We start from the raw sequence: 46378 nt of genomic DNA on the forward strand, positions 1-46378 counted from the left end.
GCGCGATGATCCGCCACTCCGCATCACTGAGATCGAAACGGGCCATGATCTCCTCCGTCAGGAGGTTGAATCACTTTACACCCGCTTCGGGAATCCCCTTTATGGGTACAGAACCTAGCCCGCATAGGCCTTTTTTGCTTGTGCCGGTTTGGCATCCGCTTCGATGCGCCGGCCGGGTTTGGCTCGGCCGTGGAGACTTATCTGCCGCCGTTTCGATTGTGACCGGCTCGGCCGCGTCTGAGCGGCGACCGGGCCGCATCAGGCTGCTTTTCCGGTTGCAGCATCCGGGATGTGGGGTATCGGTCACGGCCCGCAGCAAACGACGCGTCTCCAGCCTTTGGATGCCCGTCGTGCCTTGACTTAAGGCTCTGCCGCCGCCTGTGATACGGCCAATCAAATTCGGGGAGTGCCAATGCAGTCCGCTGGCAAACAGACATCCACGCATCGCGCCCTGGTCGGCAGGACCGTCGCCGCCATGACCGCGGCGGCGTTGGTCTCGATCTCATATTCCGCCGCATCGGCGCAGACCGTCAGCGCTGCCGCATCCGCCATTCCCGCGGCTCCGGCTGCTGCGGCTCAGGCGTCGGCGGCTCCGGCAGTTCAGCCGGCCGCTGCTGCCGCAGCGACCGTCCAGACTGCGCCGGCGCCCGCGGCTCAAGCCGCTCCGGCAACCACTGGCTCGACGCTTCCTGCCGTCAATGTCAGCGGCGAAAAGCCGGTTCAGCGGCAGGCCCAGCGCCGGGTCCAGGGACCGAACCGCGAGCCGATCAAGATCCCGGTGACATCGGTCGGCTGCAACGGGGTGCGCGCGCCGGGCAAGCCCTATTTCGTGGAATTCCGCTCGCGCACCGCGGTGAGCTATGGCCACACTTTCGTCCTGCATGGCCGCCTCGGCAGCGGCAATCGGTTTGCCAGCTATCAGATCGCCGGGCTGCATCCCAAGGGCGACGATCCCGCCCAGTATATGCGCGGCATGATGGTGCCGGTCGAATCCGAAACCGGGCCGTCCTGGGGCGACGAAGACGAGCAATATCTCACGGCGCGTTTCTGCGTGACGCTGACCGAAGCCGAGTACCGCAAGGCGCTGGCCTATATCCGGCATCTGCAGGCGACCAAGAAGACCTGGCACGCCACGACCTATAACTGCAACGCATTCGCCGCGGACATTGCCCGCCATATCGGGCTCGATTCGCCGAACCCGAACATGTATCTGCCGGAAATCTTCATCAAGCGGATGGCCGATCTCAATCGCGGCGGCAAGCCGAGCAATCCGTTCGCGGCCAATTTCTTCCGGCAGAACGACGCGGTGCAATCGCAGCCGCAGCGCCGCGCGCCTGTGCAGCGCACTGCGCAACCGGCGTCGCAGCTGCGTCAGCAGTAAAGAGCGCAACATATCCAAAATGCGAAAGGCCCACGGCGACGTGGGCCTTTTTGTTATTGGCTGTACGGGCGGGAGCGCTGGAGCATGCTATTTCGGCGCCGGCCCGATGATCGCCCAGACCGGCCGGCCGAACATGCCATCGAGCTGGGCGGTGAAGTCGCGCAGCGCCGCCGGGGCTTGGTCGCTGTAGCCAAAAACCATCAAGAGAAAGATAAGCGGCGGGATCGCCGCAAGCCAAAGGATCGTCCGAATCATGTAGGCGCGGTGTTCCGCAGCCTGCTTCGGATTGCGATAGCCAGGAGGCGGATAGTGGCTCATGTTCGCCCCGTTGCGCCCTTAGGCCTTGTCGACCGGCCCGCCGCTTTCGACCCAATCCTTGAAGCCGCCGAGATTGAACACCTTCCCGTAGCCGAGTTCCTTGAGCGTTTGCCCTGCCAGCGCCGAGCGGCCACCCGAGGCGCAATAGAGGATCACGGTGGCGTCCGGATCGAGATTGGGGTCGCGCCCCGGCGAGTCCGGCGCTGCCTTGAATTCCAGGAGGCCGCGCGGGATGTGGACCGCGCCCGCCACCTTGCCGCTCTGCGCCACCTCCATCGCGTCGCGCACGTCGACGACGACCACGTTGTCCCGGCTCATCATCGCCTTGGCTTCGTCCGGGGTCAGACGCGGCACCGCCGCATTGGCCGCATCCATCATCGCCTTCAGGCTTGTCGCCATGCCGTTTCTCCCGGGAACCTGCTTGCGTCGGCGGCTGCCGCCGTGCTTCCGCCCGTATCTAGGGCGCACGGGCGCTCCGGCGCAAGGGAGGGTGACGGCGGTCACAGCACGAAGTCGGTCGCGCTCAGCATGACGGTGTTGTTCGGGTCGAGCAGCGCGATCGCGAAATCAGCCTTGCCGTCCCCGTTGACGTCGCCCTCGACGATCTTGACGCCTGCTGCGGCATAATAGCGGAGCTGACCGGCGGCCTTGGTAAAGGCCTGGTCGCCGATGAAGGTGAAGGCGTCGTCGGTGACGCCGTTCGTGATGTTGGCGTCGATCCAGTAGAGGTTGATCGCATCGATCCCGCTCTCGAAGTCGGTGATGACGTCGCGGGTCTTGTCCTTGACGCCGCTGTCGGACAAAGCCGTGAAGATGAAGAAGTCGCCGCCTGCGCCGCCGGACAGGATGTCACGGCCGGCACCGCCGCACAGGGCGTCGTTGCCGTCGCCGCCGATCAGTGTGTCGTCGCCGCCATAGCCAAACAGCGTGTCGTGACCGTTGACGCCTTCCAGCATATTGGCCGCGGCGTTGCCGTAGATGATGTCGTCGCCGTCGCCTCCGATGGCATTCTCGAAATTGAAGACGCTGTCCTTGTACATGCCCGCGACATCGAGGCCGGTCGCCGTGTTCGCCTCGACCAGGCCCAGTCCTGGCGTCATTGGCGAGAAATCATGCGCGACCGTGTCTAGGTTGATCCGAAGCACGTTGACGGCATTGCTGGCATTGTAGGTGTCGATCCCCGCGCCTCCGTCGATCGTGTCGGTGCCGTCACCGGTTCCACCTCCGGTCGCCACGTAATAGTCGTCGCCCCCGCCAAGGGTGATCATGTCGGAGCCCGCACCGTCAGCGACGATGTCCCGCATCTTGCCGCCGATGAACACATCGTCGCCGTCACCCAGATCGACGACGCCGAGAATGGTCCCGGTATTGGTCACGACATCCCGGCCGCTGCCGGTGATCACATACTCCGCGATAAGTCCGGAATTGGTCAGCCTATTGTCGCCGCCGCCCAAGAGCACATAATTCGCGATCGTTCCCGAATTGGTGACGGTGTCGGCGCCGTCACCGAGCACGACCACCCCCTCAATTTTTCCTTTGTTTGTGAGGGTGTTCCGACCGTCATAGAGATACACGGAGCCGGTTTGCTTCGTGTTGACAACGGCGTCGTTGCCGCCGCCGCCATACACGGTGGAGCCGATAATACCGGAATTGGTTAGTGTGTTACTGCCGTTGCCGAGGTAGACGCTGTAATCGATCCGGCCGGAATTGACGATGGTGTCGTCGCCGCCGCCACAAAAAACTGTGTTGCCTACGGTCCCCTTGTTGGTCAGCGAATTCGACCCTCCGCCAAGGTAGACGTCACCCAGGATCGTCTTTGAATTGACGACGGTGTCGTTGCCGTTTCCGCACTGGAAGCCGCCGATGGTGCCGGTATTGGTGATCGCGCTGGCACCGGTATTGCCGGTATAGACCCAATGCATAATCGTTCCGGAATTGATCAGCTTGTCGCTGCCGTCGCCGAGGTGCAGATCGCCTTCGATTTTGCCCTTGTTGGTGACGGTGTCGTTGCCGGCGCCGGTATGCAGCCCGCCATTGATCGATCCGGAATTTGTGACCGTATTGTTGCCCCCGGTGAGATCGACGCCGCCGTTGATCGTTCCGGAGTTGTTCAGGATGTCGTTGCCGGAGCCCGCGGTCACGTTGCCTTGAATCGTGCCGGAATTGGTCAGGCTGTTGTCGCCGGACGCCAGAAAAACGGGGCCTTGAATCAAGCCGGAATTGGTCACGCGGTCGATCCCGGCATCGCCGAAGATGCTGCCGAGAATTTCGCCGGAATTGGTCAGGGTATTGGTGCCAAGACCGAGATCGATCAGGCCGTTGATGTTGCCCGAATTCTTCAGGACATCGTTGCCGTCGCCCGCCAGCACGGCCCCGTTGATCGTGTTTGTATTGGTCAGCCGGTCGTCATGAGCGCCGAGATCCACGAAACCGTTGATTGTGCCGGAATTGGTCAGCGAATCGTTGCGCCCTCCCAGACGGACGGAACCGTTCAACGTGCCGGTGTTAGTGATTGTATCGGCGCTGAGGTGGTCATTATCGAAGATTGAGAGCGTGCCGCCGCCAATCACGCCGGAATTTCTCAGGGTGAGAACGCCGGAGGTCTGGATCATGATTCCGAATTCGTTCCCCACAATCGTTCCGGCGTTGGTGACCGTTGCAGGGCATTCGACAACCATGCCGGTTCGACCGCTCACCTCGCCATTTGCGCCGATGGTCACGGACGATTTCGCGGATGTCTCCGCAAACAAAATTCCTTCGGACGTCCCGGATTTGACCACGCCATTGACGGTGACTTTCCAGCCGCCGGTATTGGCGAGATAGGCGCCACGTCCTGCGATTCCGGTCGCGATGAGAGAACCGCCCTGCTCGACGGTCAGCGAATCCGCGCCCGGCGTGTCGCCCGAAAAGGCATGCACGTTGTTGATGCTGGTCGTAACGCTGTTCGAAGCGTTGATCACAAAGCTGGCCATATCCGAATCCCGATGATGTGAGGGCGCGCGCGACCGCCCGGCGGCAGGTGCCGCCGGTTGGTTCCGGGCTCGCTTGAAAAGGTGGCCAACTGCAGATGCCGCGCTTCAAACCGCAGGCGCCGCCATCAGCCGCTTCGCGCTATGCCGCGCTCTCGACCGCTCCGCCGGAAGCGATCCAGTCCTTGAGGGTGCCGAGGTTATAGACGCGCTCGTACCCCATATCCCGAAGAGTCTTTGCGCCGAGCGCGGAGCGTCCGCCCGAGGCGCAATACAGGATCAGCGACTTGTCCTTCTCGAAGCTCTTGTCGTGATAGGGCGAGTCCGGATCGGCGCGGAATTCAAGCATGCCGCGCGAGACGTTGATCGCACCCGCGATTTTACCGCTTTGCTGGATTTCGGGCGCGTCGCGGACATCGATCACCAGGACGCTACCCTTCGCAATCATGTCGCGCGCCTGCGCGGGATCGATGCGGGGTACGGCGGCATTCGCAGATTCGAGCATGCTTTTCACATTGGCCGGCATGGTTTCCTCCGTCTTGCAGACAGTTTCCAGGGTGCAACCGCCAGTTGGCGGCGTTGCAATGGCGCGCTAAATAGACCCAGCCCGCGGCCGGGCGAATGACCGCCGCGCCGGATCGCCTGATCGCCCGTCCATGATGTGAGGCCGCCCGATGGATGCGTTGTCGGATGTGCTGCGCTCGGTGCGCCTCACCGGTGGCGTTTTCCTCGACTCCCGTTTCACGGCGCCATGGTGTGTGACAGCCACGTTGACCGGGGCCGACATCAGACCGTTTCTTGCCGCGATGCCGAGGCAGTTGATTTGCTATCACGTGGTCATCAATGGCCGGGCAATTCTGTCGATTTCCGGCGAGCCCTCGATCGAGGTGTGTGCGGGCGAGGTGCTTCTGCTTCCAGGCAATGACGGACACGTCCTTGCGAGTGAGCACGGCCTGGAACCCGTGCCGGCCGGCTCACTCATCACGATGCCGCCGAACGGCGGACTGCCGAGCATCGAGTATGGCGGCGGCGGAAACGAGACCCAGATCGTGTGCGGCTTTCTGGCGAGTGAGGATGGATATAATCCGCTGATCGCGGCGCTGCCGCGCACTCTGAAACTCGATCTCCGCGAAGGCACGTCGCGCGAATGGATCGAGTCGTCGGTCCGCTTTGCGGCTGCCGAACTTGCAAGCGGGCGACTGTCGTCGTCGGAGGTCATGTCGCGGCTGTCGGAGACGCTTCTGGTCGAAGCGGTGCGCAAATATACCTCCACCCTGCCTGAAAATGAATCCGGCTGGCTCAATGGTTTGCGCGATCCTCATGTCGGGCGGGCGCTGACCCTGATCCACGGCAATATCGGAAAGGACTGGTCAGTTGAGGATCTTGCCAGAGAGGTGGCGCTGTCGCGCAGCGCCTTCGTGGACCGGTTCACCTCGCTCGTCGGCATGCCGCCGATCCGCTATCTGACGGTGTGGCGCATGCGCACCGCCAGGCTCAATCTCCGAGAGAAACGAATGTCCATCGCGCAACTCGCACACGCGGTCGGCTATCAATCGGAAGAGGCTTTCAGCCGCGCATTCAAGCGCGAATACGGCGTCTCGCCCGCGCATTGGCGCGACAGCCAGGCGGCAGGTTGACCCCCGCCGCCTGCGCGCGAAACTGGCGGCTCAATATTTCGCCGAGATCGGCAGGTCTTCCGCCGGGAACAGCGAGATCACGCGGCAGCCCTTGTCGGTGACCACGACTTCCTCTTCGATGCGCGCGCCGGAATAACCGTCGGTCGCCGGGCAATAGGTTTCGATCGCGAACACCATCCCTTCCTTGATCTCGGTCGGGTGGTCCATGGAGACCACGCGCGAGATGATCGGCCGCTCGTGCAGCGCAAGTCCGAGCCCATGCGCGAATTGCAGCCCGAAGGCGCTCATCTCGTCCGGGAAGCCGAACTCCCCGGCTTTCGGGAAGGCTTCGGCGATATGCGCGGTCGAAGCGCCCGGCTTGATGCGGTCCATCGCATTGTCGAGCCATTCGCGCGCCTTCTTGTAGGCGTCGCGCTGACTGTCGGTCGCGCGCACCACGTTGAAGGTGCGGTAATAGCAGGTGCGATAGCCCATGAAGCTTTGCAGGATGTCGAAGAAGGCCTGGTCGCCCGGACGGATCAGACGGTCGGTGAAGTTGTGCGGATGCGGATTGCAGCGTTCGCCGGAGATCGCGTTCACCGCTTCGACGTCGTCGGAGCCATGCGTATAGAGGAACTTGTTGACCTCGGCGACGATGTCGTTCTCGCGCACACCAGGGCGCAGCTTCTCGTTGATCAGGTCATAGGCGCCGTCGACCATCGCGGCGGCGCGATTGAGCAGCGCGATCTCGTCGATCGACTTGATCTCGCGCGCCTCCAGCATCACCTGCTGGCCGTCCTTCACCTTGAGGCCGGTCTTTTCCAGTTCGAACATCATCGGCGGCTCGATGATGTCGACACCGAGCGGCATGTCGGCGACGCCGGCTTCCCGCAGGATCGCGGCGATCTCCTCGGCGTGCCGCTTCATCAGCCCGAAATCGGGATGCACGGTGCCGCGCAGGCCGACGAGGCCGGCCTTGCAATTCTCAGGCTTCAGCCAGGGGGAATAGAGCTTGTGATGGACTGCGGCCGAGCCGAAATCCCACAGGATCGGATCGGCGGAGCCGCGGGTCAGCAGCGCCCAGCGGGACAGCTTGTCACGCTCCCACTCGCCGATCTTGGTGGAGGTCAGGTAGCGGATATTGTTGACGTCGAAGACAAGGAGGGCGCCGAGATCGGAATTCTCAAGCGCCATGCGCGCGCGGCTCAGCCGGTAAGTGTGCAGGCGGCGGTAATCGACGCGCTCCTCGAAATCGACTCCCATGATGCCGAGCGAGGGCAGCGCCCGGCCCCAATTGTAACGGGGGTTGATGTCTTCGGCGCTGATTTTACGGAGCGATTGGTCCATGGGGTCCTCGCGTGGTTTTGAGCTTGGCGCCGGGAGGCGCGGGTTGTGATAAGTTTACACCGATGCGCCCGTCGGGGGGAGGGGCGCATCAACGCTGTTTTGCCGGCGAAATCGTTGTGCTTTTCACAGGGTCGGACTTCATTCGGGTGTGACGCATCCGCCCGGATGACACGGCGATTATGCCGCGCTTTTCTTCCCCCATAGCCGCTGAGAGGCGATATCTGCGCCCTCGCGCAGCGACTTCAGCTTCAGCCACACCACAGGCTCCACCACCCATTCCCGGTTCGTGAAAGTCCCGAAGCCGCAATCGGTGGAGGCGATCACCCGCTCGCGGTCGCCGACTGCTGCCACGGCCTCCTCGATCCGCCGCGCCACCACTTCGGGATGCTCGACAAAATTCGAGGTGGTTTCGATCACGCCCGGCAGAAGCAGCATGTTGCCCGGCAATGGATGGGTCTTGAACGCGGCATATTCGTGCGCATGGCGCGGATTGGAAAACTCGATCGACAGCGCGCCGACCTTGGCCTGGTACAGCGCGGGCAAGATTTTCGCCAGCGGGATGTCGTTGATGTGCGGGCCTTCCCAATTGCCGTAGCAGATGTGCAGACGCACGCGGTCGGCCGGAATGCCGTCAATGCCGCGATTGATGGCATCGACCTGTTTCTCAACCTCCCTGACGAAACCGTCGTCCGACAGATCGCGATGAAACATGGTGCGGTCCATTGCAAGATCGGGCGCATCGATCTGCAGCAGCAGTCCGGCCTTGTGAATCGCCTGATATTCCTTGGCCATCTCGCGCGCCAGCACGTCGAGATACTCGTCGTTGGACTTGTAATGGGCATTCAGCATGGTGGAGGCGATAATGCCGGGCGACGCCGCGGTCATGAACATTTCGGGAAAGGTTTTTCCGGCAATCGACTTGACGCGGGCCAGTTCGTCCTCGATCGGCTTGATGTCGAGATAGCGTACCTCGCCCTGCGCCTCCGGCGCGTTCTGCTGCTTGGAGACATGCGGGAAGCGGTGGGTGAGATACTTCACCAGCTCGGGAAATTGCTCGAAATCCATGCCGCGGCGGCGCTTGGAGACGCCGGCAAATCCCGACATGCGTTGCGGCACATAAGTCTGGAACCCGACCCGCTGCTGTTCGCCGTCATTGCCAATATCGATGCCGGCGGCTGCCTGCTTCTCGACGACATGCCGCACCGCCTTGTCCAGCTCGGCATCCATTTCCTTCTGCTCGAACGCCTCGCCGGCCTCGCGCCGCAGCAGCATGTCGGACAGCTTTTCATTGCGCGGCAGGCTGCCGACATGTGTGGTCAGGATGCGGTCGCGGCTGGTCAGCATCGGGGCATTTCTCCCGTGAGTGTTGTCGTTGCCGGTTCGACTAGCACGGCCGCGGGCGCGTGCAAAAACGGATGCGGCGGCAAAGGGATACGATTCTCGCCCGGTGCCTGTTGACGGGCTAAACGCAACATGCATTATAGTTCATGTTTGGAACGGATCAAAATCGCACCCGTTCCAGCGTGAAAACAAGAAACCACCAGGCGGGAAGAAGATGACCCAGGCTGCAACGGCGGCGTTTTCCGCACACGATCAGGACACCGTGTCGCGCAAGTCCGTGGATATTCCGCGGGCCTTCAATTTTGCTGCGCATATTCTGGACCTCAATCTCGCGGCCGGGCGCGCCAAAAAGCCGGCTTTCATCGACCAGACGGGGGCGTGGACGTATGGGCAACTGGCCGACAGGGTCGCACGCTTCGGCGCGATGCTGCGCGCCAAGGGCATCCGCCGCGAAGAGCGCATCCTGATCTGTCTCCTCGACACAATCGACTGGCCGACCGCGTTTCTCGGCGCGCTCAAGGCGGGCGTGGTCCCGATCCCCGTCAACACGCTGATGACCGGGAGCGATTACGAATTCATGCTGGCCGACAGCCGCGCGCGGATGCTTATCGTGTCGGACGTGCTCTATCCGAAATTCGCCGGTCTCGTCGAAAAGGCTTCCGAGCTTGTCCCCGACCTTGCGCATGTCGTGGTGTCGGGCCCGAATTCGCACGGCCATGACCGCTTCGAGGATCTGATTGCGGCGGCGCAACCCGAGGATTACACCGCGCCGACGACCTGCGACGACATTGCGTTCTGGCTCTACACCTCGGGTTCGACCGGAAAGCCGAAGGGCGCGGTGCATGTGCATGCCAGCCTCAAGCTCACCAACGATCTTTATGCCGAACCGATTCTGGGCATCCATGAGGATGACGTCTGTTATTCCGTGGCCAAGCTGTTTTTCGCCTATGGCCTCGGCAACGCGCTGACATTTCCGATGTCGGCCGGCGCCACCACGGTGTTGCTGGCCGACCGGCCGACGCCGGAGGGCGTTGCCGCGCTTTTGCGCAAGCATCCGGTGACGGTGTTCTACGGGGTGCCGACATTCTATGCAGCGTTTCTCGCAAGCCCAGGCATGCCGTCGCGCGCGGAGACGAAATTGCGCCGCTGCGTCTCTGCCGGCGAAGCCTTGCCGGCCGATGTCGGCAAGCGCTGGAGCGAGACATACGGATGCGACATTCTCGACGGCATCGGCTCGACCGAGATGCTGCATATTTTCCTGTCGAATGCGCCCGGCGCCGTGAAATACGGCACCACCGGCAAGCCGGTCCCCGGCTATACGCTGAAGCTGATCGACGAGAATGGTCAGCCGGTGCCGCCCGGCGAGATGGGCGAATTGATCATCAACGGTCCAACCAGCGCGGTCATGTACTGGAATAACCGCGAGCGCTCGCGCCATACCTTCATGGGCGAATGGACGCGGTCCGGCGACAAATACCTGCAGGATGAGGACGGCTATTTCGTTTATTGCGGGCGCAACGACGACATGCTGAAGGTGTCCGGCCTGTATGTGTCGCCGTTCGAAGTCGAGGGCGCGCTGCAGAGCCACGCCGATGTGCTGGAATGCGCCGTGGTCGCCTGGCTCGACGGCGACGGACTGATCAAGCCGAAGGCGTTCATCGTGCTGAAAGAGCAGGGCAAGGCCTGCGACGCACTCGCGCGGGCGTTGCAGGATCACGTCAAGGCCGTGCTGGCGCCGTTCAAATATCCGCGCTGGATCGAGTTCCGCGCCGAGCTTCCGAAAACGGCGACCGGCAAGATTCAGCGGTTCAAACTGCGCGCAGAAGCGCCTTCGGGCTGATGCGAGAAGACCATTTCGCCGTATTTTTAACCGCAGCGGAATGTCGCGCGGGAACGGGACTTCCGGTATTGGGATGTGTTCAATAGGATGAAAGCCGTACCAAAAGCGGGCGGCCGAAAAAAGGAGGAACTACAGGATGAAAAAATCGCTGATTGCGGCCGGCGCGGCGTTCGCGCTCGCTGCGGGGCCCGTCGTGGCCCCAGCCCTGGCGCAGGACAAGCCGATCAAGATCGGATTTATCTCGACCTTCTCCGGTCCGACTGCGGTGATCGGCAATGACATGCGCAACGCCTTCGAACTGGCGCTCGATCACATGGGTCGCAAGATGGGCGGCCGCGCGGTCGAGGTGATCTACGAAGACGATATGCAGAAGCCCGATATCGGCAAGCAGAAGACCGAGAAGCTGATCGAATCCGACAAGGTCGATTTCATCGTCGGCTATATCTGGTCCAACGTGCTGCTTGCTTCGCTGAAGCCGATCGTCGATTCCAAGACCATGACGGTGGTGGCGAATGCCGGGCCCTCGCAGCTCGCCGGCGAATTGTGCTCGCCCTATGTGTTCTCGACCTCCTGGCAGAACGATCAGACGCCGCAGGCGGTCGGTGAATATATGAACCAGAAAGGCGTGAAGACCGCCTATCTGATCGGCCCGAACTACGCCGCCGGCAAGGATATGCTGCAGGGCGTGGCTTCGACTTTCAAAGGCAAGATCCTCGGCCAGGATCTGACCAAATGGCCGGATCAGCTCGACTTCTCGGCCGAATTGTCGAAGGCGCGCGCGGCGAAGCCGGACGCGATTTTCGTGTTCTATCCGGGCGCGGCGGGCGTTCAGTTCCTGACGCAATATGCCCAGCAGGGCCTGAAAGGGCAGATTCCGCTCTACACCGCCTTCACCATCGATGAGCTCTCGCTGCCGCTGCAAAAGGAACTCGCGCTCGGTGTGCCGGGCGCGCAGCAGTGGGTGAACGACCTGCCGAACGATGCCAACAAGAAGTTCGTCTCCGGTTTCCGCGAGAAATACAAGACCTCGCCGTCCTTCTACGCCTCTCAGGCTTATGATGCCGCCCAGCTCATCAACTCCGCAGTCACCGCGGTAAAGGGCGACACCAGCAAGAAGGACGCCATGCGTGACGAGATGCGCAAGGCGAATTTCCCGTCGGTGCGCGGGCCGTTCAAGTACGGCAACAACCACATCCCGATCCAGAACTTCTATCTGCAGGACGTGGTGAAGAAGGAAGACGGCTCGCTCGGCCTGAAGACCGTTGCGACCATCGTCGAGAACAGCCAGGACCGTCATCACACCAAATGCCAGATGAAATGGTGATCTGACATGGGGGCCGGACGGCGGACGCGGGACCGCCGTCCGGCCCTTCTTATTGGCCGGCGCTTTTGGTGGCCGTCTGTTCCCGGTTGACTTCACGCCGCTGTGCGCGGCATGTCCGCAGATGCCGTGTGGGGGCGGCAAGAGGCGATGCTTCTCCTGATCGAACAATCGCTGAACGGGTTGCAATTCGGTCTGCTGCTCTTTTTGCTGGCGGCCGGGCTGACGTTGGTGTTCGGGATCATGGATCTCGTCAATCTCGCGCACGGCTCGCTCTACATGATCGGGGCGTATTTTGCCGCGACCTTCGCCGCGCTCACCGGAAGCTTCGTTTTCGCCGTCATTCTTGCGCTGATCGCTACCCTGATCGTCGGCATGGCCGTCGAAGTGATCGCGCTGCGGCGGCTTTACGGACGGGACCATCTCGACCATGTGCTCGGCACATTCGGTCTGCTCCTGTTCTTCAACGAGCTGGTGCGCCTGATCTGGGGGCCCGCGGGCCTCAGCCTGCCGCTGCCGGCCTGGCTCAATACCAGCTTCGAGATTTTCCCCGGCGTGTTCTACCCGACCTACCGCCTGCTGATCATTGCGGTGGCGCTGTCGGTGGCCGTGCTGCTCTATCTCGTGGTGATGCGCACGCGCGTCGGCATGCTGATCCGCGCCGGCGCCTCCAATCGCGAGATGATCGGCGCGCTCGGCATCAACATCAAGCTGCTCTACACCTTCGTGTTCGGCATGGGCGCGGCGCTCGCCGGTCTCGCCGGCATGATGCAGGCGCCGATCCTGACCGTGCAGATCGGGATGGGCGAGAACATTCTGATCCTCGCTTTCGTGGTTATCATCATCGGCGGCATCGGCTCGATCCGCGGCGCATTCATTGCCTCGATTCTGGTCGGCATGATCGATACTGTCGGCCGCGCTTTCCTGCCCGATGTGCTGAAGCTGTTCCTGTCCAACGCTGCGGCCTCGACGGCCGGGCCGGCGCTGTCGTCGATGCTGATCTATCTGGTGATGGCGGTGATTCTGGTGTGGCGGCCGGAAGGTCTGTTCCCGGCGGCGAGCAAATGATGCGCGCGCTCACCGTCCGGAACGTCCTCGTCGCGGCGCTGATGATGTTTCTGGCGCTGGTCCCGGTCTATTCTCGCATGACGGGCGACGTCTTCATGATGACGCTGTTCACCCGCATCGTGATTCTCGCGATCGCCGCGGTGAGCCTGAACCTGATCATGGGCTTTGGCGGCATGGTGAGCTTCGGCCACGCTGCCTTCCTTGGCATCGGCGGCTATGCCGTCGGCATTCTCGCCTACGAGGGCGTCAATTCCGGCTTTGTGCAATGGCCGATCGCGCTGGCCGCCTGCGCCCTGTTCGCGCTTGCCACCGGCGCCTTGTCGCTGCGCACCCGCGGCGTCTATTTCATCATGATCACGCTCGCCTTCGCGCAGATGGTCTATTATGTGGGCGTGAGCCTCGACCGCTACGGGGCCGACGATGGCCTGACCATCTATCGCCGCAGCGATTTCGGCGGGCTGATCAATCTCTCCGACAAGACCACCTTCTATTATGTCTGTTTCGCCGTCTTGATAGGGACCTGCTATCTGGTCTGGCGGCTGGTCAATTCGCGCTTCGGCCTTGCCATCCAGGGCGCACGCTCCAATGAGCGGCGCATGCGCGCGATCGGCTTTCCGACCTATCGCTACCGGCTGACCTGCTACGTCATCGCCGGCGTGCTTTGCGGTCTCGCCGGCATCCTGCTCGCCAACCATACCGACTTCATCAGTCCGGCGAGCATGCACTGGACCCGCTCCGGCGAACTGATCATCATGGCGGTGCTGGGCGGCATGGGCTCGGTGCTGGGGCCGGTGGTCGGCGCGGTGGCGCTGCTGGTGCTCGAGGAGACGCTGCCGCATCTGATCTCGTTGGTCGGGCAGTTCGTCACCGGCAAGCCGGTGGTCGCCGCCAAGGAATACTGGGCTCTCATCCTCGGTCCTCTGCTGCTGCTGATTGTGCTGTTCGCGCGGGGCGGCATCGACGGCCTTCTGGAGAAGATCCGCCGTGGCTGAACCGTTCCTCGTCATTGACGGCGTCACCAAGCGCTTCGGCGGCGTTCTTGCCTCCGATGCGATCACGCTTTCGGTGCCGAAGGGCGAATTGCACGCGATCATCGGACCGAATGGCGCCGGCAAGACCACGCTGATCGGGCAACTGACCGGAGAAATTACGCCGAATGCCGGCAGCATCCGCTTTGCCGGCCGCGATATCACCACGCTGCCGACTTACGAACGCTCGATGCTCGGGCTGGCGCGGTCGTTCCAGATCACTTCGCTGTTTCAGGATTTCACTGCCCTCGACAATGTCGCGCTCGCGGTGCAGGCCCATGCCGGGCACTCGTTCCATTTCTGGCGCAATGCGCGCGACGAAGACGAATTGCGGGCGCCCGCGCGCGCCGCGCTGGAACGGGTCGGGCTGTCGCATCGCGCCGATACGGTGGTCGCCAGCATGAGCCATGGCGAGCATCGCCAGCTTGAGATCGCGATGGCGCTTGCAACCCGTCCGCAGATGCTGCTGCTCGACGAACCTATGGCAGGCATGGGCCCGGAAGAATCCGCGCGTATGGTGCAGACGCTGCTCGAACTGAAGAAGCAATATACCATCCTTCTGATCGAGCATGACATGGAGGCGGTGTTCGCGCTCGCCGACCGCATCTCGGTCCTTGTTTATGGCCGCGTGATCGCAACCGGTCTGCCCGACGACATCCGCGCCAATGCCGAAGTGCGGCAGGCCTATCTTGGCGAGCAGGAGGCGGTGACGGTCAATGGCTGACACCCTGCTTGAAATCTCCGGGATCGAAACCTGCTACGGCCGCAGCCAGGTGCTGTTCGGGCTGTCGCTCGCCATCGCCGCCGGCGAAATGGTGACGCTCATGGGCCGAAACGGCATGGGCAAGACCACGACTGTGCGGTCGATCATGGGGCTCACACCTGCGCGCGCCGGGACAATCCGCTTTGGCGGCAAGGAGATTCGCGGGCTGGCATCCTATCGCGTCGCCAAGCTCGGAGTTGGGCTGGTCCCGGAAGGCCGCCAGATTTTCCCCAATCTCACCGTGCGCGAAAACCTGATCGCGACCGCGGCGAACACCTCGGGTTCATCCGATCCCTGGACGTATGAGAAGGTGATCGAGCTGTTTCCCCGTCTCGCCGAACGCGCCGGCCAGATGGGCAATCTTCTGTCCGGCGGCGAACAGCAGATGCTGGCGATCGGGCGTGCGCTGATGACCAATCCGCGGCTTCTGATCCTCGATGAGGCGACGGAGGGGCTTGCGCCGCTGATCCGGCAGGAAATCTGGCAATGTCTGACGCGGCTGAAACAGGCCGGGCAGTCGATCCTCGTCATCGACAAGAATGTCGCGGCCCTGATCGCCATCGCCGACCGCCACTACATGATCGAACGCGGTCGTACGGTATGGACCGGCACCTCCAAGGAACTCGGCGCGGCACCGGACATCCAGCATCGCTATCTGGGCGTTTAGTCTAGAGCCGGGCCACCCCATCCATCGAGACGCCCGCTACGTGGAATAGGCAAGGTTTGCGTTTCCGCAGCCTGTTAAATCGAGCCGAGCTTCACGCGCGATTCGAGCTTCGCCGCGTTCTCCTTGCGCTCGCTGTAGCGATCGGTCAGATACGGCGAAACATCGCGGGTGAGCAGTGTGAATTTCACCAGTTCCTCCATCACATCGACCACGCGATCGTAATAGGAGGAGGGCTTCATCCGCCCCTTCTCGTCGAATTGCTCGAAGGCTTTCGCAACCGATGACTGGTTCGGGATCGTGATCATCCGCATCCAGCGGCCGAGCACGCGCAGCTGGTTGATGGCGTTAAACGACTGCGACCCGCCGCTGACCTGCATGACCGCAAGTGTCTTGCCCTGGGTCGGCCGCACCGACCCGGTCGAAAGCGGAATCCAGTCGATCTGCGCTTTCATGATCCCCGTCATCGCGCCGTGGCGTTCCGGACTGCACCAGACCTGCCCCTCCGACCACGCCGAAAGCTCCCGCAGCTCCTGCACTTTCGGATGATCGGCCGGCGCATCGTCGGGCAGCGGCAGGCCGGACGGATTGTAGATGCGGACTTCCGCGCCGAATGTCTCGAGCAGCTGCGCCGCCTCCATCGTCAGAAAGCGGCTGTAGGAGCGCTCGCGCAGCGAGCCATACAGCATGAGGATGCGAGGCTTGTGCGTCGAGGGGGCTTGTCGCAATGCTTGCGGGTCGGGCAGGGACAGGGCTTGCGGTGAAAGATTGGGAAGGTCGGACAGGTCAGGATTCATCAGGTCTCCAATGCGGCGATCACTTCGCCGCCTTCCTTTACGAACCGGCCGATCTGCGGGTTCGGCAGAATGTCCAGCACCTTTTCCGACGGCCGGCACAGCCTCACGCCCTTGGGCCTCTCCACGATCGGGCGGTTGATCAGGATCGGATGCGCCATCATGAAGTCCATCAGCTGGTCGTCGGTCCATTTCGGATCGTCAAGCCCAAGCTCGGCGTAAGGCGTGCCCTTCTGGCGCAGCAATTCGCGCGGCGGCATATCCATCGCGCGAAGCAGCTCCACCAGCCGTTCGCGGCTCGGCGGATGTTTGAGATACTCGATCACCACCGGCTCCTCGCCGCTTTGGCGGATCATCGCCAGCGCGTTGCGCGAGGTGCCGCAGGCGGGGTTGTGGTAGATGGTGACCGTCATAGCTTGGCTTCCTGAGGTACGCCTTCCGCGGTCTGGCTGGTGCGCAGCAGCCATGACATCGCGGCGAGGGCAATCACAGCGCCGGCCAGCTCCGCAAGAATGAAGCCGGGCAAATCCGCTGGCCGGATGCCGGAGAACGTATTGGTCAGCGAGCGCGCTATGGCGACGGCCGGATTGGCGAAGGACGTCGATGCGGTGAACCAATAGGCCGCGGTGATGTAGAGCCCGACCAGCCACGGCACCGCGTTGCGCTGGAACTTGATGCCGGCGAGGATCGTCGCCACGAGTCCGAAGGCTGCCATGCCTTCGGCAAACCATTGCGGCCCGCCGGTCCGGGTCTTCAGCGAAAACTCGATCAGCGGCAATGCGAACATGAGATGGGCCGCGATGGTCCCGGCGACGCCGCCGATGATCTGTGCGGCGGTATAGAATGCGCCCTCGCGGGGCGACAGGTCGCCCTTCAGAGTGAACACCAGTGTCACCGCCGGATTGAAATGCGCCCCGGAAACCGGGCCGAGAATAGTGATCAGCACCACAAGAATGGCGCCGGTCGGCAATGTATTGCCGAGCAGCGCGAGCGCGACATCCTTTGTTAGAGTCTCCGCCATGATGCCGGAGCCGACAACTGTGGCGACGAGAAGCCCGGTCCCGAGCGCCTCCGCCGCCAGCCGGCGCGACAGGTCGAAGTCCTGCATCAGCTCGCCTTGTCGTGCATGACGGTTGCGCCTTCCATGCGGCCGATGTCGCGAAGCTTGGTGCCAAGAGCGAGCCGGTCGATGGAGGCAAGCGGCAGATTGCAAAATGCGACAATGCGGTTTTTCAGATAGCGCTGCGCCTTCACGAACGCCGCTTCCTTGTCGAGGTCGGTGCCTTCGACAGCCGCGGGATCCTCGATGCCCCAATGCGCCGTCATCGGCTGACCAGGCCATACCGGACAGGTTTCGCCCGCCGCATTGTCGCAGACCGTGAACACGAAATCCATCACCGGCGCGTCCGGGCTTGCATATTCAAGCCAGCTCTTCGAGCGCAATTCGCCAGTCGGATATTCGGCACGCTCCAGCACGCGCAGCGCATAGGGGTTGACCTCACCCTTGGGCTGGCTGCCCGCCGAGAAGGCGCGAAACCGGCCGCGGCCTTCCTTGCGCAGGATCGACTCGGCGATGATCGAGCGGGCGGTGTTGCCGGTGCAAAGGAACAGGACGTTAAAGACGCGATCGGAGGTTTCCATGGGTTCTTCCTCGAGGACCTGATTATCGTTTGGTTGACAGCAGGGCTTGATCGATTCGATGAGCGATGCGCAGAGCCGCGGGTTGCCGCCGCAGCAATCCTGCAGGAGAAATAAAGTCACCGCCTGCAGCGTCGGCAGCTTGGCGCGGTACACAATGGACCGGCCGTGCCGCCGCGAGGTGACAAGGTCGGCGCGAGTCAGGATGGACAGATGCGATGACAGGGTGTTGTGCGGCACCGCCAGTTCCCGGGCGAGATCGCCCGCAGCAAGCCCGTCGGGCTCGTGTCGGACCAGCAGCCGATAGACGTCGAGCCGCGTCGGTTGCGCGAGTGCGGCAAGCGCAAGAATGGCGGCGGACGGGTCCATATGTCGATAATTCTCGACATATGGACAGGAGTCAAGGCGCAACGCGGTCGTTCAGCCGGGATCTGCATGGTTTGCGGATCGACGGTCATGCACTATTGTGCATGATGGCATTGGCGTGGTGATCTCTTTGTCCGAAACCCAGGAAAAGCGGCACGACAAGCTTGTCGCGGCCAGCGACGCAACGTCGGCGAGTACGGCCTTTGCCGAGGAGGTCGGCCGGCTGGTCCGCCGCGGCCGGGCCCGGCGCGGCATCACGCGGCGTCAGCTCGCCACCGATTCCGGCATTTCCGAGCGTTACCTCGCGCAGATCGAGGGCGGCTACGGCAATCCGTCGCTGACGGTTCTGAAGGCGGTGGCCGATGCGCTGGAAAGCCCGATCACCGAACTGCTGCCGCTCGACGGCCGCCACGAGCGGCTGAACCGCATGCTCGACCTCATCAATCGGCTTGCGCCATCGGATTGGCCGGCGGTCGAGGAAATGATCGAGCACCGCATCGTACAGAGCGCGAAGTCCGAGCGCGCGCGCCGTATTGCGCTGGTCGGCCTGCGCGGCGCCGGCAAATCCACGCTCGGCAAGCGGCTCGCAGAGCAGCTTGGCTATCCCTTTGTCGAGCTCAATCGCGTGGTGGAACAGGAATACGGCGCCAATATCTCGATGCTGATCGAGATGTCCGGCGTCTCGACGTTCCGGCGCTATGAACGCGCATCGCTGGAAAAGGTCATCGCCAGTCATGACAAGGTGGTGATTGCGACGGCCGGCGGCATCGTTTCGTCACCGGAGACCTACGCGCTGCTGCTGCGCCGCGCGCATACGGTCTGGGTCAAGGCGCAGCCGCAGGAGCATATGAGCCGCGTGATGGCGCAGGGCGATATGCGGCCGATGTCGGAAAATCGCGAGGCAATGTCCGATCTGGTCGCGATCCTGGAAGCGCGTTCGCAGGATTACGCGCAGGCCGAAGCCCAGATCGATACGTCGGGCCTCACGGTCGAACAGAGCGCAGCGCGGCTGTTCAAACTGGTTCAGGAGTGGGTGTGAATGACAACGCTTGCCGATCAGGGCCTGCTGGACCTGGGCGATGAAACGCTGGAATACCGCATGATCGGACCGCGTCCGGACCGCGCGCCGACGCTGGTCCTGTTGCACGAGGGCCTTGGCTGCGTGGCGATGTGGAATGATTTTCCGGACAAGCTTGCGGCCGCAACCGGCTGCGGTGTGTTCGTCTATTCGCGCGCGGGCTATGGCAAATCCAGTCCGGTGCCGCTGCCGCGTCCGATCGGCTACATGCATGACGAGGCGAGAACATCGCTGCCGCGGCTGCTCGATGCCATCGGTTTTCAACGCGGCATTCTGGTCGGCCACAGCGACGGCGCGTCGATCGCTGCGATCTATGCCGGCAGCCATCAGGATCACCGCGTGCGCGGGCTCGTGCTGATGGCGCCGCATTTCATCGTCGAAGACATCAGCGTGAAATCCATCGCCGAGGCGCGCGAGGCCTACAACACCGGTGATCTGCGCGCGCGGCTTGCGAAATATCACAGCAATGTCGACGTGGCGTTTCGCGGCTGGAACGATGTCTGGCTCGAGAACGATTTCCGCACATGGGATATCAGCGAGGAGCTCGCCTATATCCGCGTGCCGATCCTGATCGTGCAGGGCGAGGACGATCAATACGGCACCGTCCGGCAGATCGAGATCGCGCAGGAGGAATGCTATTGCCCGGTCGACGTCGCGCTGCTGCCGGGCGTCAAGCATAATCCGGCGCGCGAGGCCGCCGACGTCACCCTGCGCGCCGTGTCTGACTTCGTCACCCGCATCCTGCACGGGCATGAGGCGTCCGCGGCGGCGTAGCGGCCCGCTATGCTCTGGACGGGCCGCCCTCGTTTTGGAACGGCACTAAATTTCCGCTGGACTCGCGGTCAACATGCACTATAGTGCATGTTCATCAAAACCAGCAGAAACCGGGGTTCAGGGATGGCTGACAACGCCCGAAAGCTTGCTAACGGCTTGACTCGTATCGGTTTTGAGACCGACCCCTCACGCTACAGGCACTGGAAATTGTCCTTCGACGGCGACGTGGCCACGCTCGCCATGGATGTCGACGAGAATGGCGGCCTGTTCGAAGGCTACCAGCTCAAGCTGAACTCCTACGATCTCGGGGTCGATATCGAACTTGCTGACGCGCTGCAGCGGCTGCGCTTCGAGCATCCCGAGGTGAAGGTCGTGCTGCTCCGCTCGGCCAAGCCGCGCGTGTTTTGCGCCGGCGCCAATATCCGCATGCTGGCGGGTGCGACCCACGACCATAAGGTGAATTTCTGCAAATTCACCAACGAGACCCGCAACGGCATCGAGGATTCGAGCGAAACATCCGGACTGAAGACCATCTGTGTGGTCACCGGCTCCTGCGCCGGCGGCGGTTATGAACTGGCGCTCGCCGCCGACCACATCATGCTGGTGGACGACGGCTCGTCCGCGGTGTCGCTGCCGGAATTGCCGCTGCTCGCCGTGCTGCCGGGTACCGGCGGCCTGACGCGTGTCACCGACAAGCGCAAAGTCCGCCGCGACCATGCCGATGTGTTCTGCACCACGGAGGAAGGCGTGAAGGGCAAGCGTGCGGTGGACTGGCGCCTCGTCGACGAGGTCGTCGCCGCGCCGAAGCTGGACGACATCGTCGCCGCGCGCGCAAAGGAATTCGCCGCGAAGTCCGACCGGCCCGCGGGCGCCAAAGGCATTACGCTGACGCCGCTGAAGAAGAAATGGACCGGCGACACCTGCGACTATTCGTGTGTGACGGTGTCCCTCGACCGCGGCCAGCGGATCGCCACTATTACGCTGCGCGGCCCCGATCTGCCGCCGCCCGCAAGTGTCGACGAGATGACCGCGCTCGGCGCCGAATTCTGGCCGCTGCGGATTGCGCGCGAACTGGACGATGCGATCCTCGATATCCGCACCAATGAGGGCGACATCGCCGTCATCGTGTTCAAGTCGGAAGGCGAGCCGGACAAGGTGCTGGCCCATGACGCCTTCCTCGAGGCCAACAAGACCAACTGGCTTGCGCGGGAGATCCGCAATTACTGGAAACGCGTGCTCAAGCGCGTCGATGTTACCTCGCGCTCGCTGGTCGCCGTCATCGAGCCGGGTTCGTGCTTTGCCGGCACGCTTGCCGAAATCGCCTTTGCCTGCGACCGCTCCTACATGCTGATCGGGCAGCTCAATGGCGGCAACCGCCCGCCGGCCACGATCGCGCTGAGCGAAGCCAATTTCGGCGCCTATCCGATGCCGAACGGCATCAGCCGGCTGGAGAGCCGGTTCCTCGACGACAAGGGCGCGCTCGACAAGGCGAAGGCCGCAATCGGCACGATGCTGGACGCGGAAGAAGCCGAAAAGCTCGGCCTCGTGACCTTCGCCTATGACGACGTCGACTGGGAGGACGAAATCCGCATCTTCCTGGAAGAGCGTGCAAGCTTCTCGCCCGACGGGCTCACCGGCCTCGAAGCCAATCTGCGCTTCGGCGGACCGGAGACGATGGAATCGAAAATCTTCGCGCGCCTGACCGCCTGGCAGAACTGGATCTTCCAGCGGCCGAATGCGGTCGGCGAGCAAGGCGCGCTGCGCCGCTACGGCACCGGCCAGAAGCCGGTGTTCGATATGCGGCGGGTTTGATCTATCGCCGTCACCCTGAGGCGCGAGCCGCGCCGCGGCGAGCCTCGCAGAGCGACGGCCCAGGGCACTGCCCGCCATCCTTCGAGGGCCACCTCAGGATGACGGACCGAGAGAAGTGATCGCAAAAGAATAGAGGAGCGTCCGATGAACTACATGAATGTCGATTACTCGACCCGCATTCCGAACAATGTCGGCCTCACGGAAGATGCACGCGTCTTGAAGGCGCTGGAGACCTGGCATCCCGGCTATCTCGACTGGTGGCAGGACATGGGACCGGAAGGCTTCCAGCAATCTCTCGTCTATCTGCGCACCGCGGTCTCGGTCGATCCGAAGGGCTGGGCCAAGTTCGATTATGTGCGCATGCCGGAATATCGCTGGGGCGTTCTTCTTGCTCCCGCCGAGGAAGGCCGCAAGGTCAATTTCGGCCAGCATCTCGGCGAGCCGGCCTGGCAGGAAGTGCCGGGTGAACATCGTGCGCTGCTGCGCCGGCTGATCGTGATCCAGGGCGACACCGAACCGGCCTCGGTCGAGCAGCAGCGCCATCTCGGAAAGACCGCGCCCTCGCTCTACGACATGCGCAATCTGTTCCAGGTCAATGTCGAGGAAGGCCGTCACCTCTGGGCGATGGTGTATCTGCTGCACAAGTATTTCGGCCGTGACGGCCGCGAGGAGGCCGACGATCTGCTGCGCCGCCGCTCCGGCTCGGCCGAGGCGCCGCGCATGCTCGGCGCCTTCAACGAGGCGACGCCGGACTGGCTGTCCTTCTTCATGTTCACCTTCTTCACCGACCGCGACGGCAAGATGCAGCTCGAAAGCCTGGCGCAGTCCGGCTTCGACCCGCTGTCGCGCACCTGCCGCTTCATGCTGACCGAGGAAGCGCATCATATGTTCGTGGGCGAGACCGGCATATCCCGGACCGTGCAGCGCACCTGCGAGGCGATGAAGCAAGCCGGCATCGAGGATCCGAACGAGATCGAGAAGGTGCGCAAGCTCGGGGTGATCGACCTGCCGACCATCCAGAAGAAGCTGAACCTGCATTACTCGCTGTCGCTCGACCTGTTCGGCTCCGAGGTCTCGACCAATGCCGCGAACGCCTACAATTCCGGAATCAAGGGCCGCTATCAGGAAACCCGCATCCAGGACGATCATCGTCTCACCAACGACACCTATCCGGTGCTGAAGCTGGTCGACGGCGAGATCAAGCGGGTCGACGAGCCGGCGCTGACTGCGCTCAACATGCGCCTGCGCGATGACTACACCGCCGACTGCGCCAAGGGCGTGGACCGCTGGAACAAGGTGATCGAAAAGGCGGGCGTGAACTTCCGTCTCGAATTGCCGCATGTCGCGTTCCACCGCCATGTCGGCGAGTTCAAGGACGTGCATGCGACGCCGTCCGGCGTGATCCTGAACGATGCCGAATGGGCCAAGCAGCGCGACAAATATCTGCCGTCGAAGGCGGACGGCGACTTCATCGAGGCGCTGATGAAGCCGGTCACCGAGCCGGGGAAATTCGCGAACTGGATTTCGCCGCCCAAGGTCGGAATCGACAACAAGCCGGGCGATTTCGAGTACGTAAAGATCGCGGCGTAGCCCTCTTTCTTTTCCCTCACCCGCCTGCGGGGGAGGGTGGCGAGACGCGAAGCGGTGAGCCGGGTGGGGCTTGGTGCGGATAAGAAAATCCCCCACCCCGATCCCCTTCGCTTCGCCCGCAGTCAAGCTTGCGCAAACCGCGTGAATTTGTCTGCGTCAGCCGACCCTCCCGCGTGAACGGGGGAGGGAGAAGAGGCGCTGTGCATTGCCGAGAGCAGACACATGGACGCGACCACAACAACGCCGCACAAGCAGCATCTGATCGATCCCGAGATCTGCATCCGCTGCAATACCTGCGAGGAGACCTGTCCTGTCGATGCGATCACGCACGATGACAACAACTACGTCGTCGATCCGGAGAAGTGCAATTTCTGCCTTGACTGCATTTCGCCCTGTCCGACCGGCTCGATCGATAACTGGCGAATCGTTGCCAACGCCTACTCCATCGAGGAGCAGTTCGGCTGGGAGGAATTGCCGCCGCAGGAGGAGATTGCGAGTGGAGATGGCGCCGCGGGGGAGGCGGACGACGACGAAGCCGCGAAACTGATTGCAGAGGCGCATTCCGGCAGCGGCGGCAAGTCCGTGGCGCCAAAGTCCGCCAGCAAGCCGACCATCAATCTCTATAACCGCAGCCGTCCGGCGGTCGCCACCGTCACCGGCAATTATCGCCTGACCGATCCCGATGCCGACAACGACGTGCGCCACATCATTCTGGATTTCGGCGACACCACGTTCCCGGTCCTTGAGGGCCAGAGCATCGGCATTATCCCACCTGGGACCGACGCGACCGGCAAGCCGCATGTGATCCGGCTCTATTCGGTCGCCAGTTCGCGCGATGGCGAACGGCCGAAGCACAACAATCTCGCGCTCACGGTGAAGCGCGAGCCGCAGGGGCTCTGCTCGAACTATCTCTGCGACCTGAAAAAGGGCGATCAGGTTCAGGTGACGGGGCCGTTCGGCGCGACCTTCCTGATGCCGGACGATCCGTCCGCCAATATCATCATGATCTGCACCGGCACCGGCTCTGCGCCTTTCCGCGGCTTCACCGAGCGGCGCCGCCGCACCATGCGCGATGCGCCCGGCCGCATGGTGATCTATTTCGGCGCGCGGCGGCCGGAGGAGCTGCCGTATTTCGGTCCGCTGCAGAAAGTGCCGGACGGGCTGTTGCGCAAGCATTTTGCGTATTCGCGGGTGCCCGGCGAGCCGAAGACCTATGTGCAGGACCGGATGCGCGCGACCGCAGACGAGGTCGCGGTTTTTCTGAAGCAGGAAAAGACGCACATCTACATTTGCGGACTGAAGGGCATGGAAGCCGGCGTGGATGAGGCGCTGGCCGATATCTGCCGCAGTTCAGGCATGGATTGGGCCGAACTGCGCGCCGCGATGCGATCCCAGGGCCGCTATCATGTCGAGACGTATTGATCTTTCCTGCTGTCGCTCTCGCAGGAGCGAGCTATCCTGTGTTTTTGCATGACATGGCGAAAAGCCATGCAGCCGGCGCGACAAGTCGGGAAACGAGTGGCCGCCGCCCTGCGAGGCCCGGCCGTTGGCCGGGCACCTCAGGGTGACGGATCAAAAGTCTGCGGACGGTACGATTACTCCGCCGCTTGACGGGCCGGCGCAGAATGCGCCGAGATCAGATAATCCATCGCGGCCTGGACGCCACCCTTCTTGTGCGGCACGGCGGCCAGCGCCAGCGCCATTTCGGTCGCGGCAAGCGCTCCGATGATGGTGGCATCGTTGGTGTCGCCGAGATGGCCAATGCGGAAATACTTTCCGGCATAGGGGCCGAAGCTCGCGCCATAGGAAATATTGAAATGCTCAAGCGCAAGCGTTCGGAAGGCGTCGGCATTGTGACCCTCCGGCAGGAGGATCGCGGTCACTGTCGATGAATAATGCTTCGGATCGCGGCAGAGAATTTCGAGTCCCCAATGCGTGACCGCGCGGCGCACGGCTTCGGCCAGCCGGTCATGGCGCGCGAACACGTTGTCGAGCCCTTCCTCGTGCAGCATCGCGATGCCTTCGACAAGGCCGCTCAGCATCAGCGTCGCCGGCGTATAGGGGAAGAAGCCGACCTTGTTCATGTTGATCATGTCGTCCCAGTCGAAGAACGACTTGGGAAGCTTCGCGGTTTTGTAGGCTTCCAGTGCCTTCGGGCTCAGCGCATTGAAGGACATGCCGGGCGGCATCATCAGGCCCTTCTGCGCGCCGCCGACCGCAACGTCCACGCCCCATTCGTCATGCCGGTAATCGGTCGAGGCGAGCGAGGAGATGGTGTCGACCATCAGAAGCGCCGGATGATCCGCAGCATCGATCGCCTTGCGGATCGCGGGAATGGAGGTCGAGCAGCCGGTCGAGGTCTCGTTGTGGACCACGCAGACCGCCTTGATCTCCTTGTTGGTATCCTTGCGCAGATGCGCCTCGATCACGGCCGGATCGGCGCCGGTGCGCCAGTCGGTCGAAATGAACTCGGCCCTCAGTCCGAACTTCTCCGCCATCTTCTTCCAGAGCGTGGCGAACTGGCCGGTCTCGACCATCAGCACCTTGTCCCCGGGCGACAGGGTGTTGACCAGCGCGCCTTCCCAGGCGCCGGTGCCGGTCGCGGTGTAGATGATCACCGGATTGGCGGTCTTGAAAATGGTCTTGATGCCCTCCAGTGCCGACTTCGCCATCTTGGCGAATTCCGGTCCGCGATGGTCGATCACTGGCCGGTCGATGGCGCGCAGCACGCGGTCCGGCACCGGGGTCGGCCCCGGGATCTGCAGGAAATGGCGCCCGGCGGCGCGCGAGGAATTCTGGGCCATCGTCGAAAAGCTCCGATAATCAGGGGCTTGCCCGGAGGGCAAGAGGGCCGCTTTCGCGGCCTGAACTTGCCGGGATGAACACCGAATGCGACAGTCCGGTCAAGCCCCAACGCAGCATAAGCTGATCGCATAGCCGCATTGGAGGGTGGCGCGCCCAAGGGCGCGACCCGAGAACGGGCCGCCGGGAGGAGTTTGGTTTTGTCTGAGACTTTGCGGCCGGGCCTGGAGCGGCGGCTCAAATCCGAGGTCCAGGGTGACATCCGGTTCGACCGCTTCACCCGCGGTCGCTACGCTACCGATGCGTCGCATTATCAGATCATGCCGCTCGGCGTGGTGGCGCCGCGGACGATAGACGACGCCGCACGCGCCATCGCGATCGCGCGTGAAGATGGCGTCTCGGTCCTGGCGCGCGGCGGCGGCACCTCGCAATGCGGGCAGACGGTGAATGCGTCGCTCGTGATCGATTGCTCGAAATATCTCAACCGCATTGTGGAGATCGATGTCGAAGGACGACGCTGCACGGTCGAGCCGGGCATTGTACTCGACGATCTCAACCGCGCGCTCAAGCCGCACGGCTTGTGGTTTCCGGTCGACATCTCCACCGCGTCGCGCGCCACCATCGGCGGCATGACCGGCAACAATTCCTGCGGCGCGCGCTCCATGCGCTACGGCAATACGCGGGAGAACGTGATCTCGGTGAATGCGGTCCTCGCCGATGGCAGCACCGCAACTTTCGGCCCGGCCTCGCCAAGCTTGGCGGAATTTCCGCCATCGTCGCCGATGGCCTCGCTCGCCTCCGACCTGCTCGCGCTTGGTGCGCGCGAGGCCGACGAAATCGAAAAGCGGTTTCCGAAAGTGCAGCGCCGGGTCGGCGGCTATAATCTCGATGCATTTCTGCCGGGCCGCAACGATCTCAATCTCGCGCATATCCTGATCGGCTCTGAAGGCACGCTCGGCTTCACCACGCAGGTCGAGCTGAAGCTCGCCCCGCTGCTCGGCAGGCGCGCGGTGGGCGCCTGCCATTTCGGCCGGTTCTACGATGCGATGGATGCAGCCCAGCATATCGTGCGGCTGAAGCCGATCGGCGTCGAACTGATCGACCGCACCATGATCGAGCTCGCCCGCGAGATCGCAATCTTCCGTCCGACGCTGGAGCAATTCGTGCGCGGTGCGCCGGATGCGATCCTGCTGGTCGAATTCGGCGAGGAGGATCACGACGAGAATCTGCGCCGCCTGAAACGGCTCGGCGAATTGATGGGCGATCTCGGTTACGCCTGGACCAATAGCGGCGCAAAGCAGGGCGGCGTGGTCGAGGTTCTCGATCCGGCCTTGCAGGTACAGATCACCGAGGTGCGCACCTCGGGCCTCAACATCATGATGTCGATGAAGGAGGAGGGGAAGCCGGTCTCCTTCGTCGAGGATTGCGCGGTGCCGCTCGAACATCTCGCCGATTATACGGCGCGGCTCACTGCCGTGTTCGAGAAGCATGGCACCCGCGGCACCTGGTACGCCCATGCCGGCGCGGGGTGTCTGCATGTACGCCCCGTGCTCAACCTGCGGCTTGAGAAGGACGTCAAGGCGATGCGCGCGATCGCCGAAGAGGCGTTTGCAATGGTGCGCGACTACAAGGGCTCGCATTCCGGCGAACATGGCGACGGGATCGTGCGCTCGGAATTTCACGAATTCATGTTCGGCAAGCGTCTCGTGCGGGCGTTCGAGGAGGTGAAGACGCGGTTCGATCCGGACGGCCTGTTCAATCCCGGCAAGATCGTGCATGCGCCGAAATTCGACGATGCAACGAACTTCCGCTTCAAGCCCGGCTATCGCGGCGAGGATATCGCGACAAAGCTTGACTGGTCGGCCTGGCCCGGCGCGGGCGGTGGTTTCCAGGGCGCGGTCGAAATGTGCAACAACAACGGCGCCTGCCGCAAGATCGAGGGCGGCGTGATGTGCCCGAGCTATCGCGTCACCCGCGACGAGCGCGACGTCACGCGCGGGCGCGCCAATTCGCTGCGGTTTGCCGTGACGGGTCAGCTCGGTCCCGATGCGCTGACCTCGGACGAGATGGCGGAGACCATGAAGCTGTGCGTCTCCTGCAAGGCGTGCCGCCGCGAATGTCCAACCGGCGTCGACATGGCGCGCATGAAGATCGAGGTGCAGGCGGCGCGGGCCGCGCGCTTCGGTTTTTCGCTGCGCGACCGGCTGGTCGGCTGGCTGCCGCGCTATGCGCCGTATGCGGCAAGGGTTCCGTGGCTGATGAATGCGCGCAATGTCGTACCGGGTGCGGCATGGCTGTCGGAGCGGATCGCGGGCTTGTCGGCGCGGCGGACTTTGCCTCGGTGGCGGCGGGATGTGTTTCGGGATGCTGATGCCGGAGTGCGCGGCGAACAAGACCGCACCGTCGTCCTCTTCGCCGACACCTTCAACCGCTATTTCGAGCGCGAAAATCTCGACGCCGCGATCGCGGTGCTGACGGCGGCCGGTCATGCCGTGGAGGTGGCGCGGCCCGCGGACGGCAACAGGCGTGCGCTCTGCTGCGGCCGCACCTTCCTGTCGGTCGGCGCGGTCGACCAGGCGCGTGCAGAGGCGCAGCGCACGCTGGCTGCCCTTGTCCCGTTTGTCGAACAGGGCGTTCCGCTGATCGGCCTTGAGCCGAGCTGCATCCTGTCCTTCCGCGACGAAATTCCCGCACTGGTACGGACCGAGGCGGCGCAAAAGCTCGCATCTCTGGCGCTCACCTTCGAGGAGTTCCTGCTACGCGCGCACAAGGCCGGACGGCTCGATCTGAAACTCAAGCCGATGCCGCGCCGCGCGCTGGTGCACGGGCATTGCCATCAGAAGGCCTTCGACGCCTTCGCGCCGGTGCAGGCCGTGCTCAAGCTCGTGCCCGAGCTTGCGGTCGAGATCCTGGAATCGAGCTGCTGCGGCATGGCCGGTGCGTTCGGCTACGGCGACGACACCATCGACGTTTCGCTCGCCATGGGTGAATTGTCGCTCCTGCCGGCCGTGCGCAAGGCGCCCGAGGACGCGATCATCGTTGCCGACGGCACCTCCTGCCGCCACCAGATCCACGACGGCGCCGGCCGCGACGCCGTGCATGTCGCGCGCGTTCTGGCGGGGTGTCTGGTAAATTCCAAGTAGCCGAACGGCCTGAAAAACCTCAGAGAATATCCGTCACTTTGTTGGCAATGTTCGCGAGTAAACGAGAATATCGATGGCGTCCTCAAGCGGAAACCCTCGCATGTTGATCATCGCCACTCCGGGATGACCATTGAGGATTTTATGTAAGACCTCGTGCGGAAAAATGTTTGCCTCGGTCCCGATATAGGCTGGCTCCTCGGCGCTTCCCCAATTGAGCGCCCTTCCATCAAAAGCGTGGCAGGCGGCGCATGTTGTCTGGAACAGTCGAGCGCTTCCCACCAGTTATCGTAAATCCGCCCTCCGGCAGCGCGAAGCCAGATTTCGGTGGGTTGGGCGGCGCGCCATGCACGAATTCGGCAAGATTCCCGTGACTTTCAGAAACGGCCGCAGGTGATTTTTCCAGAGTTTGCGGCGTTGCGCTGACAGGCAACAACATTACTGCGATAAGAAGCGGCAATTGAATCCAGCGAGGTGCAAACATGATCCCTGACCCCTCAAAGCTCGACAAATATTCAAAAATAAGAATGTGTAAAGTCGGCAAGTCCGATAGGTCTGTCAGGCGCTGAAGCTGTGAGGCTTTATCCGCGAGCCTAGTCCAACTCCATCGCCAGCTTGAAGCGAAATTGCGCGCGCTCAAAGTTGTCGAGGTCGTGACGCAAAGTCGGATTATCCGAAGATCGGCCGGAGATTTGCGGTTGCCAGGTGGTGTTAAACGCGATCTTGTCTGTGAGCTTCCAGAGCAGCGTCGGCCCGAGATAATTGGCGTAGCCAATGCGCTCCTTGAAAAAAGTTCCGCCATAGATAGTCATCTGCCGCACTTCAACACCAACAAAAACGCTCGGCGAGAGCTGCCACGTGAGCGCGGCCGAAAGCTGGCTGGCTGATGTAGTCAGCCAAATACTGCGATCTTCGATGTCCTGCGAGCGCACCGGCAACCAGATAGCGTTGGCGGCCCAGAACAGCTTGTCGGGAACGATCACAGCGTCGACCAGAAGCTTGAAAGCGGCACCGTACCCTTCTGATTTCTGCCCAGTAGTGAGATCACTGAACGCATAGGCAGGTTCGACCGCGACTGCGAGCGCGAACGGGTTCGATCTGCTGCGCTTGATGAATCTGTATTGGACTTCCGCAGAGAAGCCGTCGAAATGCGTGATGCTGTTGTCAGCAACGCCGGTGACACCACGGATGCGATGATTTGAGATGAAGCCCGACGCCGCAACCCACCAGTCATCGGCTGGGCTATAGCTATATTCTGTCTTGTTGCTCAGAACATTGTAGCGGCCGTCACGTCTGCCATGAAACCCGGTGATCTCGTTGGCAATGCCCCGGTCACCTTTTTTGCCGGTGTCGGTGGTTGAGGTGAAACCGAAAATGTCATCACCTGGCACCTCGGGGATGTCGTTTCCAATGCGCGTTTCTCTATTGGATGTTTCTGCCGCCTGAGCCGCAGCTTCATCGGACATCGCCAATGCTGTGACGGTCAACAGCGTAACGCAGGCCACCGCCAGCGCTCCGCTTGGACCGCGCCGCAAATCTTTCGCGCCGGTTTCAGTCTGCACTAATTCGCCCCATGTCATGCCGCGCTTCCCGGTACCGGATCCGATGCCGCCCATTCTCCATTATCGCTATTAAGAAGCATTTGCAACTAGCATTTTACGGCCTCGCTCGGACGCATAGAGCGTTTCGGTTGAGCCCTCGCGGATAACGGCACCGACGGACGACCGCCGCTGAGAGACGACCTCTGGCTAATCCTCGCCGTAGGCCACGGTCGAGAGCAGCGCGATTTCGGCGCGGCGGGAATCGAGCCGCGTATGCTGCACGACAATGGGGACGTCGGACTCGAACACCGATGCGTAATCGGTATCAAGCGGAATGGGCTCCGGATCGGTGAGATCGTTGAAGCGCAGGTGCAGTGTCCGGCGCGGGGGAACGACAACGCGATAGACCACAGGTTCACGGTTGGCGAAATAGGCCGTCAGGCGGATATTCGCCTCGCGATCGCCCGCATTCAGAATGCAGGCCGTCTCGTGGGACAGGAGTGCGCGGTCCTGCGAGATGCTTTGCGAAGGGATATAGCCCTCAGGGATGGCCCAGCGCGTTTTCCCAATAGCGGACATGGTCGCACCTCCTTTCATTCCTGGTCGTGAAATTCAAATCGCGCGTGTCGTTACAGGTTTCCGACCGACAGCCGTCGCGGTTGCCTCGTTCCGGAGCCGGGCTTCGAGCTTGCCTCTGCGGCGCCGTCCATCGTGGCAGTCCCCGTCAATGCCGACAGGAAGCGGATAGGCCATTCGTTAATGTCATTTTTCGAGATGATGTCATAAAGCGCATTGTGCCGCGCCTTGCGCTCCTCGAGCGGCATGGTGAGCGCGCGGTGGATGGCGGCGGCGACGGCCTCGTTGTCGTAGGGATTGACCAGCAGCGCCGGCTTGCACTCAACGGCGGCCCCGGCGAAGCGCGACAGGATCAGCACGCCGGGGTCGTCTGCGTCCTGCGCGGCGACAAACTCCTTGGCGACAAGGTTCATGCCGTCGCGAAGCGGCGTCACAAGTGCCGCACGCGCGGCGCGGTACAGGCCCGACAGGGCGGTGCGGGTATGGGCGCGATTGACGTAGCGGATCGGAGTCCACGACGCCTCGCCATACATGCCGTTGACCCGGCCGACGGTCGCCGAGACGTTCATCTCCATCTGCTTGTATTCGGGAATCTCGGAGCGGCTCTTGGGCGTGATCTGAAGGAACGTGACGTTGTCGCGCCATTCCGGATAGGTGCCGAGAAACTGCTCGAACGCCGCCAGGCGGTTCTCGATGCCCTTGGAATAGTCCAGCCGGTCGACCCCGATAATCATCGCGCGGCCGGAGAGGGACTGCAGCACGCCCTCCACGAAAGAGGAGCGGATCGCGCGTCGCGCCATCTTGTTGAAGCTGTCGACCTCGACGCCCACCGGGAAGTCCCCGATCCTGACGGTGCGCTCGCCGGTCATGTAGCCGCTTCTGCGATCGCCCGGATACCGGCACTCGTTTTCGACATAGCGCGCAAAGTTGCGGGCATCGGTCTCGGTCTGGAAGCCGACCAGATCGTAATGGCAAAGCGCGGAGATGATGCGCTCGTGATGCGGAAGCCCGGTGATGATCTCGACGGGCGGGAACGGCGTGTGAAGGAAAAACCCGATGCGATTGGTGTGGCCGCGCTCGCGCAGCGCCTTTGCCAGCAGCAGGAAATGATAATCGTGGACCCAGACAATATCGTCCGGCTTCAGGATGTCGTGCAGCTCATCGGCGAAATGCTCGTTGATCTTGGTGTAGCCGGACAAATCCTGGCGCGAAAACTCTGCGAGATCGAGCCGGTAATGCAGGATCGGCCACAGCACCCGGTTGGCGAAGCCGTAATAGAATTCGTCATAAGCCTCTTTCGGCAGGTCGGTAAGAACGTAGGAGACCGGATCGCCCTTGATCTCCCGCGTCGCGAGCACATTGGTGGAGAGGCGGCCGCTCCATCCGAACCAGATGCCCGGATTTCGCTTCAGCGCCGCCAGCACGGCGACTTCGAGGCCACCGGCACGGGTGCCGGATTTCGGCACCGATACGCGGTTCGAGACGACGACTAGCCGCGCCAATACCGGTCCTCCCAGCTTCGCGACAGGCGCATCGCAGTCAGGATCAGTCCTGCCATTGAATAGGTCTGGGGGAAGTTACCCCAAAGCTGCCCGTCTTTCATATGGATATGCTCCGCCAGGAGCCCGTAGCGATTGGTATAGCGCAAGGCGTCGACGAACAGGTCGCGCGCCCTTTCCTTGTGGCCCAGCGACCACCAGGCATCGATCAGCCAGAAGCGGCAGATCAGGAACTCGCCTTCCGGCACGCCGAAATCGTCGGGGCTGGCATAACGCATAACGTGGTTGCCGCGCAGAAGTTCGCGCTCGATCGCCGAAACCGTCGAGATGAACCGGAGATCGTCGACCTCGACGGCGCCCAGTTCGTGGAGCAGCAGCACGCTGGCGTCGAGGTCGTCGGAACCGAAGGCGCCGGTGAAAGCGCCGCGCTTGGCGTTCCAGGCCTTGTCCAGCATCGCCGCATGCAGGCGATCCGCCACGTCGTTCCAGTAATTGGCGCGCTCGACAAAGCCGAGCCGTTGCGCGATCGCCGCCAGCCGGTTGCAGCCGGCCCAGCACATGGCCACTGAATGCGTGTGGATGCGCTGCCGCCCGCGATATTCCCAGATGCCGGCATCGGGCGTGAGCGCCAGCCGCTCGGCCTTACGTCCCAGCACCTCCAGCAACTGGAACAGCGATTCATCGCCCATCTGCGGCAGCCGGCGGTCGAAGAACATCGGCATTGCCGCAAGGATGACGCTGCCATAGGTGTCGTGCTGCGCCTGCTCGGCCGCTGCATTCCCGATCCGCACCGGCCCGTCGCCGCGGAAGCCGGTGAGATTCTGCGCAACGCGTTCGTCCATCGTGTCGGTCGGCACGATCGGATAAACCGGCCGGATCATCTCGGCTTCTTCCGAAACCAGATTGACGATGTAGAGGATGAAATCCTCCATCGTGCGGGTGGCGCCGATGCGGTTGAGCGCCTTCACCACGAAATAGGCATCGCGCAGCCAGCAGAAGCGATAGTCCCAGTTGCGCTGCGATCCGGGCGATTCCGGGATCGAGGTGGTATGCGCGGCGACGATGCCGCCGGTCTCCTCGAAATTGGAGAGTTTCAGTGTGATCGCCGAACGGATCATCGGATCCTGCCAGTCATAGGACAGGTTCAGCCGGCGGACCCATTCGCGCCAATAGTCGCGGGTGCGATCCAGGAAGTCGCGGCAGGTCGGAGCCAGTGCGGCCGGAAACGGCTCATTGGCGCCGAACACCATGTGCAGCGGTCGGGTCACGACGAACGACGATTCCCGCTCGATATAGGAAAGCGGCGCGTCGGTGGTCAGGCGCAGCTGCATCTCGCCGCCCCAATAGCGGATGTGATTGCTGCCGAGTGCGTGATTGGTGACGGGCGTTCCGTAATTGTAAGTCGGCCGAAACCGGATGGTGATGCGCGGCAAGCCCGCGATCGGTTCGATGATTCGCACGAGCTGCGGCGCGCGATAGATGCGGTCGAGATTCTGGAATCGCGGTGCGAAGTCGGTGATGCGGATCGCGCCGCCGTGTTCATCGGTCAGTTCGGTGACGACGATCGGCGTGTTGCGCATGTAGTTGGATTTGACGTGCTTGAGCCCGTCCAGCACGATGTCAGTGAAGCCTTTGTCTTCCTTCCCTGCGAGCAGGCGGCAGAACACCGGGTCGCTGTCGAAGCGTGGGAAACACCACCAGGTGATGCGCGAGGACGGCTCCAGCAGCGCTGCGGTCCGGCCGTTGCCGATAATCGCGAGATCGAGCCCGTAGTCGACGGCGGCCTCACTCATGCACGATCCTCACTCAAAAGCCGCAGCCAGTGCCGCACATCCTGCGGCCCGTCGAAATTGAAGCTTGCCCCCGGCACGATGCCGCCGACGGAAAATCCGGTGCCGTCGAAGTCGGGCAACACGGCGAAAGCCGCGTTGTCGGTTATGTCGTCGCCGACAAAGATCGGCCGCCGTCCGGCGAACGGCGCCACATTCATCATTTCGCGCAAACCGGTGCCCTTGTCGTAGCCGCCGGGCTTGATCTCGATCACAAACTTGCCGGGGAGAATTTCGAGAGCGTCGCAGCGTTGGTTCTTGCAGATGTCGGATACGCCTTTCATGATTTCGCCGCCGAGCTTCGGCGCCAGGCGATAGTGGATGGCGAGCGAATAGCCCTTGTCCTCCACGATCACGCCCGCGCCGATGCGGCCGATGCGCGCGAAGGCCTCGCGCAAGTCGACATCGAGCATTGCCTTCTGGCTTCGCGCAATATCGGCATCGGGCGAAAAGCGGATTTCGGCGCCATGTCCGCCGACGGCGGAGATTCGCAGCGGATGAAAGAGCCGGTCGATTTCCGCGATCGGCCGTCCGCTGACGAAGGCGATGGCCCCGCCGAAGCGCGCCTTGAGCGTGGCGAGCGTGTTGCGCAATTCGTCCGAGACATGCACCGATAGCGGCGTCGGCGCGATGTCCAAGAGCGTCCCGTCGATATCCAGAAAGATCGCGGATGCGTGACGTTCGACGCGCGCAGGCGGCACGCGCGGCGACGAATGCCGCTTTTGTGTGCCGGCTTCGCCGATGTGATCATGGGCTTTGCTTCCAGGGGCGGTTTCGGTGTCCGGCATGGGCGGCGGTTTTTCGTTCTCCGCGTTCAGGTTCAGGTCGCGATGTTCAGGCGGCAATCGTGCCGATGGGCGGGTGAGTTTCGTGCCGAGCCCGGCTGGCTTACAAACGGTCGTCTTGCCCGACGCCCCGCAGCGGCCGAGGACGCTCAGCGCGTCCGCGTTCGATGGAAGAATGAATACGACGAAATCTCCCCCATTAAATCGGTCAAGGTAATCCCATCAGGCGGTACAATGACGGGATTATGCGCGACGTGTTTGGTGCAACGCAAAAGGCTCCCAAAAGTTCCGAATAAATAATATAGTACCACAATTGGTCTGCCTGCCTCCGCAGGACCGCACCCGTTGCTGCGGCGTCAAGGGCTTGACCGGGCGACCGGAAGGCCGTGGATTAACTGATGAGTTAATTCGCAGTGTGTGGGTAGGATGGCTCCCAAATTCCGGGTCTGCTCGCTCGACTGGTTCGAGCGGCCGGTTGTGTTCCGTGTCCCTTTCAAGTTCGGCGCAGTCACGGTGACGTCTGCGTCCCAGCTCTTTCTGTTCGCCGAAATCGAAACCGGCGATGGGCGGCGCAGCCTCGGTGCCACCGCCGAGTTGCTGGTTCCGAAATGGTTCAACAAGGATCCGGCGCTCACCCCGGACCAGACCGTCGGCCAGTTGCGGCGCGCGCTGACGATCGCCCGCGATCTCTATCTTGCGCGCCAGTCCGCCGACACCGCGTTCGGTCATCACGCGGCATGTCACGCGGATGCATTGTCGGCCTGCGCGCGCGAGACCATTCCCGGCCTTGCCGCTGCGTTCGGGCCCGCGCAGATCGACAAGGCGATCCTCGACGCGTTGCTGCGTGCGCATGGGGTCAATGTGTTCGACGGATTGCGCGGCAATATGGCCGGGCTCGATGCGCGGCTGTCGCCGGATATCGACGACGCGGCGATTGCGGTCTATCTGCAGAGCCGCCAGCCGCTGTCGCGGATCATGCTGCGCCACACCGTAGGCATGGCGGATACGGTTGAGGAGCTATCGGATATTCACCGGCTGACCGGCTGCCGTTATTTCAAGCTGAAGCTTTCGGGACATGCCGCGGCCGATGCCGACCGCCTTGCCCTGATCGCGGCCGAACTCGACCGCGCCGCCATCGACTATCGCGTCACGCTCGACGCCAACGAGCAATATGGCAGCCATGACGATCTGACGGCGCTCGGCGAGGCGTTGCTGCGCCAGCCGGGTCTTGCAAATCTGATGCAGCGGCTTCTCTATGTTGAGCAGCCCTTGCCGCGCGATCTCACGTTCCGCACGCCGCTTGGTGAATTCGGGCAACGCTTTGCCGTCATCGTGGACGAAGGCGAGAGCGACTACGAGACGTTTCCGAAAGCGGTCGCGCTCGGCTATCGCGGAATCTCGTCGAAGACCTGCAAGGGCATTTATAAGTCGCTGGTCAATGGCGCACGCGCCGCGCGCTGGTCCGCAAGCGGCAATGCCCAGGTTTTTGTCGCCGGGGAGGATCTGACCTGCCAGGCCGGGCTCGCGGTCCAGCAGGATCTCGCGCTGCTAGCCTTTCACGGGATCGAACATTCCGAGCGAAACGGGCATCATTTCGTTGGCGGATTTCCCGGAACGCCGCCCGAGGAGGCAAGGGCGTTCCTGAGAGCGCATCCCGATCTGTATGAAGCGCGCGACGGGGCGGTGCGGCTCTCGATCCGCGACGGCGCCCTCGCCATCGGTTCGCTGGGCGGTCAGCCTGGCTTTGCGTCCGCCATCGATCCGGCTTCGATCCGGAGCGCGTCCACGGCCCGGGCGGTCGCTTCCGGACGCTGAATGCGACGAAAAATCGGACTTTTCATCTTTTAACCAACCAGTTAAAAGAGCCGTCAGAACAGCAGGAACGGGGGCCAGGGAATGGCGGCAAAGCGTCTCGGCATCATCATGCACGGCGTCACCGGGCGCATGGGGATGAACCAGCATCTGATCCGGTCGGTGCTCGCGATCCGCGACCAGGGCGGCGTGGTTCTGTCAGACGGCAGCCGGGTGATGCCGGACCCGATCCTGGTCGGACGCAATCCGGACAAGATTTCCGCGCTGGCGCAGCAATACGGCGTGACACGCTGGGCCGCCGATCTGGACAAGGCGCTGCTCAATCCCGAAGACGAAGTGTTTTTCGATGCCGGCACCACGCAGATGCGGCCTGCGCTTCTGGAAAAGGCGATCGCGCATGGCAAGCATGTTTATTGCGAGAAGCCGATCGCGACCGATCTCGCCTCGGCGGTGAAAATTACCAGGATCGCCAACGAATCCGGTCTCAAGAACGGCGTGGTGCAGGACAAGCTGTTCCTGCCGGGCCTGCTCAAGTTGAAGATGCTGCGCGATTCGGGCTTCTTCGGCCGCATGATCGCGGTGCGCGGCGAATTCGGATACTGGGTGTTCGAAGGCGACTGGCAGCCGGCGCAGCGGCCGTCCTGGAATTATCGCGCCGAGGATGGCGGCGGCATCATCCTCGATATGGTCTGCCACTGGCGCTATGTGCTCGACAATCTGTTCGGCGAAGTCAAAAGCGTCTCGTGTCTCGGGGCGCTGCACCTCCCGAAGCGCTGGGACGAGAATAACAAGGAATACAAGGCGACCGCGGACGATGCGGCCTACGCGACCTTCGAACTGGAAGGCGGTGTGATCGCGCACATCAACATGAGCTGGGTGACGCGGGTCTATCGCGACGACCTCGTGACGTTCCAGGTCGATGGCGTGAACGGATCGGCTGTCGCGGGCCTGACCGAATGCGTGATCCAGCCGCGTCAGGGGACGCCGCGCCCGGTCTGGAATCCGGACGTGAAGCAGCCCATCGATTTCTACGACACCTGGCAGCCGGTGCCGGACAATCAGGTCTATGACAACGGCTTCAAGGTGCAGTGGGAGATGTTCATCCGTCATGTCGCGGAGAATGCGCCCTATCGCTACACGCTGCTGGAAGGCGCCAAGGGCGTGCAGCTGGTTGAATGCGCATTGCAGAGCTGGAAGGAGCGGCGCTTCGTCGATGTGCCGCCGCTGAAGGTGTGAGCCGCTGAGAGCGCAGCAAGACGAGAGGTTTTAGATGAACCGCTATGAACGCCCGCGGGCCGGCCTCACCATCGCGCTGCCGCGTGCCGACCGCACCTTGGAAGACTTCGCGGTCTCCGCACCAGGCAATTTTCCGGCGAAGGTGAATGCGCCGCTCAATCGGATCGCGTTCGCTGCAGCCCACGTTGTGGCCGATCCGCTGGCAGATTGCGATCCCTGGCTCGATGCCGCGGTGGACTGGGACCGCACCATCGCGTTCCGCGAGCATCTCTGGGATCTCGGCTTCGGCGTCGCGGAAGCGATGGATACGGCGCAGCGCGGCATGGGCATGAGCTGGCCGCAATCGCTGGAACTGATCCGCCGCTCGGTCGCGGCCGCAAAGCCGCGCGGTGGTCTGGTGTTCTCCGGCGCGGGGACCGACCAGCTCCCACCGGAAAATGCCATGGGCATTGACGACGTGATCCGCGCCTATGAGGAGCAGATCGCCGCGATCGAAGCCTTCGGCGGGCGCATCATCCTGATGGCGTCACGCGCGCTGGCACGGGTGGCCCAATCCGGCGACGATTACCGCAAGGTCTATGGCCGGGTGCTGTCGCAGGTCAAGGAGCCGGTCATTATCCACTGGCTGGGCGACATGTTCGATCCGGCGCTCTCCGGATACTGGGGCGCGCAAGACCTCGATGCCGCGATGGATGTCGCGGTCGAGATCATCAACGCGCACGCCGCCAAGGTCGACGGCGTGAAGATTTCGCTGCTCGACAAGGACAAGGAAATCGCGATGCGCCGGCGCCTGGCCAAAGGCGTGCGCATGTATACCGGCGACGACTTCAACTATGCGGAACTGATCGCGGGCGATGCGCACGGCTATTCCGACGCGCTGCTTGGCATTTTCGACGCAATTGCGCCGGCCGCGGCCGCCGCGCTGGTCGCGCTTGCAAAGAATGACGGCGAGACCTTCCACGGCATTCTCGGGCCGACGGTGCCGTTGTCGCGACATATCTTCCGGGCGCCGACGCGCTTCTACAAGACCGGCGTCGTCTTCATGGCCTATCTGAACGGACATCAGGATCACTTCACCATGGTCGGCGGACAGGAAAGCGCGCGTTCGACGCTGCATCTTGCCGAGATTTTCCGGCTCGCCGATGCGGCGGGGCTGCTGCGCGATCCGGAGCTTGCGGTTGGGCGGATGCGCGCTGTGCTGACGGTGCGGGGAATCGGAGCGTGAATGCGCGACCTCTCCAAGGATCACCACTGGCTGTCCATCAACACCGCCACCGTCCGCCAGCAGGCGGACTTCGTCGGTATCGTCGAAGCCTGCGCGCAGCGCGGCATTCGCGCGGTGTCGCCATGGCGGGATCAGGTCGCGCATGTCGGGCTGGAGCGCGCCGTCAAGGCGGTGCGCGACGCCGGACTGAGGCTGTCCGGCTATTGCCGCGGCGGCATGTTCACCAGCGACGCCACGCATCGGCAGGCAATGCTGGACGATAATCGCCGCGCCATTGACGAAGCTGCGGCGCTTGGTTCGCCTTGCCTCGTGCTGGTCGTGGGCGGCCTGCCGCAATATTCGCGGCCGGGCTCGGCGCCGTCGAAGGATATCCGCGCCGCACACGCCCAGGTGGCCGACGCGCTCGCCGAACTGCTGCCTTACGCACAGAGTGCCGGCATGCCGCTTGCGGTCGAGCCGCTGCATCCGATGTATGCCGCCGACCGCGCCTGCGTGAACACGCTGCGGCAGGCGCTCGACATCTGCGACTTACTCGATCCGGCTCAGAGCGGCGCGATCGGCGTTGCGATCGACACCTATCATGTGTGGTGGGATGCCGACGTGTGGCCACAGATCGCGCGCGTCGGCAAGGACCGGCTGCTCGCATTCCATGTCTGCGACTGGCTGGTGCCGACCAGGGACATGCTGCTCGATCGCGGCATGATGGGCGACGGCGTGATCGATATTCCGTCCTATCGGCGCGAAGTCGAGGCGCAGGGCTTCGATGGCTTCATCGAGGTGGAGTTGCTGTCGAACGACTGGTGGTCGCGGCCGATCGGCGACGTGCTCGACACCGTGATCGCGCGATACAAGACGGTGGTGTGACCGCTCCGTGACCGGGTGGTGCGACCCTCTGTGACTTGGCTCGGATTTGACTTGTCGAGGTCGGACACCGGCGCGTGGTCTTCCGGATTTAACGCACGTCCTTTTGATGGAACCCGAAAACAACGCCCGGACCCAATTACCGTTCCTTCTTTACCCGGATTCTACCGCGGAACCTGGAACGTTTGCCGCGCTGCAACGTTGGTCGGCCATTAATTCCCTGAACGCAAAACGCGGAGGATCCACGATGGATTGGAATCGTGTCGAAGGTAACTGGAAGCAGGTCAAGGGCAAGATCAAGGAGCAGTGGGGCAAGCTCACCGATGACGATCTCGACGTCATCAACGGTCGCCGCGATCAGCTCGAAGGCAAGATCCAGGAGCGCTATGGCATCGCCAAAGATCAGGTGAAGAAGGACATCGACACCTGGTACGGCGCGCAGCGCTGGTAAATAAAGCTGTAACGCAGCTCTGCTGACATAGGGGGCTTCTCCGAAAGGAGAGGCCTCCTTTTTTGTGCGGCTGGATAAAGCGTTCACCATTTTGCGTAGTTGCATGCCATCGCTTAACCGGATGGCATGGGGGCGCTGCTAGGACGGTTGCGATGCCGCAGCGATACCGGAGCAAAGACTTCGGATGGCGCGGCTTGAGGGACCGGCAATGCTGCGCTTTATCGGCGTGCTGATGATGGCCTTTGCATGGATGGGGGCAAGCCCCTTGCATGCAGACGATCGCGCATTGCTCGTTCCGGCAGTCACGCACCACCCGGGTCTCGCCGCGAAATGGCAAGATGCACAGCGCCGCATGGCGCAGGATGCAGCCCGTCTTGCCGCCTGCCGCGCCGAGCCGTGGATGTGCAGCGAGACCGAGCTTCGCTTTGAAACGATCGTGGAAGCCGCGCGCACGCGGGAAGGCCGTGCGCGCATCGGCGAGATCAATCGCGCGGTCAATCTCGCAATCCGTCCGGTGAGCGACGAACAGCTATTCGATGCAGTCGATTACTGGGCAAGACCGCTCGAGACTGTCGCGGCAGGCACCGGCGACTGCGAAGACTACGCCATCCTCAAACTCATGGCGTTGCAGGACATAGGCATCGCCCCGCACGATCTGCAATTGATGATCGTGAGAGACCGTTCCGGACGCGGCACGCATGCCGTCGCCACGGTCCGTCTCGATGGGCGCTGGCTTATACTCGACAATCGCAGCTTCGTGATGGCGGATCTCGCAGAAACGCATTATCGCGTCCTGGCGCAGCTCGATCGCGGGGGGCGCCGGCTGGCGGCGATCACCGAGTCCGGTCAAGCCTCACGCGACGTCATGTAGCGCGCGCGGCATTGGCCGCGGCTTCCAGCTCGCGGATCCGCGATTTGCAAACCTCAACCTCGCCCTCGAGCCTGGCGATATTCTGCAACAGCCGCTCGCTGGTCAATTTCAGGAAATAGAAGCCGAAATCGGGATCCTGGAAATAGAGTTCGCGTACCTTGTCATAGATAATGAACAGCACCTGGCCGTCCTCGATGCATTCGACGGTTGCGGTGCGCTTGTTGTCGGGCGCGAGAAAGCCGAGCTCGCCCATCACCCGGCCGGGCGGAAGCTCGACCCCGAATTCCTTGACCAGAAACTTTCCTGTCACCGTGAAATACATCGCGTTGGCGACGTCGCCCTTGTGAAACAGAACGTCGCCTTTCCGGAAATTCTTCTTCGTCATGAACGGCTTCAGCCATTCCATGTCGAGGTCGCCCTGGGAGGCGACCTTCACACGCTTCACCAGTTGCTGGATCTGATAGAGCCGGAATACGTTGATCGGCAGCAGCACGGCGTACATGATGAAGGTCGGCAAAGCTTTCGCCAGCAGGCCGTATCCCATGAACAGAATATTGCTGATGATTGCCGCGATACGCAGCGGGATCATGGTCCGCAGCGTCATCGAGGCGACGTAAAAGATGGCGCCGATCAAACCGAGCAGATTGGCCAGGTCCATCTTCGACGCGATGAATTCGATCAGATAACTGATGAAATAGCCCAAATCCATTGGTCACTCCACGACCGGTCGGGAGACGTCGGCGCGCTGCGCCGATTCCTTTCATGTCCGCCGGACATCGGCAAGACGGGCTCAAGAAACATTCGTCGAATACGCGGCCGGAGCCGTTCGCTTTTGATGAATAGCGAAAGGACTCCGGGTCTTGCCTTGCTGCGTCTTCTTCACGCGAACCGGCGCACCGTTTCGTCCGAAGGCGCTTCAGGGCCGGAAAATTGCTACAACCGGATGACGTCGCCCTCGACCGCGGCAATTGTCGAAGGGTGGACGGCGCGGGCCTGCGCGAGCAGGACGTCGATCGCGTCGTCGTCATGTTCCGGCGCGTGGTGAAACAGGCAAAGCGTCTTCGCCTCGGCGGCCTTTGCAAAATCCACCCCGTCGCGCCAGGTGGAATGACCCCAGCCCTTCTTGGCGCCGATCTCCGCCTCAGTATAGGGTGTGTCGTAGATCAGGAGGTCGGTTCCTTTGGCGATGGCGATCAGCTGCGGATCGGGCTTGCTGCGTCGCCATTCGTCATCGGTGATGTAGGAAAATGACCGCCCGCGATAGTCGATGCGATATCCGGTGGCGCCGCCCGGATGGTTGAGCGGCACCGTGCGGACCGTCACCGACTCGCACAGTTTCACGGTCTCGCCCGCCTTAAAGTCACGATAGTCGATATCGGCGCGGAATGTGTCGATGCCGATCGGAAACAATGGCTCGCTCATCATCGACTGCATCACCTCTTTGAGCCTGAAGTCCGGCAGGAGATTGCCGGCCCACATCCGGAAGCGATGTTGCGGCTGAAAGAAGGGCGAGAAGAACGGGATTCCGATCACATGATCGTAATGGCAATGCGTCAGAAACAGGTCGGCATCGATCGGGCTGCCCTGCTGGTCGAGCGCGGCGCCGAATTCGCGAATCCCGGTCCCGGCATCGAGAATGACCAGACGATCGCCGCAACGCACCTCGATACAGGGTGTGTTGCCGCCATAGCGCTTGGTCGCAGCTCCGGGGCAGGGCAGCGAACCGCGCACACCCCAGAACCGGATCAGAAAGTCCGACATCGCCAACTTCTTCGCCCCCGTTCGCGGCCCTTCAGGGCTCTTTCGTTATCGTACGCAGCCAATCCGGTTCGTCACAAGCGCCATCACGTGCTTGTGCATTCGGTGGCCAGTCCGGCCCCGGGTCCGGAATTCACATTCGTGGCGGTGTATTACGCCAGCTTCGTTATCACTTCGTATCGAACGCATAGACGCCGTCCCATGAGTCCGGTGGCGGCGCTGCGCGGAATGCTTCGATCCGCGACTGGTACAGTTCGAAGACGCCGGTAAGACCGTAGGTCACTTCCGCCTGCTTGGCGCGCTGCAGCGCGTGTTCGGCGCCGTCCCAGTCGCGGCTGCGGTAACAGCCCAGCATTTCCTCCGTCAGGCTGGCGATTCGCTTGAAGGACTCGCTTTTTGCGACGCTGCCGTCCCCGATCAGGGTATAGATGCTTTCCGGCTCGCTCTTGCCCTTCACGGTGATCAGGTCGATCTGCAACGCGGCGAACTGGCCGTTAATCTTCTCGGCCGTATGGGCGCCGAGAATGATCGGTACGCCATACGTCCGCGTGCGGCCTTCCAGCCGCGAGGCCAGGTTCACCGGATCGCCCAGTACCGAATAGTCGAAGCGCAGATCCGAGCCCATATTGCCGACCACGCAGGTGCCGGTATTGATGCCAAGACCGATGCTCATCGGCAGAAACGGCACCCCGTCCTCCAGCGCCTCGGCCTCGCGCTCATGATTGAGGTCATCGATTTTGCGGATCATGTCGAGCGCCGCGGCGCAGGCATGCGCTTCATGCATCGGGTCGTCCAGCGGAGCGTTCCAGAACGCCATGATGGCATCGCCGATATACTTGTCGATGGTGCCCTTGTGTTCGATGATCGAATTGGTGAGCGGCGTCAGCAGCCGGTTCATCAGGCTTGTCAGGCCCTGGGGGTCGTCCTTGAAGGACTCCGAGATCGACGTAAAGCCGCGCACGTCGCTGAACAGGATCGTCATGTTCCTGGTCTCGCCGCCGAGCACCAGCTTCTGCGGCGAATTGGCGAGCTGCTCGACCAGCGTGGGCGACAGGTAGTGCGCGAATGCGGAACGGATTCTTCGGCGATCCTTCTGCTCGCGGAAATAATTGACGAAGACCAGTGTGAGATATGTCGTGAAAATCGCGATCAGCGGAAACGTGATGTCGAACAGCAATCCGTGCTGCGAGTAAAAATACCACGCGCCTGCGGCCAGTGCGACCCCGGTGAGAAAGCCGAAAACCAGCAGGCCGGTCACGCCCATCACCGGCGCGAGGGCGACGATTGAAATACCAACCAGGGCGGTGATGAGCAGTTCGGCGCCGTTGGCGTAATCCGGGCGCGACAGCAGTGCCTGGGTGAAGATGTTCTCCAGGATTTGGGCGTGGATTTCCACGCCCGGCATGTCGACTTCGACCGGAGTGGCCTTGAGGTCGAGCAGGCCGATCGCGGATGTGCCGATCAGCGCAACGCGGCCCTGAAAGCGGTCGGCCGGAAAGTTACCCTCCAGCACATCCTTCGCCGACACAAAGCGGGCCGAATCATGCGGCGAGAAATGGATCCACATCCGGCCGTTCTTGTCCGTCGGGATCTGCACCGGAATGCCCTGGATCGCCACCCACTGGATGCCGGTGACCTTGTCGGTATTGATCAGGAGCGCGCCCGCGCCGGTCGCAACCCGCAGGATCTCCATGGTCAGGGAGGGGAGCTTCTGTCCGGCAGCCTCCACGATCAGCGGGACGCGCCGCACCACGCCGTCGCGCTCGGGTACGAGGGTGAGATTGCCGCGGCCGGCGGCGGCCTTTTCCAGCACGGGAATATTGCGCAGGAGACCGGCAAACTTGTACAGAAACGGCGTCGGGTCTGCGCCGAGCATGGCGATGCCGGGCGTGTCGTCGGGCGCAGGAGTTGCCGAGATCACCGCCGCCTGCCCGAGGACGACGCCGCCGCGCGCGATCACCGCCGCCAGCACATCATCGTTGCTGGCCAGCGTCTTCATCTTCGCGCGGGTCGCCTCGTCGATCTGCGGCAGCGACTGCGCGACATTGGCGGGCGACATGCGGTCCGGTTCGGACAGGAGAATATCGAAGGCGGTCACGGCGGTGCCGGCCTTCTGCAGTTTGTCGACCAGTTCGGCGATCAGCGTGCGCGGCCAGGGCCATTGTCCGTAAGCCTGAAGGCTCGCCTCGTCGATATCGACGACGACGGCCGGCCGCTTGTCGGGCGCAGCCACGCGCGGCTTCATGGTCTGGAAGAAGTCGAAGCTGCGCCAGCGCAGATTTTG

40 protein-coding genes and 1 pseudogene are annotated in these 46378 nt (G+C 62.7%); 20 read left to right on the forward strand and 21 right to left on the reverse strand.

Annotation, left to right across the window (positions count from 1 at the left end; translation table 11 throughout):
- Positions 1 to 412 precede the first annotated feature (412 nt).
- A complete protein-coding gene (locus ACK41X_RS06950; protein WP_409720633.1) occupies positions 413 to 1381 on the forward strand; it encodes a hypothetical protein in 969 nt (322 codons plus the stop codon).
- Between the two features lie 87 nt (positions 1382 to 1468).
- Here the strand turns inward: ACK41X_RS06950 and ACK41X_RS06955 are convergent, their stop codons facing one another.
- The 4 genes from ACK41X_RS06955 to ACK41X_RS06970 all read right to left on the reverse strand — a co-directional run bounded on the left by ACK41X_RS06955 (position 1469) and on the right by ACK41X_RS06970 (position 5194).
- The gene (locus tag ACK41X_RS06955; RefSeq protein ID WP_409720635.1) at positions 1469 to 1699 is read right to left on the reverse strand and encodes a hypothetical protein; all 231 of its coding nucleotides are present in this window, start codon (positions 1697 to 1699) and stop codon (positions 1469 to 1471) included.
- A gap of 18 nt (positions 1700 to 1717) precedes the next feature.
- Positions 1718 to 2098 (reverse strand): rhodanese-like domain-containing protein, encoded by a 381-nt coding sequence (locus tag ACK41X_RS06960; RefSeq protein ID WP_409720637.1) that lies wholly within the window; start codon positions 2096 to 2098, stop codon positions 1718 to 1720.
- A 101-nt stretch (positions 2099 to 2199) separates the two neighbouring features.
- Positions 2200 to 4671 carry a beta strand repeat-containing protein gene (locus ACK41X_RS06965; protein ID WP_409720639.1) on the reverse strand — a complete coding sequence of 824 codons (2472 nt, stop codon included), beginning with the start codon at positions 4669 to 4671 and terminating at the stop codon, positions 2200 to 2202.
- Positions 4672 to 4810: 139 nt separating this feature from the next.
- Complete coding sequence (locus ACK41X_RS06970; RefSeq protein ID WP_409720641.1) at positions 4811 to 5194, reverse strand: rhodanese-like domain-containing protein; 384 nt, start codon at positions 5192 to 5194, stop codon at positions 4811 to 4813.
- A gap of 148 nt (positions 5195 to 5342) precedes the next feature.
- On the opposite strand from ACK41X_RS06970, the gene ACK41X_RS06975 reads away from it, so the two are divergent.
- Positions 5343 to 6305, forward strand: coding sequence for an AraC family transcriptional regulator (locus tag ACK41X_RS06975; protein WP_409720643.1), 963 nt, complete (start codon positions 5343 to 5345; stop codon positions 6303 to 6305).
- 30 nt (positions 6306 to 6335) lie between these two features.
- Here the strand turns inward: ACK41X_RS06975 and ACK41X_RS06980 are convergent, their stop codons facing one another.
- Both ACK41X_RS06980 and ACK41X_RS06985 read right to left on the reverse strand, forming a co-directional pair.
- Entirely contained in the window at positions 6336 to 7631 is a 1296-nt protein-coding gene (locus tag ACK41X_RS06980; RefSeq protein ID WP_409720645.1) for a M24 family metallopeptidase, read from the reverse strand.
- Positions 7632 to 7808: 177 nt separating this feature from the next.
- The gene (locus tag ACK41X_RS06985; RefSeq protein ID WP_409720647.1) at positions 7809 to 8975 is read right to left on the reverse strand and encodes a cobalamin-independent methionine synthase II family protein; all 1167 of its coding nucleotides are present in this window, start codon (positions 8973 to 8975) and stop codon (positions 7809 to 7811) included.
- Between the two features lie 211 nt (positions 8976 to 9186).
- Here ACK41X_RS06985 and ACK41X_RS06990 point away from each other — a divergent pair, with 211 nt between their 5' ends.
- The 6 genes from ACK41X_RS06990 to ACK41X_RS07015 all read left to right on the forward strand — a co-directional run bounded on the left by ACK41X_RS06990 (position 9187) and on the right by ACK41X_RS07015 (position 15659).
- Complete coding sequence (locus ACK41X_RS06990; protein ID WP_409720649.1) at positions 9187 to 10812, forward strand: benzoate-CoA ligase family protein; 1626 nt, start codon at positions 9187 to 9189, stop codon at positions 10810 to 10812.
- Between the two features lie 136 nt (positions 10813 to 10948).
- On the forward strand, positions 10949 to 12136 hold the full coding sequence (locus tag ACK41X_RS06995; RefSeq protein ID WP_409720651.1) for an ABC transporter substrate-binding protein: 1188 nt from the start codon (positions 10949 to 10951) through the stop codon (positions 12134 to 12136).
- A gap of 147 nt (positions 12137 to 12283) precedes the next feature.
- Entirely contained in the window at positions 12284 to 13201 is a 918-nt protein-coding gene (locus tag ACK41X_RS07000) for a branched-chain amino acid ABC transporter permease (protein ID WP_409720709.1), read from the forward strand.
- The gene (locus ACK41X_RS07005) at positions 13201 to 14193 is read left to right on the forward strand and encodes a branched-chain amino acid ABC transporter permease (protein WP_409720653.1); all 993 of its coding nucleotides are present in this window, start codon (positions 13201 to 13203) and stop codon (positions 14191 to 14193) included. Before ACK41X_RS07000 ends, ACK41X_RS07005 begins: the two co-directional genes overlap by 1 nt.
- A complete protein-coding gene (locus ACK41X_RS07010) occupies positions 14186 to 14953 on the forward strand; it encodes an ABC transporter ATP-binding protein (RefSeq protein ID WP_409720655.1) in 768 nt (255 codons plus the stop codon). Before ACK41X_RS07005 ends, ACK41X_RS07010 begins: the two co-directional genes overlap by 8 nt.
- Positions 14946 to 15659 (forward strand): ABC transporter ATP-binding protein, encoded by a 714-nt coding sequence (locus tag ACK41X_RS07015; protein WP_409720657.1) that lies wholly within the window; start codon positions 14946 to 14948, stop codon positions 15657 to 15659. The genes ACK41X_RS07010 and ACK41X_RS07015 overlap by 8 nt, the downstream gene beginning before the upstream one ends.
- A gap of 74 nt (positions 15660 to 15733) precedes the next feature.
- Here ACK41X_RS07015 and arsH read toward each other — a convergent pair whose 3' ends face one another.
- The 5 genes and pseudogenes from arsH to ACK41X_RS07040 all read right to left on the reverse strand — a co-directional run.
- Positions 15734 to 16453, reverse strand: coding sequence for an arsenical resistance protein ArsH (gene arsH, locus ACK41X_RS07020; RefSeq protein ID WP_409720659.1), 720 nt, complete (start codon positions 16451 to 16453; stop codon positions 15734 to 15736).
- Positions 16453 to 16863, reverse strand: coding sequence for an arsenate reductase (glutaredoxin) (gene arsC, locus ACK41X_RS07025; protein ID WP_409720661.1), 411 nt, complete (start codon positions 16861 to 16863; stop codon positions 16453 to 16455). Before arsC ends, arsH begins: the two co-directional genes overlap by 1 nt.
- On the reverse strand, positions 16860 to 17558 hold the full coding sequence (locus tag ACK41X_RS07030) for an aquaporin (protein WP_409720663.1): 699 nt from the start codon (positions 17556 to 17558) through the stop codon (positions 16860 to 16862). Before ACK41X_RS07030 ends, arsC begins: the two co-directional genes overlap by 4 nt.
- Positions 17558 to 18091: an arsenate reductase ArsC gene (locus tag ACK41X_RS07035; RefSeq protein ID WP_409720711.1), complete on the reverse strand. Its 534-nt coding sequence runs from the start codon at positions 18089 to 18091 to the stop codon at positions 17558 to 17560. Before ACK41X_RS07035 ends, ACK41X_RS07030 begins: the two co-directional genes overlap by 1 nt.
- 132 nt (positions 18092 to 18223) lie before the next feature.
- Positions 18224 to 18457: pseudogene (locus tag ACK41X_RS07040) on the reverse strand (ArsR/SmtB family transcription factor); the annotation flags it as partial.
- A 118-nt stretch (positions 18458 to 18575) separates the two neighbouring features.
- Here ACK41X_RS07040 and ACK41X_RS07045 point away from each other — a divergent pair.
- The 5 genes from ACK41X_RS07045 (at position 18576) to boxA (ending at position 25130) form a co-directional block, all read left to right on the forward strand.
- Positions 18576 to 19493 (forward strand): helix-turn-helix transcriptional regulator, encoded by a 918-nt coding sequence (locus ACK41X_RS07045; RefSeq protein ID WP_409720665.1) that lies wholly within the window; start codon positions 18576 to 18578, stop codon positions 19491 to 19493.
- Positions 19494 to 20306: an alpha/beta fold hydrolase gene (locus ACK41X_RS07050; protein WP_409720667.1), complete on the forward strand. Its 813-nt coding sequence runs from the start codon at positions 19494 to 19496 to the stop codon at positions 20304 to 20306.
- Between the two features lie 123 nt (positions 20307 to 20429).
- Positions 20430 to 22118, forward strand: a complete 1689-nt coding sequence (gene boxC, locus ACK41X_RS07055) for a 2,3-epoxybenzoyl-CoA dihydrolase (protein ID WP_409720669.1) — start codon at positions 20430 to 20432, stop codon at positions 22116 to 22118.
- A 144-nt stretch (positions 22119 to 22262) separates the two neighbouring features.
- Positions 22263 to 23708 carry a benzoyl-CoA 2,3-epoxidase subunit BoxB gene (gene boxB, locus ACK41X_RS07060; RefSeq protein ID WP_409720671.1) on the forward strand — a complete coding sequence of 482 codons (1446 nt, stop codon included), beginning with the start codon at positions 22263 to 22265 and terminating at the stop codon, positions 23706 to 23708.
- 222 nt (positions 23709 to 23930) lie between these two features.
- A complete protein-coding gene (gene boxA, locus ACK41X_RS07065) occupies positions 23931 to 25130 on the forward strand; it encodes a benzoyl-CoA 2,3-epoxidase subunit BoxA (protein WP_409720673.1) in 1200 nt (399 codons plus the stop codon).
- Between the two features lie 173 nt (positions 25131 to 25303).
- Here boxA and ACK41X_RS07070 read toward each other — a convergent pair whose 3' ends face one another.
- Complete coding sequence (locus ACK41X_RS07070; protein WP_409720675.1) at positions 25304 to 26512, reverse strand: pyridoxal-phosphate-dependent aminotransferase family protein; 1209 nt, start codon at positions 26510 to 26512, stop codon at positions 25304 to 25306.
- 198 nt (positions 26513 to 26710) lie between these two features.
- Between ACK41X_RS07070 and ACK41X_RS07075 the strand changes: the two genes are divergently transcribed.
- Positions 26711 to 29653 (forward strand): FAD-binding and (Fe-S)-binding domain-containing protein, encoded by a 2943-nt coding sequence (locus ACK41X_RS07075; RefSeq protein WP_409720677.1) that lies wholly within the window; start codon positions 26711 to 26713, stop codon positions 29651 to 29653.
- Positions 29654 to 29879: 226 nt separating this feature from the next.
- On the opposite strand, the gene ACK41X_RS07080 is transcribed toward ACK41X_RS07075, so the two are convergent.
- The 6 genes from ACK41X_RS07080 to otsB form a co-directional block, all read right to left on the reverse strand.
- Positions 29880 to 30134 carry a hypothetical protein gene (locus ACK41X_RS07080; RefSeq protein ID WP_409720679.1) on the reverse strand — a complete coding sequence of 85 codons (255 nt, stop codon included), beginning with the start codon at positions 30132 to 30134 and terminating at the stop codon, positions 29880 to 29882.
- Between the two features lie 109 nt (positions 30135 to 30243).
- Positions 30244 to 31266, reverse strand: coding sequence for a hypothetical protein (locus ACK41X_RS07085; protein ID WP_409720681.1), 1023 nt, complete (start codon positions 31264 to 31266; stop codon positions 30244 to 30246).
- A 132-nt stretch (positions 31267 to 31398) separates the two neighbouring features.
- Positions 31399 to 31770: a sensory rhodopsin transducer gene (locus ACK41X_RS07090; RefSeq protein ID WP_409720683.1), complete on the reverse strand. Its 372-nt coding sequence runs from the start codon at positions 31768 to 31770 to the stop codon at positions 31399 to 31401.
- 50 nt (positions 31771 to 31820) lie between these two features.
- The gene (gene otsA, locus ACK41X_RS07095; protein WP_409720685.1) at positions 31821 to 33269 is read right to left on the reverse strand and encodes an alpha,alpha-trehalose-phosphate synthase (UDP-forming); all 1449 of its coding nucleotides are present in this window, start codon (positions 33267 to 33269) and stop codon (positions 31821 to 31823) included.
- Entirely contained in the window at positions 33257 to 35059 is a 1803-nt protein-coding gene (locus ACK41X_RS07100; protein ID WP_409720687.1) for a glycoside hydrolase family 15 protein, read from the reverse strand. Before ACK41X_RS07100 ends, otsA begins: the two co-directional genes overlap by 13 nt.
- Positions 35056 to 35883, reverse strand: a complete 828-nt coding sequence (gene otsB / locus ACK41X_RS07105; RefSeq protein ID WP_409720689.1) for a trehalose-phosphatase — start codon at positions 35881 to 35883, stop codon at positions 35056 to 35058. Before otsB ends, ACK41X_RS07100 begins: the two co-directional genes overlap by 4 nt.
- 423 nt (positions 35884 to 36306) lie before the next feature.
- On the opposite strand from otsB, the gene ACK41X_RS07110 reads away from it, so the two are divergent.
- From ACK41X_RS07110 to ACK41X_RS07135, 6 genes are all read left to right on the forward strand, one after another.
- Positions 36307 to 37695: a hypothetical protein gene (locus ACK41X_RS07110; protein WP_409720691.1), complete on the forward strand. Its 1389-nt coding sequence runs from the start codon at positions 36307 to 36309 to the stop codon at positions 37693 to 37695.
- Positions 37696 to 37776: 81 nt separating this feature from the next.
- Positions 37777 to 38928, forward strand: coding sequence for a Gfo/Idh/MocA family protein (locus tag ACK41X_RS07115; RefSeq protein WP_409720693.1), 1152 nt, complete (start codon positions 37777 to 37779; stop codon positions 38926 to 38928).
- 34 nt (positions 38929 to 38962) lie between these two features.
- Positions 38963 to 40153, forward strand: a complete 1191-nt coding sequence (locus ACK41X_RS07120; protein WP_409720695.1) for a dihydrodipicolinate synthase family protein — start codon at positions 38963 to 38965, stop codon at positions 40151 to 40153.
- The gene (locus ACK41X_RS07125) at positions 40154 to 41017 is read left to right on the forward strand and encodes a sugar phosphate isomerase/epimerase family protein (RefSeq protein ID WP_409720697.1); all 864 of its coding nucleotides are present in this window, start codon (positions 40154 to 40156) and stop codon (positions 41015 to 41017) included. It begins immediately after the preceding gene.
- Positions 41018 to 41261: 244 nt separating this feature from the next.
- Complete coding sequence (locus ACK41X_RS07130) at positions 41262 to 41465, forward strand: CsbD family protein (protein WP_409720699.1); 204 nt, start codon at positions 41262 to 41264, stop codon at positions 41463 to 41465.
- 184 nt (positions 41466 to 41649) lie between these two features.
- A complete protein-coding gene (locus tag ACK41X_RS07135; RefSeq protein ID WP_409720701.1) occupies positions 41650 to 42336 on the forward strand; it encodes a transglutaminase-like cysteine peptidase in 687 nt (228 codons plus the stop codon).
- Here ACK41X_RS07135 and ACK41X_RS07140 read toward each other — a convergent pair.
- The 3 genes from ACK41X_RS07140 to ACK41X_RS07150 form a co-directional block, all read right to left on the reverse strand.
- The gene (locus ACK41X_RS07140; RefSeq protein WP_409720703.1) at positions 42329 to 43045 is read right to left on the reverse strand and encodes a Crp/Fnr family transcriptional regulator; all 717 of its coding nucleotides are present in this window, start codon (positions 43043 to 43045) and stop codon (positions 42329 to 42331) included. The two genes, ACK41X_RS07135 and ACK41X_RS07140, sit on opposite strands and share 8 nt — an antisense overlap.
- 224 nt (positions 43046 to 43269) lie before the next feature.
- Entirely contained in the window at positions 43270 to 44097 is an 828-nt protein-coding gene (locus ACK41X_RS07145) for an MBL fold metallo-hydrolase (protein WP_409720705.1), read from the reverse strand.
- 166 nt (positions 44098 to 44263) lie between these two features.
- The coding region (locus tag ACK41X_RS07150) for a CHASE2 domain-containing protein (protein WP_409720707.1) at positions 44264 to 46378 on the reverse strand (2115 nt) is incomplete at its 5' end.

Origin of the sequence: Pseudorhodoplanes sp. (assembly GCF_046289595.1) — a bacterium.
Classification (GTDB): domain Bacteria; phylum Pseudomonadota; class Alphaproteobacteria; order Rhizobiales; family Xanthobacteraceae; genus Pseudorhodoplanes.

What these genes read in the sequence shown, in the direction of transcription:
- otsB (WP_409720689.1), bottom strand. Translation starts at nt 35,883, where the DNA reads ATGCCGGACACCGAAACCGCCCCTGGAAGCAAAGCCCATGATCACATC.
- ACK41X_RS07120 (WP_409720695.1), top strand. Translation starts at nt 38,963, where the DNA reads ATGAACCGCTATGAACGCCCGCGGGCCGGCCTCACCATCGCGCTGCCG.
- ACK41X_RS07050 (WP_409720667.1), top strand. Translation starts at nt 19,494, where the DNA reads ATGACAACGCTTGCCGATCAGGGCCTGCTGGACCTGGGCGATGAAACG.
- ACK41X_RS06960 (WP_409720637.1), bottom strand. Translation starts at nt 2,098, where the DNA reads ATGGCGACAAGCCTGAAGGCGATGATGGATGCGGCCAATGCGGCGGTG.
- ACK41X_RS07000 (WP_409720709.1), top strand. Translation starts at nt 12,284, where the DNA reads ATGCTTCTCCTGATCGAACAATCGCTGAACGGGTTGCAATTCGGTCTG.
- ACK41X_RS06965 (WP_409720639.1), bottom strand. Translation starts at nt 4,671, where the DNA reads ATGGCCAGCTTTGTGATCAACGCTTCGAACAGCGTTACGACCAGCATC.
- arsC (WP_409720661.1), bottom strand. Translation starts at nt 16,863, where the DNA reads ATGACGGTCACCATCTACCACAACCCCGCCTGCGGCACCTCGCGCAAC.
- boxA (WP_409720673.1), top strand. Translation starts at nt 23,931, where the DNA reads ATGGACGCGACCACAACAACGCCGCACAAGCAGCATCTGATCGATCCC.
- ACK41X_RS06970 (WP_409720641.1), bottom strand. Translation starts at nt 5,194, where the DNA reads ATGCCGGCCAATGTGAAAAGCATGCTCGAATCTGCGAATGCCGCCGTA.
- ACK41X_RS06950 (WP_409720633.1), top strand. Translation starts at nt 413, where the DNA reads ATGCAGTCCGCTGGCAAACAGACATCCACGCATCGCGCCCTGGTCGGC.
- ACK41X_RS07110 (WP_409720691.1), top strand. Translation starts at nt 36,307, where the DNA reads ATGGCTCCCAAATTCCGGGTCTGCTCGCTCGACTGGTTCGAGCGGCCG.
- ACK41X_RS07005 (WP_409720653.1), top strand. Translation starts at nt 13,201, where the DNA reads ATGCGCGCGCTCACCGTCCGGAACGTCCTCGTCGCGGCGCTGATGATG.
- ACK41X_RS07015 (WP_409720657.1), top strand. Translation starts at nt 14,946, where the DNA reads ATGGCTGACACCCTGCTTGAAATCTCCGGGATCGAAACCTGCTACGGC.
- ACK41X_RS07035 (WP_409720711.1), bottom strand. Translation starts at nt 18,091, where the DNA reads ATGGAAACCTCCGATCGCGTCTTTAACGTCCTGTTCCTTTGCACCGGC.
- ACK41X_RS07080 (WP_409720679.1), bottom strand. Translation starts at nt 30,134, where the DNA reads ATGTTTGCACCTCGCTGGATTCAATTGCCGCTTCTTATCGCAGTAATG.
- boxC (WP_409720669.1), top strand. Translation starts at nt 20,430, where the DNA reads ATGGCTGACAACGCCCGAAAGCTTGCTAACGGCTTGACTCGTATCGGT.
- ACK41X_RS06990 (WP_409720649.1), top strand. Translation starts at nt 9,187, where the DNA reads ATGACCCAGGCTGCAACGGCGGCGTTTTCCGCACACGATCAGGACACC.
- ACK41X_RS07085 (WP_409720681.1), bottom strand. Translation starts at nt 31,266, where the DNA reads ATGGGCGGCATCGGATCCGGTACCGGGAAGCGCGGCATGACATGGGGC.
- arsH (WP_409720659.1), bottom strand. Translation starts at nt 16,453, where the DNA reads ATGAATCCTGACCTGTCCGACCTTCCCAATCTTTCACCGCAAGCCCTG.
- boxB (WP_409720671.1), top strand. Translation starts at nt 22,263, where the DNA reads ATGAACTACATGAATGTCGATTACTCGACCCGCATTCCGAACAATGTC.
- ACK41X_RS07125 (WP_409720697.1), top strand. Translation starts at nt 40,154, where the DNA reads ATGCGCGACCTCTCCAAGGATCACCACTGGCTGTCCATCAACACCGCC.
- ACK41X_RS06985 (WP_409720647.1), bottom strand. Translation starts at nt 8,975, where the DNA reads ATGCTGACCAGCCGCGACCGCATCCTGACCACACATGTCGGCAGCCTG.
- ACK41X_RS07130 (WP_409720699.1), top strand. Translation starts at nt 41,262, where the DNA reads ATGGATTGGAATCGTGTCGAAGGTAACTGGAAGCAGGTCAAGGGCAAG.
- ACK41X_RS07090 (WP_409720683.1), bottom strand. Translation starts at nt 31,770, where the DNA reads ATGTCCGCTATTGGGAAAACGCGCTGGGCCATCCCTGAGGGCTATATC.
- ACK41X_RS07030 (WP_409720663.1), bottom strand. Translation starts at nt 17,558, where the DNA reads ATGCAGGACTTCGACCTGTCGCGCCGGCTGGCGGCGGAGGCGCTCGGG.
- ACK41X_RS06980 (WP_409720645.1), bottom strand. Translation starts at nt 7,631, where the DNA reads ATGGACCAATCGCTCCGTAAAATCAGCGCCGAAGACATCAACCCCCGT.
- ACK41X_RS06955 (WP_409720635.1), bottom strand. Translation starts at nt 1,699, where the DNA reads ATGAGCCACTATCCGCCTCCTGGCTATCGCAATCCGAAGCAGGCTGCG.
- ACK41X_RS07145 (WP_409720705.1), bottom strand. Translation starts at nt 44,097, where the DNA reads ATGTCGGACTTTCTGATCCGGTTCTGGGGTGTGCGCGGTTCGCTGCCC.
- ACK41X_RS06975 (WP_409720643.1), top strand. Translation starts at nt 5,343, where the DNA reads ATGGATGCGTTGTCGGATGTGCTGCGCTCGGTGCGCCTCACCGGTGGC.
- ACK41X_RS07115 (WP_409720693.1), top strand. Translation starts at nt 37,777, where the DNA reads ATGGCGGCAAAGCGTCTCGGCATCATCATGCACGGCGTCACCGGGCGC.
- ACK41X_RS07070 (WP_409720675.1), bottom strand. Translation starts at nt 26,512, where the DNA reads ATGGCCCAGAATTCCTCGCGCGCCGCCGGGCGCCATTTCCTGCAGATC.
- ACK41X_RS07135 (WP_409720701.1), top strand. Translation starts at nt 41,650, where the DNA reads ATGGCGCGGCTTGAGGGACCGGCAATGCTGCGCTTTATCGGCGTGCTG.
- ACK41X_RS06995 (WP_409720651.1), top strand. Translation starts at nt 10,949, where the DNA reads ATGAAAAAATCGCTGATTGCGGCCGGCGCGGCGTTCGCGCTCGCTGCG.
- ACK41X_RS07100 (WP_409720687.1), bottom strand. Translation starts at nt 35,059, where the DNA reads ATGAGTGAGGCCGCCGTCGACTACGGGCTCGATCTCGCGATTATCGGC.
- ACK41X_RS07140 (WP_409720703.1), bottom strand. Translation starts at nt 43,045, where the DNA reads ATGGATTTGGGCTATTTCATCAGTTATCTGATCGAATTCATCGCGTCG.